Genomic DNA, 57,671 nt, shown 5'->3' on the forward strand with positions numbered 1-57,671 from the left:
TAAGACCGAAGGTGGTAATGTGTGGTTAGATGCGGAAAGAACATCACCATACAAATTCTATCAATATTGGTTGAACACTTCAGATGAAGATGCAGATAAATACATAAAGATTTTTACATTTCTTGGTCAGCAAGAAATTGAAGATTTGATTAAGCAACATACAGAAGCACCTCATTTAAGATTATTACAGAAAAGATTGGCCGATGAGATTACGGTAATGGTACACTCACAAGATGATTTGGAAAATGCAGTTCGTGCAAGTGAAATTTTATTTGGCAAGTCTACCGCTTCTGATTTAAAAGGGCTGAACGAAAAAACATTTTTAGAAATTTTTGAAGGCGTACCACAAGCAGAACTTTCTAAATCAGAATTAACTGATGGTTTAGATATGATTGGAGCATTAGCTGCCAAAACTAATTTTCTAGGCTCTAATGGTGAAGCAAGAAGAGAGTTAAAGCAAAATTCAATTTCTGTAAACAAAGAAAAAGTTAAGGAAGATTTTTTGATTACTACAGATGATCTAATCAATGATAAGTTTGTTCTATTGCAAAGAGGTAAGAAAAACTATTTTGTATTGGTATTGAGCTAGAATAAGCAACCATTTGTATGTTGTGCCATCTTATATTGAAAGGTTTAATATGAAGCTTAGATTTTTGGTTGTTTTGTCATTGTCGTTTTTTGCGTGTAATCCAGATGATGAACCTGCTATTGCAGATGCTGTTTTAGAGGGTGAATGGGTGCTTTCACGGGTGATCTGCTATTGTGGTTTTGAACCGAATACGGATTTTTCCCTAACCAAAATTGTTTTTAATTCAGACAGAGATTTAGTTACCGTTACCCATGATGGAGAATATACTTTTTTCAGGGAAGCTGGCGAACATTTTTATGGTGGTCAAGCAGACCGATTGGGCTTTTCAGATAACTCAGTATATCGTTTTGAGGTTGAAGAATCATTATTAACGTTGACATTTCAAGATAGCCCTCAAATTTCAGATGATGAGGTAACATATATTTTTACGAGATAAAAAGATTTGAGCTTATCACTTGATGAGATTATCTGCGAAATATTAAAGTGTATAATTCGTTTACATGGTTAAAGCCCCTAATACTATGTTTAAGAAGTGTTTTTCGATTTTATGCGTATTCATACTATTTGTAAGTTGTGATAAATTAGATGAGTTAACTAAGTTCGATATGGAATATAGCCAGCGAGCGACTATACCATCATCTACTGGTGTGAATTTGCCTTTTGATATTTTTACTCCGGAAATGGAGACAAATTCAGAATCTACATTTGCTGTTAATGATACGCGAAAAGACCTAATTGAAGAAATAACGTTAACTGAGTTAGAACTGATTATAGTTTCTCCCGATACTGCTGATTTTAGCTTTTTAAATTCTATAGAGATTTATATTTCTGCGGATGGATTAGGAGAAATTCTAATTGCATCATTAGATGAGGTGCCTGAGGAAGCAGGAAATAGAATAACATTGAACACATCAGATGCAGATTTAAAAGAGTATATAAAAAAGGATGAATTTAGTCTGCGGTTAAATACGGTTACGGATGAACTGATGAGTACGGATCACGAATTAGATGTTAATTCGACCTTTTTTGTTGATGCGAAGATATTGGGACTTTAAATTTCCTTACCAATTAAACGCAACGTTTTGGTGTTATTGTATCTTTTTAGTAGGTTTTAATTTTCGTTTTATGAGAAAAATAGCTGCTTTAACGTTATTGTTGTTTACAATTATTTCATGTTCTAATGAAGATGATTTCGGATTGGAGTCTACTCAGTTTGTTTTTTCGGAACAAAAGTGGGAATTAACTAAAATGACAGGTAGTTTCGAGAATTCTGAAACTACCGGAAGTGATATGGAATGGCAAGAATATTACATATTTTCTCCAGAAGGAAATTTCCTGAAATCACGAACTGTTGGTGAGGTTGTTATAGAAGCTATTGGAACTTTTGAGGTTGTAGAGTTTGAAAACGATGTAGAACATTATTTAGAGCTCACCTATGACATGGACTATGATATAATAGGAAATTGCACAGGAGATGATAAGGAAATTTTAATATATAGGTCTTCTAAGATGATTTCTAGCTTGTGGATGGCTTGTGACGGACCTGGTTTAGATTATGAGCTGAGTAAAAATTAAAGTACCATTAAATTACATCCTCTAATATCAGAATTATCAAATCTTCCGATAATTTCAAAAGTACCATCCTCATTGATTTTACCTAAATCTTGTGTAGCAATAAAAGAGCACGAATTAATGTTTGCTAAATCAATAACATTTATTCCGCCAGATTTGCTTGTTTTTAAATAACTAAGAGGATCTTCAGTATCGCGAACTAAAATCTTCATCCAAGCAGGGCAATCGAATACGCCATTTCCTTTTGAGTATGCTTGAGATAATAATTCCGTCATACCGTATTCCGAGTGTATTTCGGTTACTCCGAAACCAGCACTTAGTAATTGATGTAATTCTTGTCGTACGATCTCTTTACGACGGCCTTTCATCCCACCAGTCTCCATAACTATGGTATTCTGAAGTGATAGTTGATATTGCTCGGTAAACTCTAATAAGGCAAAGGAAACTCCAATAATTAAAATTCTAGTTTCAGTTTTTTGAAGCTCAAGTAAAAGTTGGTGTAGTTGCTCATATTCATTTAAAAAGAAACCACTTTTTGGATGATTCGATTTTCTAATCAAATCTTCTACCATATAAATCAATGATGAACCGGTTCTTTCTAAATACGAGGGTAAAAGCGCTAAAACACAATAGTCTTCTATATTTCCGTAAAAATGTTTAAAAGCTTGTAAATAACTGTCTTCGTAAAGGCTTAAGTCGGTAACGAAATGTTTACTGGTTTCGTTACCCGTTGTACCACTGCTGGTAAAGGTAATTTCAGCTTCGTTGTCATTACTGACTACATTCTTCGATTTAAAAAATTCAATGGGTAAAAAGGGTATCTGGTCTAAAGAGTTGACCGATTCAGGTTTTACTTTTAAATACTCGCAAAACGAATGATATATTGTGTTATTCCCGTACTGATATTTAAAAATACGCAGTGCATGGGTTAGAAACTCCCTTTCTGTTCGTATATCGAAAATAGCATTTTGCTCCATGAATATTTTATGGTTGAAGCAAAGGTACTGAACGAAATTATTTTAAGGGTTTAGTAACTAAATTAAGTAGGGAGTATTATTTTACGACCAATTTTCTAGTAATTGATTTATCGTTCTCCGTTACCTGAACAACATATACGCCAGGTGACAGACGAGAAATATTCATTGCTTTGGTAGATAGCCTATCGGTGAGTACCAATTCTCCAAATACATCATAAATCTTAATTTCTTTTAGATTATTTTTCTCGGTCGTCACATAGACGACGTCTGCAAGTACAGGGTTCGGATATAATTTGAAACCGGCAATCTCACCATTCTGTAGGTTATTGATATCAATGGTATCTTGAGCGTAAAGGCCGACAGAAACTAACATAAATAGCAAAAAATAGATTTTCTTCATTTCTAATTGATTTGGGATCAACGAGATAAAAGTACTTATAAGCTATATAGGCTGTTTATAAATGTTGTGAAAGCTAAGATTTTGTAGGTCAATGAGATAGGTGTTGTAATTCAACGGAAATAAGTGTATTTCGACGATGTGGATTATTAGGTTGTGTAGAAGTAAAATCAGGAATAATGCTATTTGACAATCAATTTACGTGTAGCAATTTTATTTTTTTCAAAAACACGTAAAACATAAACACCTGCATCTAAATCTGTAAGATTTAATTCTTTACCTAGTATGGTTGTTTTTAGCAATAAGGTGCCGAAAACGTCATAGATAAAAATTTCCTTAGGTGCGTTGAGATTAGTGGAGATATAAACTTTACCAGTAGTAACCGGATTTGGGTACATGCTAAAACCATCAATATCCCCATTGCTTTTGGTGCTTTGACCATAGCTGAAGGAGATAAAAAGAAAAAAGATGATTAAGTAAATGTGCTTCATACGCTACTACAATACAAATTGTATACCACAAATATATGAATATTGATTCCTGAATGTCAAGGTGATAGACCTATTCTTTTAAATTTTTCGATGAAATGCAAAAAAGCCCGCAATTTGCGGGCTTTTTATTAAAAATCAACTGCATTTATTAATTGATGCCTACAGTCCAGCCAGCTGCCCAAGTTGGTTCAGCTGCACCAGCACCAGCACCAGTGTTATCACCTGTAGTAATGAAAGTTGTATTTGCACCTGTATAATCAGTTTGAACAAAATCAGTTGCAGGACTATCAAACTGTATAGGATTAATTGTTAAAGCATTAGCTTCAATTCGAACCCCTGCTTCAACATCTGTATCTTTAACTTTAACTCCTAAATCAACACCTGAAGTGTAGAAATTAGTTATTGTAAATGAACCACCACCTTCTTTGAAGTAAAGTGCTCCTTCAGAAACAGGACCTACTACAGTAATATTGGTTAAAGTAGTTGTAGTTACAGGAGTAGCATCTCCGTCATCTCCATTGTTTGAACCTTCGATACCAGCTTTAGCACCATCTTTAATATACCAGTTTGTACCATTACCTGTCCATCCATCAGCGAAGTCAATTGAATCATCTCCACTTCCTATAGATACTAAGTTAATTCCGTCAACTGCTCCACCGAAGAATTCGATACCATCATCACCTCCCATGTAAGATTCTACGTTTTCGAATTTAGTTCCTGATCCAACTCCAAATAAAGATACTCCGTTAAACTCTTTGTCATTAGAAAAAGTAGCACCAGTGTATTCAACTCTTAAATAAGTGATATCTCCAGAATCATCATCATTTTCAGTTCCACCGTAAGTTAAATCACCAACTTCTGTAGTTACATCAACACCTTTATTAGTAGCTGCGTTTCCAGCTATTACAAGTCCGCCCCAGTCGCCTGCAGCAGGTGTATCTGAGCCAGATGTCATTACAACGGGAGCCGAAGCTGTTCCGTTAATGAAAATTTGAGCACCTCTCTCAACACCTACGAAAGCAGCAGTACCACCAGTAGCTTTAATCAAAGTACCTGCAGGTATTGTTAAAGAACCACCAGTTTTAACTACAAAACCGCTTGTAAGAATATATTCTATACTTGCATCTAAAGAAACATCTCCAGTAACTTCACCAGCTAAATTTTGTTGAGTAGAAGCAGCACTATTACTTAATCCAGTTGTCCAACCAGCAGCCCAGTCAGGAGCAGCTGCACCATTACCAGCACCAGTAGCTAAACCTTCAGTGTAAAAATCTAAGTTTATACCTACAAAGTCAGTTGCTGAAAATTCAGCAGGAGTATCAGCAAATTGAATATTGGTTATTGCTAAATCATCAGCCTCTATTCTAGCGTTTGCTTCAACATCGGTATCCTTAACTTTAATACCTAAATCTGCACCACTGATATAGAAATTGTCAATCGTGAAATTACCACCACCTTCTTTGAAATATAAGGCACCTTCACTTACAGGACCAACAACTGTAATATTGCTTAATGTTGTTGTAGTAACAGGAGTAGCATTACCATCATCACCATTGTTAGAACCTTCGATACCAGCTTTTGCGCCACCGGAAATATACCAGTTAGATCCACTACCTACCCAACCGTCAGCGAAGTCGATTGAATCATCTCCACTTCCTATAGATACTAAGTTGTTACCTGTAACAGAACCACCGAAAAACTCTATACCGTCATCTCCACCATTGAAAGATTGAACATATTCGAAGGTGGTACCAGAACCAACTCCGAATAGTGAAACGCCATTAAATTCCTTGTCGTTGGAAAATGTAGCGCCAGTGTACTCAACTCTTAGATAAGTAATATCACCAGAATCATCAGATGAATTTGAACCTCCATAAGTTAAATCACCTACTTCAGTAGTAACGTCTGCACCTTTATTAGTTGGAGCATCACCAGCTATTACAAGTCCACCCCAGTCACCAGCAGCAGGACTAGCAGCGCCAGAGGTCATAATTACAGGAGCTGAAGCTGTTCCGTTAATGAAAATTTGTGCACCTCTTTCAACACCTACGAACGCCGCAGTTCCACCAGCAGCTTTAATGGTTGTTCCAGCAGGAATTGTTAATGAAAAACCAGACTTAACAACATATGCGCCAGTAAGACTGTAAGATTTAGAAGCATCAAGGGTTGTGTTCTCGGTCACATCTCCATTTAATTCAGCTGTTTCTGATTCACAAGCAGTGCATGTTCCACCGCAATCTACACCTGTTTCTGTTCCATTTTTAATACCATCTGAACACGTTGGCTCATTGGTTGGGATAGTGTCATCATCTGAACAAGAGGCTACGAAAGCCATTGTAGATAGACCTAGCATTAAAGTGAAAATTGTTTTTTTCATAATTACAAATTTTAATTTTAATTGAGACTTATGTTTAATTAGTTAGGTATTCAATTTAAAAGCTATAGGTAAATGAAAGAGATAGATCCATTCCTCTTTTATAAGATAAAACAGTTACAGGGCCATCTTCTAGAAATCCTGGAACCGCAGGATTGACTAAATCTAGTTTGCCTTCAGCATTTTCATTAACTCTTTCAATTAATGGGTTTAATAAGTTTTTTAAGTTTAAGCCAACTCCAATGTGTTTTCCGAATTCTACTTTTGAGATTAAGTCTAGAGTAACATATCCTTTATCCATTAAATGACCTCTACCAGTACTTCCTAGAGCAAAAAGACGCTCTGAGAAATAGTTGGCGGCAAGCGTAGATCTAATATTTTTTTCTTCAGAAAATTCTAGGTAATAGCTTAAATCACCATTTATAAGTACATCTGATGCACCTTGTAAAGGAGCTTCGGTATTTGTAAATGCAGCAGATAAACTAGTTTCATTAGCAACTTTTTGAGAATCTAGTTCTTGATTTGTTTTTAAGTAAGAAACGTTACCTCCAAAACTTAGTGTTTCTTTCAAGAATGCATTTTCGGTTTCCTTTTCTTTTTCTATAACATTTAAACGAAGTTCTAGTTCTGCACCAAAAGCAGTGGCACTATCACCAGTATTCGCATAGCTTAAATCGTTTGCGGCAGATACAACTAAGAAAGTGTTGATTGGATCTTGAATAAACTTTGCGAAAACCCCAAAAGAAACAAGTTCACTAGCTGAAGGGAATAACTCCCAGCGCACATCAAAGTTGTAATTAATTGAGTTTTTTAAATCTGGATTTCCAAACGAATCTTGATTTATCTCCTCCTGGAACAAGAAAGGAGCACGTTCTTTAAATTGGGGTAAAGTATAAGTTCTACTCGAAGCAAATCGTAAATTTTGCTTATCATTTAAGGAGTATTTAAGCGCTAACGATGGTAAGAATTCGAAAATATCTAAATTATTATTCCCTTCACCTTGTATAACGGTATTCCAAGTTATGTCTTGTTTAATTTGTTCGCCACGTGCACCTGCGAACAAAGTGAATTGTGGTGAAAAATTGTATTCAAGAGTAATGAATGCCGCATTTATTTGTTGCTCTCCGCCAAATGTTTGAGGAAGTATAGCATCTGCAAATGAAGCCGGACCTCTAAAAGTTCTTATTTGATATAATCCTGAACTTAACGGATTTTGTTCAAAATAAGCATCAATATTTCTAGGGTCGACAATTGGTTGTTCATTAACTTTTAGAAATTGATAATTGAATTGTGTAGCATCAAAATCTACATTTTTAAATCTACCATTATATCCTAATGTAAGTTTGCCATTGAACTCGTCATCATCATTCTTCTCAAACTTATAAGTTGTTGAAATATTGGCGGCAATCTCTTCTTCATCTAATTCTTGATAGAATCTATGATTTTCAGATGCTGCTGAAACAAGTGCAAATGATTTTGGACCTTCTGGTTGATTATTTCGTACAGGTAACAATGTATTTTGTCTTCTGTCAGGAATAACATTCTTAACATAGTTATAAGCACCTCCCCAGTTGACTTCTAGGTTTTCACCAAAATTATGCGCTCCCAAAAGTTGGTGAATATATAGTGTAGTTCTATCATAAGTTGATCTCTGAATAAATCCACCGCCTTCTGGTGCATCATCTTCGCGGTCAATTATACCATTAAATTCTTCCTGTTTTTGACTCGAATTGTTTAACATTAAAAAATTGTATTTAAATCTAGATTTTGTTCCCAATCTTAATCCTACATTACCCATTAAGGTCGTAGATGTATTGTAGCTAAATCTTTCATAATCAAAATCTGAATTTGGTAAGCCGTTCCCAACATTCGGGGCACCTCTATTGACACCTTGTCTATAAGCATTGTCATTACCAAAGGATCCCACGGCAAAGAAGTTTAATCGTGTTTCTTCACCTAGGTTATATGAGTCTCCTCCTTTTAGGGAGAAGCTTGAGTTTATAGGCGTTGCACTCTGTTCTCTATCCCAACTGGTTGAGAAAGTATTTGAAAATGGATTATTCGGAATAGCCGAGTTGTAAAATCCTGAAAAATCTGGACCATTATTCAAATAGAAGTTATCGACACCAATAGCCTCAGTATTAACGCCAGATTGAGCAGTTAGTTCTAAAAATCCAGAACCATTATAATCTCTTGATAGTATATTGATATTGGCTCCGCCAAAATCACCATAATTACTAGCATTAAAAGTTTTATCTATTCCTATAGATTCTATTATGCTAGTGCCGAAAATACTTAGGTCAATATTCTTTTTAGAAGTATTGTTAGAAGGCAGTGGTAGGCCGTTAAGGGTTGTAATATTAAAACGATCACCAAGTCCGCGAACATAAACATTACCAGAGCCTTCTTCCTTAGAAATACCAGTTACCTTACTTACTGCAGTAGCTGCATCACTAGCACCTTTTCTAGCTAATTCTTGTGCGCCGATGGCAGTTTCAAGGGTAACCGTTTTCTTCTGATCCAATAATAAAGCAGTTTCAGAATCTTTGCGAGCTACGGTAGTAACAGTTACCTCATCTAAAGAAACACCTTGAGATGCACTTAAGGGTACATCTATTGTGGTTACTTTACCGGCTACAACTTCAACGTTTGGTATTTCAACAGTTTCATATCCTAAGTAGCTGAATGAAACAGTATACGTTCCAGACTCTATACTTGATATTTCATATAATCCATCAAAATCTGATGTGGTTCCTTTAGTCGTTCCTTTTAATAATACGTTGGCGAATGCTAAAGGTTCATCGTTAACTTCTTTGTCAGTAAGTTTTCCAACAATGCTTCCAGTGTCTTGCGCACTTAATTTAATAGAGATAAACAGTAAAGTAAAAAAAAGTAATTTGTTCATTAGATATATTGATTCTATAATCAGCGGCAAAGGAAACGAGGAGTTGTAAAGGTCAGGTTAGCTATAGGTTAAACATTTATTTTGTTAATGTTATGTAAACGTTACTACATTAAATCAATGTTAACTGACGTTGTCGTAATAGTATTATCTTTACTTTTGAGCGAATCAATCGAATTTGAAAACCATGAAAAAGAAGGACATTAGGATACTTTTAGTTGATGATGAACCAGACATCCTAGAGATTGTAGCGTATAATCTAACTGCTGAAGGATATGATGTATATACCGCAAAGAATGGTGCAGATGGTGTAGCTAAAGCCAAAAAGAAGATGCCCCATCTTATTATATTAGATGTTATGATGCCTGAGATGGATGGTATTGAGGCTTGCGAGATTTTAAGAAAAACATCAGGTATGGAAAATACCATTATTACGTTTTTAACTGCTAGAGGAGAAGATTATTCTCAGGTTGCTGGTTTTGATGCGGGTGCAGATGATTATATCACAAAACCTATTAAGCCAAAAGTATTGGTCAGTAAGGTGAATGCTTTATTAAGACGGCTTAAAAATGAAGAAAATACCCAAGAAGATATTGTTAAGGTTGGTGATATTGTAATCAACAGAGAAGAATACAAGATTATTAAGAAAGGGGTAGAAATTATTTTACCTAGAAAAGAATTTGAACTTCTTGCACTATTAACTTCTAAACCAAGTAAAGTTTTTAAAAGAGAAGTTATTCTTGATAGGGTTTGGGGTAATGAAGTTGTTGTCGGTGGTCGTACTATTGATGTGCACATTAGAAAACTTCGTGAAAAGATTGGGGAAGACCATTTTAAAACGGTAAAGGGAGTAGGATATAAGTTCGTATTATAAATGGCAGCTTCCTTACGTTCTAAAAAATCGTATCGTTTTGCATATCGCTCATCATTATACATCGCTGTAATTGCCTCAATAGTTTTGGCGCTTATCTTGTGGGTTTTTGGGATGTTAAATTGGTTAGTATTGGCCTTGGCGGCAGTGACTATTTTTCTAACTTCTTTTGTCACGCTTCAAATTAGAATCGATAAATTCATCTACAAACGGATTAAAAAAATCTATGATGATGTGGAACTATTGGAGTCTTCCACCTTACCATCATATCCTGTAACGACCGATATGCGTACGTTAACGGCAGAAATTGAAAAATTTGCTAAGGACAAGAAAATAGAAATTGATACTTTAAAGATTCGCGAAGAATACCGAAAAGATTTTTTAGGTAATGTATCTCATGAACTAAAGACCCCTTTGTTTACCGTACAAGGGTATTTAGAGACGTTGTTGGATGGAGCTATTGACGATAAAAGTGTTAGAAAGAAATACATATTTAGGGCCAATAAAGCGGTAGACCGTTTAATTTATATTGTAAAAGACCTTGACCTTATTACTAAGTTAGAGGTTGGTGACCTTCGGCTAGAGAAACAATCATTTAACATCATAGAGCTTATTCAAAGTGTTTTTGATTTGTTGGAAATGAAAGCCGATAAAAAGAATATTACCCTCACGTTTGATATTGCTTATCCTAAACCCATCATGGTATTTGCTGATAAAGAGAAAATTCAACAAGTACTTACAAACCTGTTGGTGAACTCGATAAAGTATGGTAATGAAAATGGTACAACAGAGGTGAGTGTTGAGAATTTGGTTAAGAATAAGATAATTGTACGAGTAACGGATAATGGCGAAGGTATACCGTCCGTCCATATACCCCGACTTTTTGAGCGTTTTTATAGGGTTGATCAAAGTGGAAGTAGACGCGAGGGCGGTTCTGGTTTAGGTTTGGCCATCGTTAAGCATGTGATTGAAGCGCATGGTGAAAAAATATTTGTGGAAAGTGCTGTTGAGGTAGGATCCGAATTTTCATTTACCCTAGAAAAAAGTTCCACTCAATTAGTGGACAAGCAATAATCTGTGGCCTTCTCTTTTTACCTAAATTTGCTGCAGTTTACAATAGATAACTGTGGGAAGTAAAAATAAATTAAAACGATTTCAGGAAAACGAAACTTTTCCTAACGTAATACAACCAACCAGAGAAGAAATAGTTAGTGGTTTTTCATTGAGAGGTAAGTGGAATACGCATTTCAAGAACGATAATCCTATTGTTTTAGAATTGGGTTGTGGAAAAGGGGAGTATACCGTTGGCTTGGCAAAAAAGTTTCCGAACAAGAATTTTATTGGTATTGATATAAAAGGAGCTCGTTTTTGGAAAGGTGCTAAAATCGCTATCGAAGAGAATTTACCCAATGTGACTTTTATTCGTACGCAAATTGAATTGGTCGACCATATTTTTGGTGAGCAAGAAGTATCAGAAATCTGGATTACTTTTCCTGACCCTCAAATAAAATATAAGCGTACCAAACACCGCATGACAAACCAAGAGTTTTTAAAGCGGTACAGAAAGGTTTTAAAACCTGACGGTACTGTTAATTTAAAAACAGATAGTGAATTCATGCATGGGTATACTTTAGGTTTACTTCATGGGTTAGGTTTAGAGGTGCTTTACGCCAATCACGATGTTTATAAGAATGAGGGGAGCCCGAAAGAAGTACTTGAAATACAGACTTTCTACGAAAATCAGTATCTTGAAAAGGGAAAACCTATTACCTTTATTAGGTTCAAGGTAAACTGATATAATGCAACAATTACCAATTTTATTTGTTTTCACCTTTGGTGCTGCTTTCTTTGCATCATTACCACCTGGTTTACTCAATTTAAATGCGGCTAAAACTAGTGTAGAGAAAGGGAAGTCGAATGGAATTATTTTTGCGCTAGGTGTTTCCATTGCGGTAATGCTACAAACCTATGTTGCAGTTCGCATCGCCAAGTACATTTCAAGAAATCAGCATGTAATTGAGGTATTACTACAAATAGCACTGTTAGTATTTTTTGTTTTGGCAGTGGTCTTTTTTATAAAAGGTAGAAAACAAGATAATAAGCCGTTAATCTTAGCAGAGACTAAAAAGCGAAATAGCTTTTCTAAAGGGGTGTTTTTGGCATTAATAAATTTTTTGGTGATCCCTTATTACAGTGGTTTAAATACTGTTTTTCATGGGCAAGGTTTTATGACCTATAGAATAGTAGATGAGGTTTTATTTATACTGGCGGCAGGTAGTGGCACATTTTTGGCTATGTATTTATATGTTGTCTATTTCAATAAATGGGAGTATAAAACTAGCTCGTTCTCTAAAAACAGTAACTATATTTTAAGTGGATTAATGCTGCTTTTGTTTATCATTACTTGCTTTAGATTGTTTAATTAAAGCTCAAGTAAGCATGAAACCTGAAAATGAAAATTTCTTTGAAAAAGTATATCAAGTAGCTCGACTTATTCCTGAAGGACGAGTGACTTCTTACGGGGCAATCGCGAAATATTTAGGAGCTGCTAGAAGTGCAAGAATGGTAGGCTGGGCAATGAACGCTTCACATAATATGGAAGATATACCCGCACATAGAGTCGTCAATAAAGCCGGACTTCTTACCGGAAAACATCATTTTGATGGTACCAATTTAATGCAGCAACTTTTAGAAGGTGAAGGTGTTAAAATAAAAGACCTTCAAATTGTAAATCTTGAAGAATATTTTTGGGATCCTTTTATTGAGCTACAAGCAGATATTTAAAATCATTCAAAGGTTAGGGTAAAGGTTGTTGTTTCATTAGAAACCACCCGAATTGAACCACCGTGTAAACGCATAATTTGTTTGCTTAGACTTAAGCCTATTCCTGTTCCTGTATTTTTAGTGGTGAAAAAGGGAACAAAAATCTCATCTAAAAGTTCGGTCGAAATTCCGGGGCCATTATCGGTAACTGTTATATATTTTTTTTCTTGTGGGTTTATACCTGCTTTTATGATAATACTACCCTCATCTTGTTCTTCAATTGCTTGTTGTGCGTTTTTACCTAAGTTTAAAAGTATTTGCGTGAGTTGTTTCTCATCAATATAAAGTTCTAAGTCATCAGGCTCACAAGAGACTTCTAAACTAATATTGTGAACATTGGTATACTCTTGCAAAAGTAATCTGACCTTTTCTAGTATTTTTTTGGCAGGAATCAATTCTCTATCAGGTTCAGGAACACTTAGAAAGGTTCGGTATGACTGGACAAAACTCATTAAATCATTACCCTGTTCTTTTATGACTTCTAGCCCTTTAGCAGAATTCTTAATTTGTAGTTCACCAAATTCTTCTGGGGTCGAAAGTTGATTTCCTTTTTTAAAATATTTTAAAATAGACTCTGATATAGAGGTAATAGGTGTAATGGTGTTCATAATTTCATGGGTAAGAACACGTATTAATTTTACCCAAGAATCAGTTTCCTTATCATCAAGTTCTTTTTGTATGTCATGCACAATAACAAGTAAAAGTTTTTTTCCTTCAATGGTAATGGGTGTACATTTTAAGGTAAGCTCTTTTTTACCTCGTTCGTTACCCAAGGAATATAAAGTACTTGCAAACGGTTCTAGATTTTCAAAAAGACCATACAGTTTAGGGTCTATCTGTTTTAATTGTTTAACATGATTAAGTGGTCTGTAGTTTAGAAGGTTTTGCACGGTAGGGTTAGCATATAAAATATGCCCTTTATCATTTACAGTAAATATGCCAATATCTGCTTGCCTTAAAATTTCTTGATAATACTGTTCCTGCGCTTGCTTTTTTAAATGAATATCTTGAATCATAGTGTTCAACATATTCAAGCTATGATTAAGCTCTTCCATTGATTTTACACTAAGCTTCTCAGGAAAACGTAGCGTGAAATCCTCATTTTTTATAGCATCAAAGAAATAGGCAATCTTTCTGTTGGTTTGGTTTACGTAATAGACTAAGCTATATGTCAGGCCAATGAAAACTAAGCCAAGCAGGCCACAAAGTATGTATTGCTCTTTAAAAAAGAGAAAGCCCACAAACAGCGCACAAATTGCAATTAAAATGATTCGGAAAATAAGTTGGTAGTAAATACTTTTGCTGACCATTATTTACCTGATTTTTTTAGTTTGTTATAAAGGGTCTGTCTAGATATGCCTAATTGTTCTGCAGCTGCGCTATAATTTCCCTCATTTTCGTTCAGTGCTTTTGTTATCATAATTAACTCCATTTCTTCTAAAGTTTTTGGTCCATCTTCTATAGAAAAAGATGTTTTAGTTTCCAATAGAAAATCTGTAGATTTTAACACGTTACCTTCGGAAAGTATTACTGCACGCTCCATAGTATGCAATAGCTCTCTAACATTACCGGGCCAAGCATAATCCATTAATTTTTCTTGGGCAGATTGATTAATTTTCAAACTTGGCTTGCCATATTTATAAGCAAATTTTTTCAAGAAAAAATCAGATAGAATTAAAACATCTCCATCACGGTCTCTAAGAGCAGGTACTTCTATTTGTATGGTATTGATTCTATATAAAAGATCTTCTCGAAACAGGCCATCTGCTACCATTTGGTCTAAATTACAATTGGTAGCACAGATTAGCCGAATATCTACAGCAATCGTTTTATTAGACCCCACACGCACTACAACCCTGTTTTGAATCACCGATAATAACTTAGCCTGCATCTGTAAAGAGAGGTTTCCTATTTCATCTAAAAATAAAGTACCGCCATTTGCTGCTTCAAACTTACCAGCTCGGTCTTCTTTTGCATCTGTAAAGGATCCTTTTACATGTCCGAAAAGCTCACTTTCAAATAAATTTTCTGAAATAGAACCCATATCTACAGATATGAAAACCTCATTATTTCTAGCAGAAGATTTATGAAGTTCTCTCGCAATTAGTTCTTTTCCTGTTCCATTTTCACCGGTAACCAAAATATTGACATCAGTCTTAGCAACTTTTTGAACAAGGCTAAGAACACTATTTAGGGCTTTTGAATTCCCAATGATATAATTTGTGTTCTGATTAATAACCTGTTTCAGGTTACTCTCTTTCTGCTTTAGATGTTGTACTTCTTTCTGAGATTTTCGAAGTTCGTAAGCAGATTTAACCGTAGTTAAGAGCCGTTCATTATTCCAAGGTTTTAATATAAAATCTGTCGCCCCTTCTTTTAGTGCTTCTACAGCAAGTTCAATGGCTCCATAAGCAGTCATCATAATTACAGAAATATGGGGTGCTTTCTTTTTAATTTCTCGCAACCAATATAGGCCTTCATTACCTGTGTTCACTCCCGCTGAGAAATTCATATCCAATAATATGATATCTATTTCTTTGAGATTGGGGAATGATGAAAGAAGATTCGGATTTGAAATTGTTTGAACACTTTTATATTCGAATTGTAATAATATTTCTAAAGCGCTCAGAACACTTTTCGTATCATCAACTACTAAAATTTTTGCTTCGGTCATTTGAGAAATCAATTAACTTATTTAAAACTACATATAGAAGATTGTATATTAATAAAAGTGTAAAAATATTTTACAATATCTGTACAACATTTTTACAGTCACAAGTATAATTATAATTTAAATTATAAATAAAATATTGAAAATCAATGAGTTACTGTTATGGCACGCATATAGTATAGTGTATGGCATACCAATATAGAAATGAATCAAAAAATAAAAATAACAACCATTTTGCTGTTCTCCATTTGGAGTTCTGTTATAGCCCAAGAAACGTGGACTTTAGATGAGTGTGTATCTTTTGCCTTAGAACATAATTTACAACTTAATGATTTTGAATATACGGATCAATCCAATAGAGAAACATACAGACAATCGATTCGTAATTTATTACCATCTGTAAATGCAAGTGCTAATTATAATATCAGTTTTGGTAGAGCTGAAGATCCGAATACGGGAACCTTTGTCAATCAAGATTTTTATTCTAACAATTATTCTCTAGAATCGTCGATTGATTTATTTCAAGGATTTCAGAAAATCAATTCCATTAAAGCATCAAAATTTTTATATAAGGCTACACAAGAAGAAGTATTGCAGCAAAAATACTTGTTGGCATTTAGGGTCATGCAAGCTTTTTATGATATCCAGTTTTTTAAAGGCTTAGTTGAAATTTCAAACGAGCAATTAAATGTTTCCCAATCGAACTATGATTTAGTAGGAAAACAGATAGAATTGGGATTAAAGGCGGGCGCTGATTTATACGAAGCAGAGTCTCTTTTATTAACAGATAAGTTGAATGTCACCCAAAGTAAGAATCAATTAGCCGCCGCTAAGCTAGCCTTAATACAAGAAATGAATTTAGAGAATGTTTCTGATATTGTAATACAGGAAGATTTAGCCGAGATAGCCAATGATTTAGGCAATGAAGAGATTGAATCCGATACTATATATAGTGAGGCGCGTGAATTTTTACCTATGATTAAAGCGCAAGAATTGAGAGCTAAAGCAGCTAAAAAGCAGGTAGCGGTTTCAAGAGGCAGACTTTATCCATCACTATCATTATTTGCAGGTATAGGCACAGGTTATTTTGAAACTACGCGAGATACCTTGGGTAATACATTGCCTTTTAGAGAACAGTTTAGAGATAATACCTCGCAGTATATTGGAGTAAATTTAAATGTTCCTATTAGTAATGGCTGGTCTGCACGATCAAGGGTAAAGCAATCTAAAATAGAACGTCTAAGAGCAGAGAATAATTTAAAGACACAAGAGCAAGAATTATTTCAGGCCATTCAGAAATTGGTGCAAGATTATAATTCACTTTTAGTAGAATTGGTTCAGAGTAATCAAAAAATGGAAGCACAAAACCTGGCATTTACAATTGCTCAAAAACGATATGAGAAAGGGATGATAAATGCACTTGAATTATTCACGGCAAAGAATTTATACGCCAGTGCTCAAAATGAAAATTTACAGGTTAAGCTTCGTTCAGAAATCAATAAAAGTACTTTAGATTTTTACAGAGGATTACCAGTATTTAATATAAACTAGAAAGATTAACACGAAAGATGGATATAAAATTAGAAAAGAAAAAAGGACTTAAACCCAAGCATTTTGGGTACATCGCTATAGGGGTATTGGTGCTGTTTGTAGGATATCAACTTTTATTCTCAAATTCTGTTTCAACCTTTAGAACAGAAAAAGATAAGCTGTCAATTGCAGAAGTGTCGGCAGGTAAATTTGATGACTATATTACTATTAATGGTAATGTAGCTCCAATCGCTACTATTTATATGGATGCTTATGAAGGTGGCCGTGTGAGTGAGAAATTGATTGAAGAGGGTGCAATTGTCAAAAAAGGAGATATCATTCTAAAGTTAGAAAACATGAACTTGTATGAGCAGATTCTAGCAAGCGAAAGTAATTTGGCATTAAAACAAAACGATTTAAGGTCTACAAAAATGAATTTCGATTCAAGACAAGTAGAAGGTAGAAGATCATTGGCGACGACATCAACAGATTTACAGCGACTTAAAAGAAACTATGAGCAGAACAAAGCGTTGTATGATGATGAGCTAATATCAAAAGAAGCGTTTCAACTGTCAAAAGAAAATTACGAATTATCTCAAAAGCAGCATGAAATCATTAAGGTACAAACCGTACAAGATGATGAATTACGCGAAACATCTCTAAAAGGATTGGATACCGATTTAGACCGTATGCAAAAAACTTTAGGCATGGTATACCAACGTCTAGATCATTTAAATGTTCGTGCTCCCGCAGATGGTCAATTAGGATTTTTAGATGCAGAAATTGGTCAAAATATAGCTCAAGGGCAACGTATAGGTCAGATAAATGTATTGACCGATTATAAAATTGAGGCTGATATTGACGAGCATTATATTGATCGTGTAAAAAGAGATTTAGTTGCGGTACTGGAGCGTAATGGTTCTGAGTTCCCATTACGATTACGAAAAGTATACCCAGAAGTTAGAAATGGTCGATTTAAAGTAGACTTGGTTTTTACGGATAACAAACCAGAAACCATACGTTCAGGTCAGAGTTATAACATCAAATTGCAATTAGGGGAATCTAACGATGCATTATTATTACCAAAAGGAAGCTTTTTTCAAAGTACTGGCGGACAATGGATTTTTGTTGTAGGACCCGACGGTGGAGAGGCTATTAAGAGAAATATTCGAATAGGAAAACAAAATTCTAGATACTATGAGGTATTAGAAGGATTAGAATCAGGAGAAAAGGTAATTACCAGCAACTATGATAATTTCGGAGAGGCCGAAAGAATCATATTAAAATAAAAATAACTGTCACATCTAGCATAGTTAAGGTGTCTTTTAAATAACAATTAAAATTAATCGAAAATGATAACCATTACGAATCTTAAAAAAAGTTTTAGAACAGAAGAAGTAGAAACCTTGGCATTGAACAGTGTCAACCTAAAAGTAGAGGATGGCGAATTTGTCGCTATAATGGGACCTTCAGGCTGTGGTAAATCAACACTTTTAAATATCATAGGTATGTTAGATAACCCTACCGATGGCAGTTATAATTTTGCGGGTAATGAAGTAGGTGGCTTAAAGGAAAGTCAGCGTACCCAATTACGAAAAGGTAATTTAGGCTTCGTATTTCAAAGCTTTAATTTAATCGATGAACTTACCGTATTTGAAAATGTAGAGCTGCCGTTAATCTATTTGAAAATGGGTAAGGCTGAGCGAAAAGAAAAAGTAATGAAAGTACTTGAACGTATGAAAATTGCACATAGAGAAAAACATTTTCCACAGCAATTATCTGGTGGTCAACAGCAACGTGTTGCCATTTCAAGAGCGGTTGTTACGAATCCAAAATTAATATTAGCCGATGAGCCTACGGGTAATTTAGATTCTAAAAATGGTTTGGAGGTAATGAACCTATTAACAGAATTAAACCAAGAAGGAACCACAATAGTAATGGTTACACACTCAGATCACGATTCTCATTTTGCTCATAGAGTAGTTAATCTATTCGATGGTCAAATAGTAACCGAAAGTCAAAATAGGGCTATAGGCGCAATGATTTAATAGGGAGAGTTTATTCATCAATCAACACCAAACCAAACCAACCAACCAAACCAACCAAACCAACCAAACTTATCCCTTAATCACGGATTTTAATTTTGAAATCAATCAAAAAACGAGCACCATGTTTAAAAACTATATTAAAATCGCTTGGCGAAATCTTTGGAAAAATAAAGGATATAGCTTGCTTAATATTTTTGGCTTAGCCATTGGTATTACCTGTGCCGCAATGATTTTACTTTGGGTGGAGGATGAAGTAGGCTACGATCAAAATTTCGCAAAGCAAGATGTAGTTTATTATGTGCCTACCAATCAACAGTATGATGGAGAATGGAGAACATTTTTTCAAGCAACACCTGGGCCGTTAGCACAAGTATTAAAAGAGGAAGTGCCAGGTATTGTAGGGTCGGCTAGAACTAAAAGGGATGATTTGTTGTTGCAGGTCGATGATAAATCTATTAATAAAAATGGCAGATATGCTGACCCCGATTTTCTTAGTATGTTCAGTCTTTCTTTTGTGGAAGGTAATTTAGAGACAGCTTTCAATGAGGTTGATGCAATTATTATATCCCAGAAAACAGCTACGCAACTTTATGGAAAAAATGGTTCTGCAGTTGGTAAGGTTCTTAGGGTAAATAATGACACTAACTATACTATTTCTGGGGTTTTTGAAGACCTGCCAAACAATGTAACCTATAGTTTTGACTGGGTTGCACCTTTTGAGAGATTCGCGATAGGTAAAGATTGGATGCTAAGTTATGGGTCTAATTTCTCAGATACATTTATTGAACTTTCACCAGAAGCAGATTTTGAAACTGTAAACATTAAAGTACAAAAGATTCTTCCCGCAAAAACGGAAGATGATGAAGCATATGCATTTCTTCATCCAATGAAAGATTGGCATTTAAGGTCAAATTTTGAGGGCGGTAAAAATATTGGAGGACAAATAATATATGTGCGCCTTTTCAGTCTCATTGCCATTATTATACTATTGATAGCATGTGTTAATTTTATGAATCTTGCAACTGCACGAAGTGAAAAGAGAGCTAATGAAGTAGGAGTTCGAAAAGTGTTGGGCTCAGGCAGAAAAGGATTGATATCTCAGTTTATGGCAGAAGCAGTAATTACTGCAACGTTATCGGCAGCATTGAGCATAGTACTGTTGAAACTTCTTATTCCGCAGTTCAATTCGCTTATTGATAAACAATTAGATTTAAGTTTAGCGAATCCGGTTCATATATTGACCTTAGTGGGTATCACTTTGATTTGTGGGCTTATTGCAGGTTGGTATCCAGCATTCTATTTATCTTCTTTTAAGCCTGTAGATGTGTTAAAGGGTTCGCGTATATCAAAAGGTAGTGCGCCATTCATTCGAAAAGGATTGGTAGCTACTCAATTTGTGGTCTCCATTGTCTTCATTATTAGTACCATCATTGTCTATCAACAAGTTCAGCATGTCAAAGGAAGAGATTTAGGATACGACAAAGAAAACTTGGTTAAAATACCGGTAAAGGGAGATATTATAAAGAACTTCAATCCCATAGCACAAGATATGAAGGCATCTGGTATGATAGAAAGTCTTGGGCTTAACAATTCAGATATTCTATCGGGTGGGAATAATACATCTGGTTTAGAATGGCAGGGCGGTGTTAACACAGAAGATGTGTTAGTCTCTACACGATATATAAGCTCTGATTTTTTCAAAACTGCAGGGATGACAATTCTTGAAGGTAGAGGTTTTAGTACGAATCCTGCTCAAGACAGCACTAATCTGATAGTAAGTGAGTCTTTTGCAAAACTAATGGGAACTGGCAGCGCAATTGGTAAAACAATTGAGAATGACTATGCTGTAATTGGGGTAGTCAAAGACTATTTATATGACGATATGTATGGGTCAAGTGACCCAGTAATATTTTTTAATTACCATGGTGAAGCGCGTTTTCTATATGTAAAAGCGAAGGAAGGTATAGCAACCGCTACAGCATTGTCAACAATGGAAACGGTGCTAAAGAAACATAATCCTGCATTTCCTTTTGAATATGAATTTGTAGATGATACGTACAACGCCAAATTTAAAAGCGAAAAATTAATAGGAAGCCTTTCTCAAATCTTTGCTTTACTCGCCATTATTATCTCTTGTTTAGGTTTGTTTGGGTTGTCTGCGTTTACTGCAGACCAACGCAGAAAAGAAATTGGCGTTCGTAAAGTTTTAGGGTCAAGTATTACAGGTATTGTTGGCTTATTGTCAAAAGATTTTATGAGGTTGGTCGTTATCGCGATATTAATTGCCAGCCCAATTGCATGGCTACTTATGCAAAATTGGCTTGAAGGTTATGCGTACCGAATTTCTATAAACGCTTGGGCTTTTATTATAGCGGGCACAATTGCAATTACAATTGCATTGTTAACGATAAGTTTTCAAGCTTTAAAAGCAGCTAAAGCTAACCCTGTAAAAAGTTTACGTACCGAATGAAGTAAAAAAATATAAGGTGAATTTCACCGTATCAATCAATCATCAAAAACGAGAATCATGTTTAGAAACTATATCAAAATCGCTTGGAGAAGCTTAAAAAAGCAACCCTTTTTTACCTTTCTTAACACGTTTGGTCTAGCTATTGGTATGGCTGGGGCATTACTTATATCATTATATATCTATGATGAAATGAGTTATGATAAGATGTTTGTAGATGCCGACCGTATTCATAGAGTGCATTCAGATATAAAGTTTGGTGGCGATGCAAGGGAGTTTGCCGTAACTCCTGCTCCTATGGCAGAAGCATTAATAAATGATTTTTCTGAAATTGAATTGGTCACTAGATTTAGAACACGAGGCAGTGCATTGGTTCGTAAAGCAGATGGCCAAGCAAATGTAAAAGAAGAGCAGACCACTTTTGTAGACGCTAGTTTTTTTGAAATGTTCGGGGTAGAACTATTAGCTGGCGATGTTAAAACGGCTTTGAAAAACCCAAATACACTAGTACTAACAAAAACAGCTGCTGAAAAACATTTTGAAGTTGGCAATGCTGTAGGGCAAGATTTGGTTCTTAATAATGAGGAGAACTATACTGTTGTAGGGGTAATTGATGATTTTCCACAGAATTCTTTCTTAAGAGACCATTCTGTTTTTGAATCAATGGAAGGAAATGATGATGCCAAAGAGATTAATTGGGGCAGTAATAACTATCAAACATATATAAAATTAATACCCACGGTTAAGGCTACTGAAATACAGGAGCAATTACGTGGATTTTTGGGCAAATATGTAATTCCGGGGATACAACAATTTATGCCGGGAATAACCGAAGAACAATTTAAGGAGTCTGGCAACCATTTAATTTATAGTACGATGCCGTTGACCGACATTCATTTAAAATCTCAAAGGGTAGCTGAGGTTAGTGCTAATAACGATATTCAAAGCATTTATATACTGTCTTTTATAGCTGTATTTCTTATTGTTTTAGCCAGTGTAAATTTTATGAACCTCTCTACGGCACACTCACTAAAAAGAGCAAAAGAAGTTGGGGTAAGAAAAACTTTGGGATCTAATAAGGTAGATTTAGTACGACAGTTTTTGGTAGAGTCAGGGTTAATATCTTTTCTCTCCTTACTACTCGCTATTGTTTTTGTTGTAATTGCATTACCTTTTTTTAACACATTAGCGAATAAGGATATTTCAATTCCTTTTACAAGCCCTATTTTTTGGATGACCTTATTGAGCTCAGTTGTATTATTAGCTTTATTTTCTGGCAGTTATCCAGCTTTTTTTATGTCGCGTTTTATGCCTGTTAAGGTTTTAAAAGGAGGAAATGGAAGTAATGTTGGTGGCGGAGGTATAAGAAATTCACTAGTTGTTTTTCAATTCGCTATTTCGGTCTTTTTAATCGTGAGTACTTTGGTGGTTTATCAACAGTTAAATTATATACAAGGTAAGGATCTGGGGTTCTCGAAAGATCAGGTCTTGATTATTAATGATGTGTATACTGCAGGCGATAAGGTTTCCTCCTTAAAAGAGCAGGTAAAACAATTGAGTTTTGTAAAAGATGCTACGTTAAGTAGTTTTTTCCCGACGCCTTCTAGTCGAAGTGATTCTACTTTTAGTCCTGAAGAAGGGGGTACAAATCAAGAGAATGCAGTAAGCATGCAGACATGGGCGGTTGACTATGATTATGTTTCTACTATGGGTTTTGAACTCGTAGCTGGCCGTAATTTTGACAAAAATTTCGGAAATGATTCAACCACTATTATAGTCAACGAAGCAGCAGTAAGAATTATGAAATTAAGTCCGAAAGAAGCCCTCGGCAAACGATACACACCTGATTTCGATTCAAATAATCCAGAATATTATACCATAATCGGGGTTGTCAAAGACTTTCATATTGCTTCTTTGAAAGAAGATATAGATGCAGTGAGTCTTCATTTAGGAGGAAGCGCCTATGCTTTAGCTGTAAAAATTCAGGCAGGTGATTTCAATAACGCCATTTCACGAATTGAAGGTGTTTGGAATACTATAGTTCCTGGTGAACCTTTTGATTATTATTTCATGGAGGATGCCTTTAATAACACCTATCAAAGTGAGCGAAGATTAGGTAATATTTTCATCATTTTCACCGTCCTTTCCCTTTTAATTGCCTGTTTGGGTCTTTTTGGATTGGCAGCATTTAATGCAGAAAAACGAATTAAGGAAATTGGCGTACGTAAAGTTTTGGGTGCCAGTGTAAGTCAAATATCCATGAGACTTACAGTAGATTTCTTAAAACTGGTAGGTATTGCCATATTAATTTCTTTACCACTAGGATGGTTTGTAATGAACAAGTGGTTAGAAGATTTTACATATCGTATAAACATTCCTTGGTGGGTATTTGTATTGGCAGCATTCTTAGCGGTTTTAATTTCTGTTCTAACGGTAAGCTACCAAAGTATAAAAGCCGCTATAGTAAACCCTGTTAAAAGTTTGCGTTCCGAATGAAGTAAAAAAATATAAGGTGAATTTCACCGCATCATCAATCATCAAAAAACGAGAATCATGTTTAAAAATCACATTAAAATAGCATGGCGAAGCATCAAAAAAGATAAGCTATTTACCACCATTAAAATTGGTGGTTTTGCCGTTGGTATAGCTGCCTGCTTATTAATAGCCTTGTTTATCAGGAATGAGGTCAGTTACGATCAGCATTACGAGAATAAAAATCAAATTTACAGGGTAGTCATGCAAGGTATGTTTAATGGAGAGCTTATGAAAAGCACCCATTTTCAATTGCCTTTAGCGGATGCCTTAGAAGCCGATTTCCCAGAAATATTAAAAGCGGGTAAGGTAAATACCATTGAAATATTTGGCGCTGGTAAACACGCTATGCACTTAGAAGGCGAAGTTCAAAATAATTTTGAAGAAGGTTTTATACTGGCCGACCAAGAGGCATTCGATATTTTAGAAATTCAATTAGAGCAGGGGAATAAGGTAACAGCATTAACGAACCCTAAGAGTATTGTCATCTCTAAAACCAAGGCAGATAAATATTTTAAAAATGGGAAAGCAATTGGCGAAACCATAATTCTAGATGACGATACCTCTAAGCCCTATACCGTAACGGGTATCATGAAAGATATTCCAAAAAACTCACACCTTAATTTCGATTTTCTACTTCCTATAGAAGACACCCGTATGAGTTGGACCAATCAAAATTACTTCACATATGTTTTGGTAGATGCCAATACCAATATTTCGCAATTGGAAAAAAAGATGCTTTCTATTATTGAAGATTATGTGATTCCCGCACAATTAAACCGTGGTCGAGCGCCAGATTTTATTGAAGTTCTCAGAACTATCGAATATAAGTTACAACCCATAACCGATATTCATTTACGATCTGATATTAAAATGGCAGATGGCTTAAAGCATGGCGATATTCGTTTTGTGTGGTTATTTGCCGCAATTGCTGGGTTTGTGTTATTGTTAGCGATTATTAATTTCATTAATCTATCTACAGCAAAGTCGGCTAATAGGGCAAAGGAAGTAGGCCTCAGAAAAACCATAGGTGCATTTAAGCATAATCTAATAGCTCAATTTCTGACCGAATCTGTTTTGTTCAGTATTATTTCATTTGTGTTGGGCGTACTGCTTGCATGGTTGTTACTTCCATCGTTTAATACTATTGCAGCCAAAACGATTACAATGCCATGGTCGGCATGGTGGTTTTTACCGATACTTTTAATTGCATCACTTTTAGTTGGAGCTATTGCCGGGTTATATCCTGCATTTTATTTATCGGCTTTCAAACCGGTTAATGTGTTACAAGGAAGTCTTAGTATTGGTGGAAAAAGCGGAAAACTGAGAAGTGGTCTAGTGGTTTTTCAATTTACTACGTCGGTCATATTAATAATTGGCACCTTGATCATTTATCAGCAGATGGACTATATCCTAAAGAAGGAACTAGGGTATGATAAAGAGCAAGTGGTCATACTTGAAGGTGCAGGAATTTTGCGAAATCGTATGGATGCCTTCAAAGAACAATTGTTAGAATTACCTCAGGTAAAAAGCGCTACAGTAACCAATTATTTACCGGTTGATGGGGCTAGTAGAAACGGAAATACATTTAGAAAAGCCAATGAGGGTAATGAAGGTAGAGGTATACCTGCACAAATTTGGAGGGTTGATTATGATTATATAAAAACCTTAGGATTAAAGCTAAATGCAGGAAGGGACTTTTCGAAGGAATTTGCTTTAGATTCTATTAACTCTATCGTCATCAATTCAAAAATGGTGCAAGAGCTTGGATTAACCGATCCAGTAGGAAAAGAGGTTGATAATAACGGACAAGCTTTTACCATAATAGGGGTTGTTGATGATTTTCATTTTAAGTCTTTGAAAGAGGATATTTCTTCTTTATCGCTAGTAATCGGTAAAGACAACGGAGCGGTTTCCTTGAAGTTGAAAAAGGGAAACATTAATGAAGCATTGGCATCTATTACAGGGGTGTGGAATAAAAATGTTCCAAATCAAACGATCAATTATAACTTTTTAGACCAAGAGTTTACACGTATGCATGATGATGTGCAACGCATGGGAAAAATATTCAACAGTTTTGCCCTCTTCGCAATATTTGTAGCATGTTTAGGTCTCTTTGCATTATCTGCATTCATGGTAGAACAACGCAAAAAAGAAATCAGCATACGTTTGGTATTGGGTGCTCCTTTCAAAAGTATATATCAATTGCTTACGCTCGATTTCATGAAGTTGATATTCATATCCATCTGTATTGCAATTCCGATTGGTTGGTATTTAATGAACCGATGGCTTCAAGATTTCGCATATCACATTACTATAGGGTGGGGAATATTTGCGATAGCATCATGCATTGCCTTGACTATAGCCATTATCACCATTAGTTATCAGTCGATTGGTGCAGCACTACTACAACCTTTAAAAGGCTTAAGGACGGAATAAGGTAAAATCAACTTGTGCTGAGCGATGGCAAAGCATTAAAAAACGAGAATCATGTTCAAAAACTATATCAAAATCGCTTGGCGAAACCTAATCAAGAACAAAGGCTATTCGGTAATTAATATCGGGGGGTTGGCTATTGGTATGGCATGTTTTCTAATGATAGCATTGTTCATAAACAATGAACTCTCTTACGATACCTATCATGAAAAGGGTGATAATATCTATAGGGTAGTACATCATAATGGGTCTGAGGATTTAGATGATCAATGGATCTGGGGTAATGCTCCTGTTGGTCCTGCGTTGAAAGCTGACTTTTCTGAAGTGATAGAGAAGGTTCAATTTTCAGGTAGATCAGATGTATTGCTTGAATATAACAATAACTCTTTTCAAGAAAGTAATTGTTTTTATGTAGATCCTACGGTTTTTAATGTCTTCAGTTGGCCATTGATTTCAGGTAATCCAGAAACTGCATTAGAAGCACCTTACTCTATTGTGCTAACGGAAAGTACGGCAAAAAAATACTTTGGAAATGAAGACCCAATGGGTAAAACTGTCGATGGTGTTGGGGGTAGAGCGAATGATGGAATGTATACCGTTACTGGAGTGATGAAAGACGTGCCTTCCAATTCACATTTTAGTTTTGATGTGTTACTCTCCATGAGTTCTTTTTATCAAACCCGGCCTGGTATTTTTGAATCATGGGGCTACGTAGATTTCTACACGTACTTTTTAGTGAATGATAATTTTAATTTGGAAGCTTTTCAGGCCAAGATGCCCAGCTTCTTGAAAACAAGGCTTCCAGAAGAATCTAAGGAATATTATTATAACGTTTCGTTTGAACCTTTAAAAAATGCGTATTTAAATTCTAAAGCAGCTCGTCAACCAGGTATAACGGGAAGCTTATCCAACATTTATATTTTTGCCATAATTGGTCTGTTTATTCTGATTATTGCCAGTATTAACTTTATGAACCTGGCCACAGCTCGATCTATGGAACGTGCCAAGGAAGTTGGGGTGAGGAAAGCCATTGGAGCAGATAAAAAAGGACTCATCTATCAGTTTATGGGTGAGTCGTTGATTATGGTTTTTCTATCGGCATCAATAGGTCTTTTGATAGTATCTATTTGTCTTCCTTGGATGGGTGATATTACAGGCAAGGAATTTGCCATAAAAAATATTTTTAATACAAATACATTACTACTTTATTTTGGAACGGCTTTGGTTACCGGTTTGTTAGCGGGTAGTTACCCTGCATTTATTTTGTCAAATTTTAAACCCGTAAGTGTACTTAAAGGTCTTGTGAGTTCTTCACCACAGGGAGTTAACCTTAGAAAAGGCTTGGTGATATTCCAGTTTAGTCTCTCGATAGCATTAATCGCGAGTACTGTAATCGTATATTTTCAATTGGGTTTTATGTTGGATAAGAACCTTGGTTTCGATAGGGAACAGCAACTGGTTATAGATTTTAATTATGACAGTGCTATTCGTGAAAATTTGGAAACCATCAAAAATGAATTTTTGACATTACCAGAAGTATCCTCAGCTTCTGCTTCAAGGACTGTGCCTGGTGCTCATTTTCCTGCTGCTGGAACAAATATTGAAAGTAAGGAGGGTGAAATGCTAAATTATGATCCATTTCTATACGAGATAGATGTTGATTTCATTCCCCATTATAAATTAGAAATGGCGGCTGGTAGAGCTTACTCTAGAGATTTTCCGGCAGATACTATCTCATCCATGATAGTAAATGAGGCAGCTGTAAAGGAATTTGGATATGCGAATCCTGTGAATATCCTAGGAAAGAAATTTGAACAATGGGGTAAGTCAGGTACAATAATTGGGGTTGTGAAAGATTTTAATTACCTATCCCTTCATGAAAAAGTAGCTCCACTTGCCTTACGATATGAACCTGGTAGTAGTAGGTTTTTATCCCTTAGCATAAAATCAGAAAACATGGCTGCAGCTATAGGTAAAATTGAAAATAAGTGGGCTGAATTAGCGCCACACCGTCCATTTCTCTATAGTTTTTTAGACGATAGTTTTAATGAACAATACATAGCCGATTTCAGATTTAAAGAGCTGTTTACGCTTTTCTCCTTTTTAGCAATATTAATAGCTTGTTTGGGGCTGTTTGGTTTGGCTACTTACAGTGCCATGCTCCGAACTAAAGAAATTGGAATACGAAAAGTATTGGGAGCAGAGGTTTCTAGTATTGTCACCCTTTTGTCAAAAGATTTTATCAAGTTGGTATTAATATCGATTCTAATAGCAACACCATTTGCATGGTATGCCATGAATAAATGGCTAAATGTGTACGCCTATAAAATTGAAATTAGCTGGTGGATTTTTGCCTTGGCAGGAATAATTGCGCTTTCAGTGGCCATATTAACCGTAAGCTATCATGCGATAAGATCAGCTAGAGCAAATCCTATAAAAAGCTTACGTACGGAATAAATCATCAATCTTTATAAAAGAGAATCATGTTCAAAAATTATATAAAAATAGCATGGCGAAACCTAATCAAGAACAGGGCCTATTCTGCAATAAATATAGGTGGGCTAGCAATAGGCATAACTTCCTGTTTATTGATTTTACAGTATGTAGCTTTCGAAACGAGTTATGAAAATTTTCACAAAAATAAGGATCGTATTTATAGGGTAAAGCAAGAACGCTATAATGCAGGCAAGCTTGAGACTGAATGGGCAGGCGGAGCCTTTGCCGTAGGGAATACCTTTAAAGAAGCGATTCCAGAAATAGAAGAATATGTAAAAGTTGTAGAGACTGCCGATATAGTTGTAGAACTTAAGGATGAAACTTTAAAAATAGATGAAGTTTATTTTACAACGAACTCATTTTTTGAGGTATTTTCTTATCCATTAATCGCTGGTGATATTGCATCTGTTTTAAGTGAACCTGGTACAGCTGCATTAACAGAGACTATGGCGTTAAAGGTTTTTGGAAGTACTGATATAATAGGTAAAACATTGCCCATTAGCGGAGAAAAAGGGTATCGTATAACAGGAGTATTTAAAGATATGCCATTGAATACCCAATTAAAACCAAACTTTTTGGCGTCATATGCATCATTCGTTGAAATGGTAGAAACAAATTCGAATGGCGAACAAACTCCAGAAAATGCGTGGGATTGGGATGGTTGTCTGACTTATATAATGCTTAAGGAAGGTGTTAATGCCAACCATGTTGAAGCAAAATTCCCAGCAATTGTTTCAGAAAATGAGAGTGATTTTGCCAAACAGTCCAATAGTTCTGCTAAGTATTCATTAATGCCAATTACTGATATACATTTAAAGTCTCACTTTATGATGGAGCCGGGACCTACGGGTGATGGTAAAACCGTATATCTTTTACTTGCAATTGCTTTTTTTATCATAATTATAGCATGGGTAAATTATATTAATTTGGCGACGGCACGAGCTATAGGCAGGGCAAAAGAAGTAGGTATACGTAAAGCTGTAGGTTCTAATAGAAAACAATTAATTACACAATTCTTTTTTGAATCGGCATTATTTAATACAATGGCTTTGGTTGTTGCATTAGGCTTAATGATTATTATGATACCGTCATTTAATCAATTATCGGGTCAAGAACTTTCCTTTGCTTTGTTTGCGAAAAGTACATTTTGGTATGGTTTAATTGGGTTATTCGTGGTTGGGGTATTTCTATCGGGTGCTTACCCTGCATTTGTCTTGTCTAGATTTAAACCTATTGAGGTATTAAAAGGTAAAATGGTAAGTACCAAACAAGGGGCTCTTTTAAGAAAATCATTGGTAGTTTTGCAATTTGCGGCATCTTTATTTCTATTAATTGGCACAACAACAGTGTATGAGCAAATTCAATTTATGCGTAAACAATCGTTGGGTTTAGATATAGAAAAAACACTTGTTATAGTACCTCCAATTGTTTTAGACTCTACTTATTTGAGCCAAATGACCGCCTTTAAAGATAATTTATTGAAATATCCTTCTATAAAAAGTATAGCTGCTTCAACAACAGTCCCAGGCCAACCTGTAAATTGGAACGCAGGTGGAATAAAATTAGTCTCTCAGGATCAAGAGTTCGGCAAGCAATATAGGATCATTGGCGTTGATTATGATTATATACCTCAGTTTGGATTAAAACTTATCGCTGGTCGTGCCTTTTCAAAAGAGTATAGTACCGATCCAGAAGCAGTTATTTTCAATAGGGCGGGTATTTCTCAACTGGGTTTTAACAACCCTGATGAAGCAATTGGAGAACGAATTGATTTTTGGGGAAATCAATATACAATTATAGGAGTTTCGGAAAACTTTAATCAAGAATCCTTACGATTACCTTATGAGCCTTTAGTATTAAGGCTCATACCCGCCTTGCAAGGCTATTTTACAATTAAACAGAATTCTGAAGATGTAGCACAGACGATAGCTCAAGTAAAAACAGAATGGAATAAATTTTTTCCAGGAAATACGTATGAATATTTCTTTTTAGATAATCATTTTAATGACCAATATCAAGCAGACCAACGCTTTGGGAAGGTGTTTGGTCTTTTTACCGGGTTGGCGATTTTAGTTGCCTGTTTAGGATTATTCGGTCTGGCTTCTTTCACCACCTTACAACGAACAAAGGAAATTGGTATTAGAAAAGTTTTAGGATCTTCTGTAGTTGGCATATTGAAACTGCTATATAAAGAATTTGCTTACTTACTAGTAATTGCATTTTTGGTTGCCATTCCTATAGCATGGTTTACAACTGATAATTGGCTACAAGGCTATGCATTTAGAATAGATGTTCATTGGAGTTATTTCGTTTTACCATTTATCGCGATTATGTTAATTGCATTGGTTACGGTAAGTTTCCAAACCGTAAAAGCTGCTTTGAACAACCCTGTAGAAAGCTTGAAAACCGAATAAATCATCAATCATCAAAAAACGAGAATCATGTTTAAACAATATATTAAAATTGCGTGGCGAAACCTGTTAAAAAGTAAGCAACAGACCATTATAAACTTACTAGGTCTTACCGTTGGTACGGTTAGTTGTCTTGCCATTTTATTATATGTTTTTTCTCAATTTGGTTATGATGAGCATCATGAAAACGCAGAAAGCATTTTTAGGGTAGAGACCGTTATTGAGAGAAATGGTAAAGAAAGTTTTGATACGGCGGCTGCATCGCCACCAATTGCTTTTGCCTTAAAGGAAGACTTTCCAGAAGTTGAGGAAGTTACACGAGCATTCTTGACAGATGTGTTTTTTAGTAATTTAATCGGCGCTGCTGATAGCAAAGATGCTTATTATGAACCTAGAGTTTATATGGCCGATTCTACTTTTTTTAAAGTGTTTACCTATAAATTTATTGAAGGAACACAAGAAGCAGCTTTAGACGAACCTTTTTCATTGGTACTATCTTCCTATTTGGCCAAAAAATTATTCGGTAATCAAGAAGCTTTAGGTAAGGCGGTAACATGGGGTAGCGGAGATGATGCTCAGACATTAACGGTTAAAGGTGTTTTTGACGAATCGTTTGGAAAGTCACATCTAAATCCGAATTATATTGTGAGCATGAGTACCCCGGGTATTGGAACTTTTGTTCAAAATTTTAAGAGTTTTGCTACTAATAATTTTGTGTATAGCTATGTGAAATTAAAACCAAATAGCAATGCCGAAGGATTACAAAGTAAACTCCCTGGATTTTTACAGGAAAGAGGTGCTGATGACCTCAAAGATGCGGGTATGGATAGAAAAATATTATCCTTACAAAACATAACAAAAATTCACTTGTATTCCGAAGGGCGAAAAAATCAGATTCATGAAGTTTCTAACATCAAATATCTTTATTTTTTACTTACCCTAGCTTTCTTTATTCAATTGGTAGCTTGTATTAATTTTATAAATCTTAGTACAGCAAGGGCTAGTAAACGAGCAAAAGAAATAGGGGTTCGAAAAGTTGTGGGTGCCGGCACCAATAGTTTAATGCGACAATTTTTAGGGGAATCTTTTCTATTGTCATTTTTCGCAATGCTCATTAGTATTCCCATTACCATTCTACTTCTACCATTGATAAATGAACTTACCAATGCTAGTTTAGGTTACCAAGATTTATTGAATTGGCGTATAGGTTCAATTTTAATTGTCTTAGGTGTCATTACGGGGTTCGTGTCGGGCATTTATCCAGCAATCATCTTATCCAGTATAAAACCAATTAATGCACTTAAGAGTTCAACCATTTTACAATCGGGCAACGGTAACTTTAGAAAAGCGTTGGTGGTATTTCAATTTGTAATTTCTTTTAGTTTAGTGGCTACGGTAATTATTGTAACGCAACAGTTTCGGTTTACACAAAGCAAAGACCTTGGGTTTGAGCAAGAGAATCTTTTGGCACTAAGAATAGGGACGGCCGAAGCTTCTAGTAAGTTTGAATCTCTTAAAAAATCGTTTCTGAATATACCGGGAGTATTAAAAGTTTCCAGTGGAAATTACGCACCATCTGAAGTCATTTTAAATGATAATGGCTTGTATTTACCTGGTGGAAATCGTGAGAATAATACGATAGTAAAAAGACAGGGCATTAGCGAAGGTTATTTTGAAACCATGAATATTCCTTTAGTGGTTGGAAGGGATTTTACTCCTGCGGATTCTACAAATCAGATTATTGTAAATCAAGCGACATTACGAATTTTTAATATTAAGGAAGAAGATGCTTTAAGTGCAAGGCTTATCCAAAGTTTTGGAGATGAGACTGATGAAATGCGGATTATTGGGGTTGCAAAAGATTACCACTTTGCATCGTTAAAAGATGAGATAGCACCATTATTTCTACATAAGGAAAATGAACCAAACTGGTTATTTATAAAAACACAGACAACCAATTATCAACAATTATTGGAAGGTTTGGAACAGCAATGGAAAGCAACGGTTAATAATGTACCCTTTGATTATAGATTTGTAGACCAAGAGGTTGAAAAGCTATATGATGAAGAGAAGCGTTTAGGAGAAATTTCTATTGTATTTACTATTCTAGCCATTCTTATAAGTTGTTTAGGACTTTTCGGACTTGTTTCATTTGTGGCAGAACAGAAGAAAAAAGAGATAGGTATTCGTAAAGTATTGGGAGCAAGCATTGGGTCAGTAGTTCAATTATTGACAAAAGACTTTACCTATCGCATAGAAATACAATGGTGGGTATTTGCTTTGGCGGGTGGTTTTGCAGTTGTAATTACGTTTGTTACGGTAGGTTTTCAGTCATTAAAATCAGCCATTGCTAATCCGGTAAATAGTTTGCGTACGGAATGATTTAGTATTTTGATCTAACATTAAATTTTGAATTATGAAGAATTTTTCAATTACTATTTGTCTTATTTTTTATTCCATTTCAGGATTGTATTCCCAGATTACTTTACCTCCAGATGGGAATAAAAAAGCATCTGTTTCTGAGTATATAGGAATTACAGAAATAAAAATTAATTATTCAAGACCAGCAGTTAACGGGCGTGAAGGAAAGATTTGGGGCCAATTGGTACATTATGGATTTGATGATTTAGGTTATGGCACCAGTAAATCAGCTCCATGGCGGGCTGGCGCTAATGAGAATACTACCATTGAATTTTCAACAGATGTCTTTATTGAAGACAAATTGTTGGCGAAAGGTAAATACGGGTTTTTTATTGCTATGGGTACTGAAAATGCCACTTTGGTTTTTTCAAGGTTCAGCAAGGCATGGGGGAGTTTTTACTATAAAGAACAAGATGATGCACTACGTGTTGAAGTTGATGTACAAAACGTTGAAGAAAGCGTAGAACGCCTTAAATATGAATTTGTTGACCAAACAGAAAATAGTGCAGTTATTTCTATGCAATGGGAAAAAATTAAAATTCCATTTAAGATCTCTGCTGACATAAATAAAATACAGATAGAATCATTTAGAAGAGAAGTAGATTCAGGAATATTCTATCGCTATTGGCAAAACCTTCATATGGCGGCCAATTATTGTTTAATGAACAATATGAATTTGGAGGAAGCCTTAAGTTGGTCTGACCGCTCTATCAATTCTTACTTTGGAGAGACTAATTTTAAAACATTATCCACTTATGCAGGAATTCTTGAAAAATTAAATCGAAAAAGAGAAGCAGATTCTGTTATGAAAAAGGGATTTCCCTTAGCTACATCAGAGCAATTGGTAAATTATGGGATTGATTTAAATCTTCAAAATAAACACGATGATGCATTTAAAATATTCGAATCTAATTTTAATCAAAACCCTGATGATGTATATGCTCATCTTGGTATGGTAAGCGGTTACTTTTATTTAAACAAGAAAAAGAAAGCATTGCAATTTTGTGAATCGGCAAAATCAACAACGACAGATAAAGGTTTCTTATCCTATATTGATGGAGTGATTAATGATATTAATGAAGGGAAAGATATTTTTAGGTAACTAGATCAATCATCAAATCAAAAAACGAAAATCATGTTTAAAAACTATATAAAAATCGCTTGGCGAAATTTGGTCAAAAGAAAAGTTTTTGCCACCATAAACATAGTGGGGTTGGCGATTGGTTTTGGTAGTAGTATTCTTATATACCTATTCATAACCTATAATTTTTCTTTTGATAATTTTCATGCGAATTCAGATAGAATTTACCGACTTAATACCGAAGAAAACAGGGGTGAAATTGAATATGAAGCTAGTGTTCCCCCAGGATTTGCAAAGGTTTTCAGAGAAGAGTACGATTATACCGAACAAGTAGCCAAAATGGTACTCTTAGACGGTTTGGTGGTTGATTCTAAAAAGGATACTGAGATAACTAAGCTTAAAGAGGATATTGTCTTTGTAGAGGAAGATTTTTTTAAGATTTTCAATTTTCCCCTTATAAATGGCAGTAATGCTATAACCCTATCTGCTCCAAATACTGCCGTAATTACTGAGCGTATAGCCCAAAAGATGTTTGGAAATACAGATGTTGTCGGTAAAACCTTTGTATTGGAAAATGATAAAACCATTGAGATAACGGGAGTACTTAAAAATCTTCCAAGAACTACTTTTCAAAAAACTGAAATTTTTGTTTCTTTTTCTAATGTTGAAGATTTTTTTGAGTTTGCCGCAGGAGAACACTGGGGAGGAATAACTAGTAATCTACAATGTTTTACATTGTTAAGACCAGACCAGAATATAGCAGGTATTGAAAATGCCTTATTAGAATTACCTAAAAAGTATAGACCAGAAAGCAAGAATAAGCATTTTTACAAATTGCAACCACTATCAGATATACATTTTAATGCAGATTACGGCGGACTTAATCCTATACTCCTATGGATTTTTGCAGTTATTGGACTGTTTTTGATAGTTATTGCCTGCATTAATTTTATCAATATTTCTACGGCACAGGCTTTTTATCGTTCTAAAGAAATAGGTATTCGTAAAGTACTGGGCAGTTTTAGACACCATTTGTTCTGGCAGTTCATTTCAGAAACATTCATAATTAGTCTCTTTGCATTGGTTCTAGGTTTTTTGTTAGCGTATTTATTTTTGCCATCATTTAATTCCCTTTTTCAAATTCAGTTATCGTTCTATGATTTATGGAGCTTACCATTTATTGCTTTTTTAGGAGGTATTCTTTTATTGGTTTCTTTTTTGTCAGGAAGTTATCCTGGAATTTTAATGAGTAAGGTTGTTCCCGTTTTGGCACTCAAAGGAAAACTTAATAATAATGCAGCAGGAGGAAGCAATACAAGAAAAATTTTGGTTGTTGCCCAGTTTGTAATATCCATAATGTTATTGACAGTCACTATAATTATAGCAAAGCAAATTGATTATGCAGTTAGTTCAGATTTAGGTTTTGATAAGGAATCTATTGTCATGTTAGAAATTCCTGACGATATTGAGGAAGATAACTTATTAAGTTTAAGAGATCGGTTACAGCAAATACCTGGTGTGATAAGTGTTTCAAGTTGTTTGAGCAGTCCGGGCGGTTCTGAAAGTAATTGGGGTACAAATGTGAAATATCATACAAGGCCTGAAGATGAAGAATTCAGTATTCAAGCAAAACTAGGAGATGAGAATTTTATCAAAACCTTTAATATTCCTTTAGTAGCTGGTAGAAATTTTATTAAAAGAGACTCAATTGACGAGGTTTTGGTAAATGAAAAACTAGGTGAAAAACTAGGATTGTCCTCGCCAGAAGAAATGATAGGTAAGCAGATTTCACTCAACGGTGAAACTATGAAGGCAACTATTGTTGGGGTTGTTAAAGATTTTCACAGCAATAACTTTTCAGAGGCGATTAGTCCTGTTTTTATTGCCCCTGTAAGCAATAACTATAGTGAAATAGCAGTCAAAATAAATCACTTAACTACTAAAAATACACTTGCTAAAGTGAATGATACGTGGTCAGAAGTGTTTAAAGATTACATTTTTGAATACCGTTTTTTAGATGCGCGTGTGGCAGAACAATATCAGAATGAACAGCGGTATTTGTCTCTCTCGAAAACATTTTCGGGGCTTGCAATAGTCATTGGTTGTCTAGGTCTTTATGGTCTTATTTTATTTTTTGTTGGACAACGTACAAAGGAAATAGGTATCAGAAAAGTCTTGGGGAGTAATGTAACTGAAATTCTTGCCTTGTTTTCGATTGATTTTCTAAAACTCATTTTGATTGCCGGTATCATAGCTACACCAATAACATGGTATGTTATGGAAAGTTGGTTGCAGGGATATGCGTATAGGACCGAAGTGCATTGGTGGTATTTTGCATTGGCAATACTTGGTATAATGATGGTTACTATATTAACTATTAGCTATCAGACACTTAAGGCAGCCTTAACGAATCCAGTTAAAAGCTTGCGCACAGAATAAAATATAGCTTTATAACATGTCCAATAGAAAATTCTAATTATGTGCGGGGCGGACAACTTTAATAATTTGTTTTTACATCTGTATTTGTAAATATATTATACATCTTTTGTCCAATTATTTTACAGTTTCGAAAATCATTAAACACTTAAATATCTATAAATCAATAAGTTGAAGGTGTGGCATGAAATTAGAGCTTGTTAAATAGATGGCAATAATTACCGCCAACCATCATCAACCTCTGCTGAGCGAAGTCGAAGCATCAAAAAACGAGAATCATGTTCAAAAACTATCTTAAAATCGCTTGGAGAAGTTTAAAAAAGCAAGCCTTTTTTACATTTCTAAATACATTTGGCCTTGCTATTGGTATGGCTGGTGCACTACTTATTTCATTATATATCTATGATGAATTGAGTTATGATAAAATGTTTGTCGATGCCGATCGTATTTATAGAATAGATGCCGATATTAAATTCGGAGGAGCGGAAATTAAGGCTGCACAAGCTGCACCACCAATGGCAGCGGCCTTAAAAAGAGATTATACACAAGTAGAATCTACCGTTAGGTTTAGAACTTTAGGTAGTATGTATCTAAAGAAAACAGGTAGTGATACAAATACTAAAGAATTACAAGTAACCTATGCTGATTCTACTTTATTTGATTTTTTCGGAATCAATATGTTAGTAGGTAATCCCAAGACTGCTTTAACTGGTACAAATTCTTTAGTACTCACAAAAGCAACTGCTGAAAAGCACTATGGTGCTGAGGATGCGCTGGGTCAAAACATGATTTTGGATAATGACAAAGTCTATACTGTAACTGGCGTAATTGATGACCTACCGAAGAATTCTTTTTTAAATGATTATACGGTATTCTTGGCAATGTCTGGCAATGTTGCATCTCGAGAAGAACTTTGGGGCAGCAATAACTATTTTACATTTGTAAAGTTGATACCTGAAGCCTCCGTTGCTGAATTTCAGGTACCGTTACAAGGTATGTTGGAAAAATATATGTTGCCCTGGGCTCAAAAATACTTTCCGGGTATGACCGCAGAATCTTTTGCGGCATCTGGTAATTACATTCGGTATCATACAATGGCATTAACCGACATACATTTGTATTCTGACAGACACTCAGAAATGAGTGCGACCAGCAGTATACAAGATGTATATATACTTTCATTTATAGGAATGTTCTTAATCATTCTGGCATGTGTCAATTTCATGAATTTATCAACGGCACATTCTCTTAAAAGAGCAAAAGAAGTTGGTGTTCGTAAAACATTGGGGTCTAATAAAGGGCATTTAGTATTTCAATTTTTAACAGAATCTGGGTTAATAGCATTCGTTTCACTAATTGCAGCCCTTTTAATTACAGTGGTAATTTTGCCTTTTTTTAATGAATTTTCGGGCAAGTCGATTGCTATACCCTACGCACAGCCATTATTCTGGATTGTTTTGTTACTAACAACAGTTTTGCTGGGGCTCTTGTCAGGCAGTTATCCTGCATTTTTTATGTCGAGGTTTTCTCCAGTAAAATCTTTAAAAGGCGGAGCTACTGAAAGTGTAGGTGGTGGAAGAATAAGAAACGCCTTGGTAGTTTTTCAATTTTCTATTTCAGTGTTTTTAATTGTAAGTACGCTAGTTGTTTTTCAACAATTGAATTACATGCAGGGTAAAGACCTTGGGTTTAGTAAAGACCAAGTACTGTTATTAAATGATACATTTCCTTTGGGTAATAAAGCCGAAGCATTTAAAGCCGAAATACTAAAACAAGGTAATGTTGAAAACGTTACAATTAGTAATTTTTACCCTACTCCGTCATGGCGCTCCGATAGTTCATATTTTCAAGAAGGTGCTAGGGAACAAGAGCATGCTATTCAAATGCAAACTTGGGATGTTGATACCGATTATATAAAAACATTGCAGATGAAGCTTGTTGCTGGTAGAGATTTCAATAAAAAAATTCCGACAGATTCATCATCGGTAATTATTAATGAAGCTACGTTAGATATACTAAATCTTACGGCAGAAGAGGCTCTAGGTGTACGTATTTCTGAGGATATAGAATTAGAGAATCCATCGTTTTATACTGTAATCGGTGTTGTTAAAGATTTTCATTTCGAATCATTACGTGAGAACATAGGTGCTCTTGGTTTATTTATAGAACACGGTACAGAGAACATGGCGGTAAGATTAAATGCGGGTAATTATTCAAATACAATCGCTGCAATTGAAAATAAATGGAATGAAATGGCACCAGGCCAACCGTTCAATTATCGCTTTATGGATGAGGCTTTTAATACTACTTACGAAAGCGAACAAAAGCTGAGTCAAATATTTTTCATTTTTACTATTCTATCCATTTTCATTGCTTGCTTGGGATTATTTGGATTAGCTGCCTTTAATGCCGAAAAGCGTACGAAAGAAATCGGCGTTAGAAAAGTATTAGGAGCTACTGTAAGTCAAATTTCATATAGGCTTACGGTAGATTTTCTAAAGTTAGTTGGGATTGCTATCCTCGTTTCCTTGCCTTTAGGTTGGTTTGTAATGAATAAATGGCTTGAAGATTTTTCATATCGAATTGAAATCGGAATTGGCATTTTCGCCCTTGCGGCTGTGCTTGCGATTGTAGTGGCTGTTGTTACCGTTAGTTATCAAAGTATTAAAGCGGCTATAGTCAATCCTGTAAAAAGTTTACGTTCAGAATAGAGTTTTAGAGATTATGCCGAGCGTATTTAAAAACGTAGTCAATGCATTAAAAAAATAAATTATGTTTAAAAATTATTTCAAAATTGCATTTAGGAATGCACTTAGGTATAAGAGTAATAGCATAATTAATATTACAGGTCTTGCTATTGGTCTAACCTGTGTAATCTTAATAGCCTTATTTGTATCCGATGAATTAAGTTATGATCGTTTCTTTAAAGATGCCAACCAAGTGTATCGGGTTAATATTAATGGTAAAATGGGCGATGGGGAGTTCTTTGCAGCCAATACCCCTCCTCCAACGGGGAAAACTCTTGTAGATAATTTCCCTGAAATAGAAAGTTATACTAGAATATATATACCTGGTGCAGATGTTATTGAATATAAAAGTGGCAATGATAAAAAGTCCTTTAATGAAAGTAATGTTTATGCTGTGGATTCAAATTTCCTCGAAGTTCTTAGTTACCCTATGCAAAAAGGAGATCCCAAGACTTGTCTTACGGAAACGAATAGTGTAGTTGTTACCAATAGTCTTGCAAAGAAATATTTTGGAAATGTTGACCCAATAGGAAAAATTCTTTTTTATGGTAAGGAAAGAAAGCCTTTAACAGTTACTGGTGTGTTGCATGATATGACCGATTTGTCAGCATCCGTAAAGTTTGACCTTTTGGTTCCCGTGAAGAATTTTGAAAATGTTACCCGTTTTAACTGGAGTTGGGTGTGGCTACAAATGGCGACCTATGTAAAACTTTCGGAAAAGGCAGCTACGAATCCGGAAATTGTAAGCCATTTAGAATCGCAATTTCCAGCAATGGTAAAGGTGCATGCTGCTGATGCATTTAATAGAATTGGGCAGCCCTATGATGAATTTTTGAAGAATGGCAATAAATGGGATTTTCATTTACAGCCCTTAGCTGACATTCATTTACATTCAGGTGATATAGAATCTGTAATTTCTGAACAAAACGATATTAAGAATTTATATATTTTTGGTATAATTGCCTTTTTCATAATTGTGTTGGCCTGTGTTAATTTTGTCAATTTAGCTACCGCTCAGGCTTCAAAAAGAAGTAAGGAAATAGGTATTCGTAAAGTTTTGGGTTCATATAGAATTCAACTTATAAAACAATTTCTTGCTGAGGCCGTCTTTTATACCCTAATCTCAACTATTTTGGCGGTCTTATTAGTTTGGCTATTATTGCCACTTTTTAACCAGATAAGTGGTAAAAACCTACCTTTTCAATCTATCTTCAAAGATGGTATTTGGCTGTTTATTCTGTGCCTGAGCATTTTAACCGCACTCTTAGCCGGTATATACCCTGCACTATATCTTACTTCTATTAAGCCTGTAAATATTCTCAAGGGTTCAAGTGGTGTATCGAAAAATAACAATGGCTTTATCCGAAATGGTTTAGTGGTCTTTCAATTTACCATTGCTATTATCATGATCATCGCAACAAGTATTGTATACCTACAATTAAGATATACTCAGAATCGTGATTTGGGATATGATAAGGAGAATTTGGTGGTGCTACAAAATACCGAGAAACTAGAAGGTAGTGAAGAAACCTTTCGGCAAGAATTGGAATCCCTGTCAGAAGTTAAGAGTGCGGCAATCTCATCAGGGATGCTTACAAAAGGTAATTTTGGAGATTTCTATGTTCCAGAAACCATTAATACAGATGAAACTATTGCAAAAGATATCTCCTTACAATCTTATTTAGTAGATGAATATTTTATATCGACACTTGATTTGAAATTAAAAGATGGTAGAGGTTTTAATAAACAGTTTAACGATTCTTTATCTGTAGTCATTAATGAAGCTGCCGCCAAACAAATTGGTTGGAAAAATCCGATTGGAAGCATGATTCGTTATCCAGGTGGTAGAATGGAATCGTACAAGGTAGTTGGGATTTTAAAGGATTTTAATTTGGAATCATTGCATAGTCACATAGAGCCATTTGCATTATTTTCTAATAAATCAAAAAGCTATGATACCGGAATTTCCTATATAACCATAAAATTGAAAGCAAAAAACACAAAGGATATTTTGGAGGTTATTCAAAAAAAATGGGAAAACTATCAGCCAAATGTTCCTTTTGAATATTCTTTTTTGGATGATGATTTAAATGCAGCTTATATATCGGATCAACGACAAGCAAGTTTGTTCGGGATTTTCTCCTTTTTAACCATTTTTATAGCCTGTATGGGTTTGTTGGGGTTGATTGCGTTTACCGCTCAACAGAAAACAAAAGAAATAGGAATTAGAAAAGTCTTGGGTGCTAGTATTGGCGAAATTATAAGATTGCTTGCTATAGAATTTGTGAAGGTAATACTCATTGCTCTGTTGATTGCTTCGCCAGTTGCTTGGTATTTTATGAGTAAATGGTTACAAGATTTTGTCTATAAAATTGAGATTCCGTTGTGGGTCTTTGCGTTATCGGGTGTATTGGCTTTAGGTATTGCAATGCTAACTATGGGCTTTCAGGCTCTAAAAGCTGCCAAGTCAAATCCTGTAAATAGTTTACGTTCAGAATGAAACATTTAAGTATAAAATAACTCTTTATAGTATAATTGGTTAATTACAATCATCATCAAAAAAAATCGCAATCATGGTACAAAATCATATTAAATTAGCTTGGAGAAACTTGAAAGCAAACCCTATGTTTTCAGTAATTAATATTTTGGGACTTTCTCTTGGGCTTGCCATTACCATTCTTCTTTTTTTGTTTATCACGTATGAACGTAGTTATGATAATAACTATGCCAATAGTGATGATATTTATAGAACTTTAGTTAAGACTGATACGTCTTATGATAATCAAGTATTATGTACCTCTCCCGCAGCCTTGGCGCCTGCATTAAAACAAGATATTCCAGAAGTTAAGTACGCAGCTAGGATGTTAAAACATGGTTTTGGTGAAACTGCTTTTATTGGAATAGAAGAAACCAATTTTTTAGAAAAAGAATTGTATTGGTGTGATCCAGAGTTGTTTAATATATTTAGTGTCCCTTTTTTAAAAGGAGAATCTACAACAGCTTTGAACCGACCAAATACAGTGACCTTATCACAAAGCACAGCTAAAAAGTACTTTGGCAATGAGGACCCTATCGGTAAAATTATAACAGTAGATAATGACAAAGAATTAGAAGTGACTGGGGTTTTTGAAGACTTTCCTGAGAATAGTACACTGCATTGCAATGTCATTGCATCGTTTAGTTCTACCTGGGCAGCAAAAAAACCCAGTTGGGGAAATTCAAGTTTTGAAACCTATATTCAACTCAATAAAAATGCATCGGCCGCCGCCACAGAACTTCAAATTCAAGCAGTTTTAGATAAAAATGTAGATAAAGAAGGTCAGTGGTACTCTTTAGCATTGCAACCTTTAAAGAAAGTACATTTATATTCCGCAAGTTTTGTAAATGGCTATTCTAATCGTATTGGTGATATTAAAGAAATACAAAACTTATCCTTTTTGGCGCTTTTAATTTTGGTGATTGCCTGTGTAAATTATATGAATTTAATGACAGCGCGTTCTCGTAAAAGGGCAAAAGATGTTGGAATCAATAAGACTTTGGGAGCAACTACAAAAAGTTTGGTGTTTCGTTTTTATGCTGAAACAGGTCTAGTTACATTAATCGCACTTGTTTTAGGTGTTTTAGTCGCAATTGCATTCATTCCTGTTTTTAATCTTATTACAGAGCAGCAGTTGAATATGGCCTTGCTTTTAAAAACTGAACTATATATGGGCTTACTTATTTTTTGGGTGGTAACTACACTCTTTGCGGGTTCGTACCCTGCATTTTATCTGTCGAGATCATCGGCAAAGGAAGCTTTGAATCCAGACTTTAAAAGCGGCGGTGGAATTCTAAATATTAGAAAGGGCTTGGTGATATTACAATTTGCGGCATCTGTAATTCTTATTGTTGGGGTTATCGTTATTTATCAGCAAATACAATATATGCAGAACCAAAAGTTGGGCTATGAACCCGAAAATACGGTTGCTATTTCTACTACAGGCATTCAGGCAAAAGAAAAAACAACGGCCTTAGTGCAAGAATTTAAAACATTGAGTAGTGTTTCTGAATCCTCTTTAGCACAGGGTTTCCCAGGTAATACGGTAAGCGGGCGAATGTTGTTTAAAAGTGAAAATGATGAGAATGGTATGCAACTTAGAACGAACCGTGTAGATGCTGAGGTTATTGATATATTGAAATTGAAATTACTGGCAGGAAAGAATTTGCCTAAAGTGAAGCAAGAAGGCGACACACTGATTGATGTAGTTCTTAACAAAAAGGCAATTGATTATTTAGGGTATACACCAGAAGAGGCCATTGGTAAAAAGGTGTCTATAGGAGGTTTTAGTAGTGATACTAGTATTATAGGTGTTGTTGATGATTTTAATTTTGAATCGCTACACCAACCCATAGGAGGTTATGCCTTTCATAATGCTAAAACCGAATCAAAGTCTTTTGCCTTAGTTCGTTTTAACAGTGCATCGTTGGCGAGCATTATAGGTCAACTAGAATCAAAATTCAAAAAAGTCGCTCCCGAATCTTCCTTTGAGTATGTTTTTTTAGATAAAAATTTAGAACGGCTATATGCTCAAGAACGAAAAACAGCTACGATGGGACTTATATTTTGTGGGCTGGCTATTTTTATTGCCTGTTTAGGACTTTTTGGTCTTGCGGCATTTACTGCAGAGCAACGTAAAAAAGAGATTGGGGTGAGAAAGGTCTTAGGAGCGACTGTTATGAATATAACCCAAATGCTTTCTAAAGATTTCGTGAAATTAGTATTAATTGCGCTTACGGTTGGTTTTCCTATTGCATATTGGTTAATGAATGAATGGCTTCAAAAATTCGCATATCGTATAAATATAAGTGTTGGAACATTTTTGATTGCGGGTTTATCAGCTTTGCTAATAGCACTCTTTACAGTTAGTTTTCAATCGATACGAGCTGCATTAATGAATCCGGTTAAAAGTTTACGGTCAGAGTGAAACATTTAAGTATAAATTGACTCTTTATATAAAAATGAAATAAAATCAATCATCAAAAAACACTAATCATGTTCAAAAACTATTTAAAAATTGCCTGGCGAAATCTTTGGAAAAACAAAGGGTATACCTTTATAAATGTTGGCGGTCTTGCTTTGGGTATGGCCGTTACGTTAATTATCGGGCTTTGGATATTAGATGAACAATCGTACAATGATTATTTTAAGAATAAGGATAAAATTGCCCAGGTCTTTCAATCACAAACTTTTAATGGAGAAACAGGAACAGGTCCTGCGATACCTAGACCATTAGAAAAAGCATTGCGCGATGGCTATTCGGACAATTTTAAACATTTGATTATGTGTTCTTGGACCAATGATCACTATTTAAAATACGGAGATAAGAGTATATCGAGACCAGGTAATTATATGCAACAAGAAGGGCCAGAACTTTTTGGTCTAGAAATTATTAAAGGGGATAAAGACGGACTACGAGAAATCAATTCCATCATGTTATCTTCATCTACTGCCGAAGCACTTTTTGGTAACGAAGATCCGATTGGCAAAACGGTAACGGTAAGTAACGAGCACAAGTTAAATGTGAGCTCTATTTATAATGATATTCCGGTCAACAATACTTTTAATGATACTGAATTCATTATCCCTTGGGAAAAGTATTTAGCGAACAATGAATGGATACGAAATGCGGAAGACCAATGGGGAAACAATTCTTTTCAAATGTTTGGTCAATTAGCGGATAACACCACTTTTGAACAGGTTACGAATAGCATCAAAAACGTAAAGAAAGACCTTAATGAAGATACTGCTCAGTTCAATCCACAGATTTTTCTTTTTCCAATGAAAGATTGGTACCTAAGAGGCAATTTTGAGAATGGTAAACAAGTTGGTGGTCGCATAAAGTATGTTTGGCTTTTTGGTATTATTGGAGCTTTTGTGTTGCTTTTAGCTTGTATCAATTTTATGAATTTAAGTACGGCAAGATCTGAGAAACGAGGTAAAGAAGTGGGTATTAGAAAATCGATTGGGTCACAACGAGGACAATTAATTTATCAGTTTTTAAGTGAGTCTTTTTTGGTTGTTTTATTTGCTTTTTTCTTAGCCATGTTACTTGTTATGTTGTCCCTAAATGGATTTAATGATTTATCAAAAAAGGAAATTTCTTTTCCATGGGATAATGGTATTTTTTGGTTAGTGTCTTTAGTATTCATTTTATTTACATCCTTATTGGCAGGTAGCTATCCAGCTTTATATCTATCTTCTTTTAAGCCCGTCGATGTTTTAAAAGGCACGTTTAAGTCCGGTAAATATGCTGGTTTGCCTAGAAAGATATTGGTTGTGGTTCAGTTTACAGTCTCTGTAGCCTTTATCATTGGTACGGTAATAGTAATGCAGCAAATAAACCACGCAAAGAACCGCCCAGTTGGGTATGATAAGGAAGGACTTATACAGATACCAACGTTCAGTCAAGATTTCGTTGGAAAATATGATTTAATGCGGTCGGAGTTTATAGGCTCGGGCTCCGTTGTAGAAATGTCTACATCTAGCAGTCCTACTACACAAATATGGTCTAATAGGGGAGGATTTACATGGGATGGTAAACCAGAAGGATTTCAAGAAGATTTAGCTTGGACAGAAGTTTCATCTGAGTATGCTAAATCTCTTAATCTCAAAATAGTAGAAGGGCGAGATTTTTCAAGGGACTTTGCCACTGATTCGTTGGGCGTATTAATCAACGAAACCGCAAAAAAGTATTTGGGTATGGAGAATCCGATAGGTCAGCTTTTACGAGATGACGATGACGAAGATCCAGGACCGCCACTAAAAATTATTGGTGTAGTACAAGATATGATTACCCAATCTCCTTATGAACCTGTAAAGCAGGGCGTTTATGTTTATGATAGGTTCAACAATGCCAGTTATTATAATCTTAGGCTGAACCCAAATCAAAGTGCAACCCAGAATATTGTCGAAATTGAAAGAGTTTTTAAAGAGCATTTTCCAGATATACCTTTCGAATATGAATTTATAGATGGTCAGTACGGTGAAAAATTTGCATCAGAAGAGCGTATCGGTACACTTTCAGGAGTTTTTACTGCGCTTGCCATATTGATTAGTTGCTTGGGTCTTTTCGGCCTCACATCATTCGTGGCTGAACAACGAAAGAAAGAGATAGGGGTAAGAAAAGTATTGGGGGCTAGTATTTTTAATGTTTGGAATATGCTGTCTAAAGACTTTTTAAAATTGGTGATTATTTCATGTTTTATCGCCATACCGATATCATATTATGTAATGAACGGATGGCTGCAAGAATATCCGTATAGAGTTATATTACAATGGTGGATTTTTGCATTGGCCATAGTGGGAGCTATGTTGGTAACCGTTTTAACCGTAAGCTTCCAAGCAATTAAGGCAGCCAAGGCTAACCCAGTGAAAAGTTTGAGAACGGAGTAAAATGGGAATGTTAAGACATCAATCAAATCAAAAATAATAATGAATTCAGTAAAAACTTATCTGCGGCACCTTTTAAAGAATAAATTATACACGGGCATCACGGTTTTAGGTTTTGCTATTTCACTGACATTCGTTTTGCTCTTAAGCGTCTATATTCAAAATGAGCTTTCAGTTGATGATTTTCATGTAAATAAAGATAGAATATATCGATTGGAGAATGAAACCGTCGATTTTTCTCCTCCTATAGCAGAAGATCTCAAGAATAGTATTCCCGAGGTTGAAGATTTTACAAGGGTATATAATGAATCAGGAAGGATATCGGCAAATGATGGTCAAAAAGTAAAGTTTGATTATCTAGGCGTAGATGCTTCGTTTTTCAATATTTTTTCTTTTCCTCTTTTAAAAGGAGAGGCTAATGATGTTCTCCAAACAGCCAACGGTATTGTATTGTCTAAGGCAATTGCACTAAAACTATTTGGTTCTGTAGATGTAATTGGAAAGACCGTTTTTATAGATACAAATACGGCGTTTATGGTTACGGGTATTATGGAAGATATCCCAGAAAATACTCATTTTGCCCCACAGGATGCCCTAGTCAATTTAAAAGCGTTTAAAGATTTATGGGGTTTTGAAACAATTATGAAAGAATATGGTTGGTGTTCTATAAGCATCTATTTTTTGGAAAAACTAAATTCAGATTTACCTGCAAAAGCACCGGAAATACTAAAAAAATTTAAAAAAGATTTTTGGTTGTATACAGAGGGCTGGGCTACTACGGTAGAATTTACACCATTAAAGGATATATATTTTAGCTCAAAAGAAGGGAGTGGAACTAAAAGTACTAGCAAAACCTTAATTTCGGTATTGTCAGTAATTGTGCTGCTTATTTTATTACTAGCAGTAGGCAATTATATTAACCTTACCATGGCCCAATCTACCTTTCGTGGGAAAGAAGTAGCCATTAAAAAGTTATTAGGAAGCTCCAAGAGACAATTGATTTTTCAATTTATAGGGGAATCAGTTTTTCTGTGTTTTGTTGCGGTAATATTATCACTATTACTGGCAAAAGTGGTGGAGCCATATTTTGATTCGTTATTGCATACCCACTTACATCTTAATGATAATTTGAACTTAGCTAACTTGATTATCTTGATTGGTGTTTTTGGTTTGATAGGGCTTTTATCGGGTATAGTGCCAGCTTTTAAAATTTCCAGTTTTAAACCTATTGAAGTAGTTAAAGGAAGTTTAAGAACTAAAGCTAAAAGTATTTATGGCAAAGTGTTTATCACCTTTCAGTATACGGTAACTATTGCTCTTTTGGCTTGTAGTTGGATTATTTTAAAACAAACACATTTTTTACGCAATCAAGATTTAGGCTTTCAGAAAAATAATATCGTTCATTTAGATTATTTGAGTTCAACCGATAAAAAGACTGATATAAAAAATGCCCTTTTACAGATACCAGGAGTAGATGATGTTTCTATAACTTGGCAAAGTCCATTAAGTGGAGGAAGCAACCAAACTTTTGAGAATGATGGAAAATCTTTGAGCTTTCAGGAATTTGCGGTAGACTCCTCTTTTTTCAAAGTTTTTGATATTAAAGTAAAAGCTACTAATGTGGCTTATTCTGAAAAGGGTATGTATCTAAATGAAACAGCACTAAAAGAGTTGAGTCTTACCAAGGATGCGGTATCTTTTAAAATGGAAGAAAACGAAATCCCCATTCTAGGGATTGTCAATGATTTTAATTTTAAAGAGTTGCGAAGCCGAATTGGTCCATTGATGCTTAGACAACAAACGAAAGATTTTCAGGCAGGCGATATATTCATAAAGGTCAACAGGAACAACAGCTTTGAAACTGCAGATAAGATTAAGGCGATGTACGCAAGTTTGATTGATAACGCAGAATTTGATGTACAGTTTATTGATGACACCATTAATCAATGGTATGAGAAAGACGAACGAACCGGTAAAATCATTGGTTATTTCACCGTCCTTTCATTTATTATTTCTGCTATGGGAATTTTGGGTATGTCTACATTTTACATGCAACAACGTAAAAAAGAAATCGGAATACGAAAGGTAAATGGAGCAAAAATTGGGCAAATCCTTACACTTTTAAACAAAGATTTTCTTAAATGGGTGGTTTTGGCCTTTGCAATAGCAATTCCTATTTCTTGGTATGTAATGAACATCTGGCTAGAAGGTTTTGCATATAGAACAACTATGAATTGGTGGATTTTTGCTTTGGCAGGGATTATTGCCTTGACAATAGCTTTGCTTACGGTAAGCTGGCAAAGTTATAATGCAGCAAGGGTCAATCCAGTGAAAAGTTTGAGAACGGAATAACTGGACTAAACTTAGAGGAAAGGCCGTTTAATATGAAATACTGCTTTAAACTTTTGTCAAGTCGAGAATTACAAACTACTGCTTCTCCGCTCAATAGGGAGGAATAATAATAATTAGAATTTTTAGCTAGTATTGTTAAAATAAATAAGGTGATTCAATTGTTTGTCTTGAGGTGGTTGAAGGTGCAAATTTTTAGTAATAGTACTATTAAGTCTACCAACAAGACTAATAATACACTGTAAAATTATTATACAAAAACTGTCCAAAAATTTTACATTACTGAGTTTCGTCTCATCAAAAATTTAGTATAACTATCAGATTTACAATAGGTTGTAATTATGGCATGAAAATCGATTTCAGTTAGCCGTGAACAAGCGGATAATTTTTGAAGACCGTAGTTTTTTTTGTTATAATTAACAGATTTCCTTTTTCAAGGAAATGACCAAAAAAGATACTGATGCTACTGAACCACCTAAAACTATCGCTACGGAATCTCTGGAAAAACAGAACGCTTTCCTTTCTTAATCTTTTAGGGCTAAGTATAGGTGTTGGTAGTGTATTAACACTCATGTTTTCTGTGTATGCCTATTATGTGGCAGATAACATTATTCCAGAACAAGAGTATATCTATTACCTAAAAACACATTTGAACGATGGCAATGATTATAATGAAGCCGTATATCCTTTATTGGATAAGATAAAGAGCACATCGCCAGAGGTAGTAGCGGGTACCCACCTACATGGCTGGGGTAATATATGGTTAGAAGTTGGGGATAGGGAATTTCAAAATACAACGACTTATGGCGACCCTGAATTTTTTGAAGTTTTTAGATTGCCTTTAAAATATGGTGATCATAATACCGCCCTTAAAGAAAAGTATTCTATCGTTTTAACTGATAAGGTAAGTAAGCAACTTTTCGGAGAAGAAAACCCGGTAGGTAGAAACTTAAAGGCGGCAGACACATTAAATCTTACCATTACAGGTGTATTAGAGCCAATAAGTCCGTATTCCTCATTTAGATTGGGTGTTTTGCTGCCGAATACACTCTTAAAGGATAATCCTAATTTTAAAGAACAGACCAATTGGGATAATAGTTTTTCACCAATATTCTTAAAACTTGCCCCAGAAACAGATATTGCATTATTTGAAAAGAAAGTGGGCAAATTGGTAAAGGAGAATTATGCAGACCCAACCGTAATTTCAAGAATGGAAGTTATTCCGCATTCAGAAGTTCGGATGGATTCTATACCTGTAGTCGAAATAATTATTGCTGGTAATATTGCAACATCTTTTTTTGTGTTACTTCTTGTTCTCGTTAACCTTCTTAACTTAAATACCTCTACTATGTTTCGTAGAACGAAAGATATTGCAGTTCGAAAAATATTGGGAGGTAGCAGTAAAGGAGTAATCACCCAGTTTTGTTTAGAAAATGGAATTTTGGTATTGTTATCCATAATAATTTCTGGTGCGCTCTTTTTCGGGGTCTTATTGCCAAAAATGAACGATGTTTTTGGAGCCGATTTTGGTGAGATTAATTTCAGCCTTGCAAATGACTACCCTGTAGTATTAGGGGCTATTGTTTTAGGTGTTTTGGTTACGTTAGTGGTAGGTATATTACCTACATTACGGTTTACTTCATTACCGGTTTCACAGGGCATTAAAGGAAAAATAGATAGTGCCAAGGGGAGTTTTATTTTACGAAATTCATTTATCATTCTTCAGTTTTCTATTGCCATCCTTTTTATCTGTGTTGCTATTATTTTAAATAGTCAAATTGGGTTTATGAAAAAGGCTGATTTGGGTTTTGAGCGAGATAATGTGGTTGTGGGCAACATCGACCTCGATTATAAGAACATGGATGCCGCCAACTCTAGCTTTAAAGCGCTGTTAAATGATTTAGAGGCCAATCCGTATGTAACGAATGTTAGTACTAGTCAGTCAATTCCGTCTGACTATTATTTCAATTATACCAGATTTTTCGACCCAAATACAGACACCGATGTACGTCTTCGACGCTCCTATACAGATGCAGGCTACCTTAAAACACTTAAAATTCCGCTTATAGAAGGCAGGGATTTTAATAGTGATATTGACAATGGGGATGAGCAACCGGTCATTATCAACCGTAGTGCAATGGAAGCTTTTGGTTGGACATCCATAGAAGGAAAACGTTTGAAGTCCAAGAACAGCGATTTTATAGGCAACCCAATTGTTGGTGTAATGGAAGATTTTCACTATCAAGATTTGCAGAATACTGTAGAACCTTTAGTACATTATTATAGAGATGAAGAGAATTTAGCAGCACATCGTTACCTCTCTGTTCGGGTTATTGATGGTCAGGAAAAAGCAATAAAAAGTATAATAGCCAATGCCTTTGCTAAAATAGATTCCAGGAAAAATTATGCCCAAAGCGACTTAAGTGAAAAAGTAAGCGGACAATACCGCCTAATCGACGGCATGTTGAAAACTGTAAACGTGGTTGCATTATTGACAATTTTTATATCCTGTTTAGGCATGTTCGGGCTTATATCATTTATGGCAAAAAGAAGGATTAAAGAAATAGGTATACGTAAAGTTTTAGGAGCAGGCGTATTTAAAATAGTGGTATTGCTTTCGAAGGACTATATAATACTTGTAGGTATTGGAGCTTTAATCGCTTTCCCAATTGCTTGGTATATGATGAGGGCATGGTTGGGTAGTTTTGCATATAGTATTTCAATTCAATGGTGGATGTTTGCTTTGGCAGGATGTATTGCATTCTGCATAACAGCATTCACATTGGGCATTCAAGCAATAAAATCAGCAACCGCCAATCCTGTAAAAAGCTTGAGAACAGAATAAATCATCAATCAAAAAATCATTAAAATGTTTAAGAACTATCTAATAATTGCTTGGCGAAATTTAATAAAAGATAAAACGAATACTAGTTTAAATGTAATTGGTTTATCTGTTGCTTTTGCGGTTGCCATATTATTAGGAATGGCAGCAATGTATCAACTTTCGTATGATGGTTTTCATACCAATGGAGATGCTATTTATAAAGTTGTACGTACAGAACAAACTCCTAAAGGGCCAAAAGCAGGTACTGCTCAACCAGCACCTTTAGCTCCGGCATTAAATACTGAGGTGCCTGGGGTGAAGCGCATAACTCGATGTGTAGAAGATGGCACGCTTGCGCTTTATAATGACAAAGAGATAAGTATGGATATCATTTGGGTAGACCAAGAATTCTTTTCCATGTTCAGCTTCCCTATTCTTACTGGTAATGAAAATAAGCCTTTGGCAGATTTAAATTCGGTAGTGGTTACGCAAGACGGAGCAAAGAAATTATTTGGGTCAACCGATGTTATTGGAAAAACGTTTAACATGTTGGTAAATGGAATAGAAAAACCATTTACGGTAAGCGCTGTCGCGAAAGATATTGTACCACAAAGCAATTTAGATTTTCAAATAGCTGCTCGTTTTGAAAGTCATAGAGAGTATAATGAGGGTAAAGAGGAGTGGGATAGACAATATCATGCGGTGTATGTAGAGCTTGAAGAAGGCATCACGGCATCGGTTTTCGAAAAAAGCAGCGAACCCTTTATTGATCTTCATTATGGTGAAGGTATAGATCGTTTAAAGAGGGATGGCGCAACGGCAGATGAAAACGGACGCTTTATAAATCTTAAACTGGTTCCGCTAAAAGATGTGCATTTTGCTAGTTTTAAAAACGGACTTGTTGAGGTGAGTAGAAGTAGGCCATACCTCATTTTTGGTATTGCCTTATTAATCTTGTTCATCGCCTGTGTCAACTATATAAATATGAGTATAGCTAAGACAACGAAACGCCTTAAAGAAATAGGGATGCGCAAAACCTTAGGGGCACAAAAGCAGCAACTATTTTTTCAATTTTGGAGCGAAAGTCTGTTTGTTTTTCTAATATCCATTAGTATAGGTGTGGTGTTGAGTTTTGTCTTTTTAAATGATTTTAAATCAATCTTCAACGCACAGATATCTTCAGAAATGCTTTTATCGTCTATGTTTTTAATAGGACTTTTACTAACGGTTCTTGTAATTACCATGGTGGTTGGTGGATACCCTGCACTATTAATGAGCCGTTTAGGTACGATTCAGTCTTTAAAAGGAAAGTTGGAATCTTCAGGTAGTAATCAGGTTAGAAATGTACTTATGGTGTTTCAATTTGGTATAGCGATTCTTATGATTGTTGGGACTTTGGTTTTATGGGGTCAAATTGATTATATGCGGAATAAGGATTTAGGTTTTGATAAAGAACAGGTGGTCTCCTTTCCATTAAACGGTAAGCGTAATAGTCACGATATGGTAGAATTGTTACGTGATGAGCTGAATGGTAATCCAGATATTCTCTCCGTTAGTGGAGCCGATAGTAATTTGGGCTTGGGAAAAGATGGCGGTAGATCTTCTAGCGGAATCGGATTTGAATATAAAGGTCGTATCGTGATGACAAATTTTTTAGTGGTAGATCATGAATATATTCAAACGTTAGGATTGAAAATCGCTGCTGGACGAAATTTTGAGAGTGCCGCCGATAGTCTTGGTGTGGTCATCAACGAATCAATGGCAAAAGAATTAGGGGAACAAGACCCGTTAACATCACAATTGGAAATTGAGGACGGCGTTTTCTATCCGGTCCTGGGGGTAGTAAAAGATTATAATTTTAACAATTTGGATAGGGCCATTGCACCCATGACCTTTTTTATGAGTAGGCAACAAGACCTTTCGTATGGTTTTGTAAAAGTTTCCCCAACCAATATGCCCAATTCTTTTGCTGTTTTAGAAACAGTGTGGAACAAACTAGAACCTAATGCAGAATTCTTAGGCTCCTTTATTGATGAGAACATCGACAGAACATTTAAACAAGAAGAAACAACGGCCAAAATGATTGCAAGTGGTTCTATAATAGCAATTTTGTTAAGTTGTATGGGGCTCTTCGCAATGTCTTTGCTAATTGTTTCACAGCGTACCAAAGAAATAGGCATTAGAAAGGTGGTAGGGGCAAGTGTAACTTCAATTGCTTATATCTTAACCAAAGATTTTTTAAAATTGGTGTTGGTTGCCTTTGTAATTGCTTCACCAATTGCTTGGTGGGCAATGCGCGAATGGCTACAAAACTATGCTTATAGAATTGAACTAAGTATTTGGTATTTTGTAGGTGCAGGTACTATTGCCGTGCTTATAGCTATGCTGACAATTGGTTCGCGAACCATAACGGCAGCAAGGGCCAACCCGGTGAAAAGTTTACGAACGGAGTAATGGCTCAAATTTTAACGAACAAGCAAAAACTATAAAGAATGTTACTACAACTAAACAATATTTTCAAATGGGTGCAGCAAGGCGGTCAGCGTATATTCTTGCTGAAAGATGTAAATCTTGAAGTAGAAGAAGGAGAGTTTATTTCCATTATGGGGCCCTCGGGTTCGGGGAAATCAACATTGCTTAATGTAATTGGCATGTTAGATACTTTTGATGAAGGTGAGTATGATTTTTTAAGTGAATCAGTACATACCTTAAAAGAGAAATACCGTTCTAATTTGTACAAAGAATATATAGGGTTTGTATTTCAATCCTATCATTTACTGGATGAGCTTACCGTAGAAGAAAATTTAGAAATGCCCCTGTTATATAAAAAAGTTAAGGGCTCGGAACGTAAAGCGTTGGTTGCAGATATGTTAGACCGATTTAATATTGTTGGTAAAAAGGATTTGTTTCCTACCCAATTAAGTGGTGGCCAGCAACAATTAGTTGGTGTGGCTCGTGCATTGATAGGAAAGCCAAAGTTGATTTTGGCAGATGAACCTACCGGAAACCTAAACTCTCAACAGAGTGAGGAAATCATGGAACTTTTTCAAAAACTGAATAGAGAAGACGGAGTCACCATAATTCAAGTTACCCATTCAGAAAAAAATGCCGAATATGGTTCAAGAATCATCAACCTTTTAGATGGAAGAAAGATTTGATTTAAGGTTAAATATGGCTAAATGTCAGTTCGAGTGATTTGATTTCAATTTTAATTGAAGACAAATAGTATCGAGAACCTCTCAGTCATAATAGGTTCTCGATACACTAGTTTTCTAATAAAAAGATTGGAAAACTAGCACTCGAACTAATAAGTTTACTAGAATATCGAATCTAATCCGTATACCCTTTAGGATGCATTTCATCAAACGCTGTATGGTCTTGAAAAGCTTTCGCCAATAAAAGCACACTAGCTTCATCATACAAATTACCGACAAGGGTAATGCTTGTAGGGTGTTTTTCTTTGTCTAATCCTGTAGGAATAGCTATAACAGGATGTCCGGTAAGGTTTGTAATTATTAATTGCCTATTTCCAAAAGTAGGGGAAATAAGAATGTCATAATCTTTCATGATCACTTCCATTTTTTCTATTAGAACCTGTCGGTGTCTATTGGCTTGTAAATATTCTACTGCAGGTATAAAGCGAGCTTGGCGTAATGAATTTGCCCTTGAGCGTTGATCTTGTTCAACCATTTTATCAACATCACCTGAGCGAACTAAATCATCAAAAAATGCACCTGCTTCAGCCCTTAAAATCACATCAAAACTTTTATAAGGTAAGTCTTCTGGTAATTCAACTGCGTTTAGAGTGAGTCCCATTTCTTTGAATGTTTCCAAAGCTTTTTCCAAATTGACTTTACTTAGTGAAGTATCTTTTTCAATATCTTTTTTGAGGTACCCAATACGAAGAGATTTATAATCTTTGTTAGGTTCAAATCCGTCAGGGTAATCAGTTGTAGAACCATCTTTAGGGTCTTTGCCTGTGATTACACTATATACAATAGCACAATCTTCAGCACTTCTTGCCATTGGTCCCACCTTATCCATAGACCAACTCAAACTCATTACACCATGTCTACTAACTCTTCCATAGGTTGGTCGTAAGCCAGTAATACCATTGCGATTACTGGGTGAAGTAATAGATCCTAATGTTTCAGTACCCAATGCAAAAGGGACTAAACCTGCAGAGGTGGCAGAACCAGAACCTGCAGATGAACCTGTTGCTCCTTGCTCGGTGTCCCAAGGATTTTTTGTTTTTCCATCGAACCAAACATCACCACGAGCAAGAGACCCAGAAACGAGTTTGGCAATTAATATTCCACCGGCATTTTGTAATTTTTCGACGACGGTTGCTGTCATTTCAATTTGTTGGTCTCGGTAAGGTTCAGCGCCCCAAGTAGTTTTATACCCCTCAACGGCCATTAAATCTTTAACTCCGTATGGTATGCCGTGTAAAATTCCACGGTAATTACCACCAGCTAATTCGGCATCTAATTTCTTAGCTTGCTCCAATGCCATTTCCTCGGTAATAGTAATGGTGCATTGTAAAACAGGGTCATATTTTTTTAATCGTGCTATGAAAAATTCGGTTAATTCTAAAGAACTTATTTTTTTACTTTTGATTAATGAAGCTAGCTGTGGAATGGTGTAAAAAGCTAAATCATTCACATTTTCAGGTAGCTGAACATTTTCTGGAATTTCCCAATCTGGAAATCCAGCTTGTGGTTTCGGTGAGAAGTTTAATGGTAAAGGGTTGAACCGGATAGCAGGAAAAACATCATTACTTAGTGTATATTTTCG

At 35.3% G+C, this 57,671-nt stretch carries 36 protein-coding genes (2 of these 36 only partly in view); 28 read left to right on the forward strand and 8 right to left on the reverse strand.

Features of this window, described 5'->3' with window-relative positions; genetic code table 11:
• The 4 genes from tyrS to AAC084_RS02775 form a co-directional block, all read left to right on the forward strand.
• Positions 1-589, forward strand: the final stretch of a protein-coding gene (gene tyrS, locus AAC084_RS02760) for a tyrosine--tRNA ligase (RefSeq protein ID WP_339836578.1). The gene continues 707 nt to the left of window position 1, outside the view; the window shows 589 of its 1,296 coding nt (coding positions 708-1,296); the start codon falls outside the window, past its left edge; it ends in the stop codon at positions 587-589.
• Between the two features lie 49 nt (positions 590-638).
• A complete protein-coding gene (locus tag AAC084_RS02765; protein ID WP_339836581.1) occupies positions 639-1,025 on the forward strand; it encodes a hypothetical protein in 387 nt (128 codons plus the stop codon).
• Between the two features lie 169 nt (positions 1,026-1,194).
• On the forward strand, positions 1,195-1,644 hold the full coding sequence (locus AAC084_RS02770; protein ID WP_339836583.1) for a hypothetical protein: 450 nt from the start codon (positions 1,195-1,197) through the stop codon (positions 1,642-1,644).
• A 70-nt stretch (positions 1,645-1,714) separates the two neighbouring features.
• Entirely contained in the window at positions 1,715-2,164 is a 450-nt protein-coding gene (locus tag AAC084_RS02775) for a hypothetical protein (protein ID WP_339836585.1), read from the forward strand.
• On the opposite strand, the gene AAC084_RS02780 is transcribed toward AAC084_RS02775, so the two are convergent.
• The 5 genes from AAC084_RS02780 to AAC084_RS02800 all read right to left on the reverse strand — a co-directional run bounded on the left by AAC084_RS02780 (position 2,161) and on the right by AAC084_RS02800 (position 9,305).
• A complete protein-coding gene (locus tag AAC084_RS02780; protein WP_339836586.1) occupies positions 2,161-3,138 on the reverse strand; it encodes an acyl transferase in 978 nt (325 codons plus the stop codon). The genes AAC084_RS02775 and AAC084_RS02780 overlap by 4 nt on opposite strands.
• Before the next feature lie 76 nt (positions 3,139-3,214).
• Entirely contained in the window at positions 3,215-3,538 is a 324-nt protein-coding gene (locus AAC084_RS02785; protein WP_339836587.1) for a T9SS type A sorting domain-containing protein, read from the reverse strand.
• Positions 3,539-3,717: 179 nt separating this feature from the next.
• A complete protein-coding gene (locus AAC084_RS02790; protein ID WP_339836589.1) occupies positions 3,718-4,026 on the reverse strand; it encodes a T9SS type A sorting domain-containing protein in 309 nt (102 codons plus the stop codon).
• A 148-nt stretch (positions 4,027-4,174) separates the two neighbouring features.
• Positions 4,175-6,403: a hypothetical protein gene (locus AAC084_RS02795; RefSeq protein ID WP_339836591.1), complete on the reverse strand. Its 2,229-nt coding sequence runs from the start codon at positions 6,401-6,403 to the stop codon at positions 4,175-4,177.
• A 55-nt stretch (positions 6,404-6,458) separates the two neighbouring features.
• Entirely contained in the window at positions 6,459-9,305 is a 2,847-nt protein-coding gene (locus AAC084_RS02800) for a TonB-dependent receptor (protein ID WP_339836593.1), read from the reverse strand.
• 184 nt (positions 9,306-9,489) lie between these two features.
• On the opposite strand from AAC084_RS02800, the gene AAC084_RS02805 reads away from it, so the two are divergent.
• The 5 genes from AAC084_RS02805 to AAC084_RS02825 are packed head-to-tail and all read left to right on the forward strand — an operon-like array spanning position 9,490 to position 12,957.
• Positions 9,490-10,176: a response regulator transcription factor gene (locus tag AAC084_RS02805; RefSeq protein ID WP_339836596.1), complete on the forward strand. Its 687-nt coding sequence runs from the start codon at positions 9,490-9,492 to the stop codon at positions 10,174-10,176.
• Positions 10,177-11,247, forward strand: coding sequence for an ATP-binding protein (locus AAC084_RS02810; RefSeq protein WP_339836598.1), 1,071 nt, complete (start codon positions 10,177-10,179; stop codon positions 11,245-11,247). It abuts the gene before it with no gap.
• 52 nt (positions 11,248-11,299) lie between these two features.
• Positions 11,300-11,968 (forward strand): tRNA (guanosine(46)-N7)-methyltransferase TrmB, encoded by a 669-nt coding sequence (gene trmB, locus AAC084_RS02815; protein WP_339836601.1) that lies wholly within the window; start codon positions 11,300-11,302, stop codon positions 11,966-11,968.
• A 4-nt stretch (positions 11,969-11,972) separates the two neighbouring features.
• Positions 11,973-12,599, forward strand: coding sequence for a LysE family transporter (locus tag AAC084_RS02820; RefSeq protein WP_339836603.1), 627 nt, complete (start codon positions 11,973-11,975; stop codon positions 12,597-12,599).
• A 13-nt stretch (positions 12,600-12,612) separates the two neighbouring features.
• Positions 12,613-12,957 carry an MGMT family protein gene (locus AAC084_RS02825; protein WP_339836605.1) on the forward strand — a complete coding sequence of 115 codons (345 nt, stop codon included), beginning with the start codon at positions 12,613-12,615 and terminating at the stop codon, positions 12,955-12,957.
• Positions 12,958-12,959: 2 nt separating this feature from the next.
• Here AAC084_RS02825 and AAC084_RS02830 read toward each other — a convergent pair whose 3' ends face one another.
• Entirely contained in the window at positions 12,960-14,306 is a 1,347-nt protein-coding gene (locus AAC084_RS02830) for an ATP-binding protein (protein WP_339836608.1), read from the reverse strand.
• Positions 14,306-15,670, reverse strand: a complete 1,365-nt coding sequence (locus AAC084_RS02835; RefSeq protein ID WP_339836611.1) for a sigma-54 dependent transcriptional regulator — start codon at positions 15,668-15,670, stop codon at positions 14,306-14,308. Before AAC084_RS02835 ends, AAC084_RS02830 begins: the two co-directional genes overlap by 1 nt.
• A gap of 201 nt (positions 15,671-15,871) precedes the next feature.
• Between AAC084_RS02835 and AAC084_RS02840 the strand changes: the two genes are divergently transcribed.
• From AAC084_RS02840 to AAC084_RS02930, 19 genes are all read left to right on the forward strand, one after another.
• Positions 15,872-17,218, forward strand: coding sequence for a TolC family protein (locus AAC084_RS02840; protein WP_339836613.1), 1,347 nt, complete (start codon positions 15,872-15,874; stop codon positions 17,216-17,218).
• Positions 17,219-17,235: 17 nt separating this feature from the next.
• Positions 17,236-18,486 (forward strand): efflux RND transporter periplasmic adaptor subunit, encoded by a 1,251-nt coding sequence (locus tag AAC084_RS02845; RefSeq protein ID WP_339836616.1) that lies wholly within the window; start codon positions 17,236-17,238, stop codon positions 18,484-18,486.
• Positions 18,487-18,549: 63 nt separating this feature from the next.
• Positions 18,550-19,245, forward strand: coding sequence for an ABC transporter ATP-binding protein (locus tag AAC084_RS02850; protein ID WP_339836619.1), 696 nt, complete (start codon positions 18,550-18,552; stop codon positions 19,243-19,245).
• A gap of 121 nt (positions 19,246-19,366) precedes the next feature.
• Positions 19,367-21,715: an ABC transporter permease gene (locus AAC084_RS02855; protein ID WP_339836622.1), complete on the forward strand. Its 2,349-nt coding sequence runs from the start codon at positions 19,367-19,369 to the stop codon at positions 21,713-21,715.
• A 57-nt stretch (positions 21,716-21,772) separates the two neighbouring features.
• Entirely contained in the window at positions 21,773-24,208 is a 2,436-nt protein-coding gene (locus tag AAC084_RS02860) for an ABC transporter permease (RefSeq protein WP_339836625.1), read from the forward strand.
• Between the two features lie 57 nt (positions 24,209-24,265).
• Positions 24,266-26,683 carry an ABC transporter permease gene (locus tag AAC084_RS02865; RefSeq protein WP_339836627.1) on the forward strand — a complete coding sequence of 806 codons (2,418 nt, stop codon included), beginning with the start codon at positions 24,266-24,268 and terminating at the stop codon, positions 26,681-26,683.
• A gap of 51 nt (positions 26,684-26,734) precedes the next feature.
• A complete protein-coding gene (locus AAC084_RS02870; protein WP_339836629.1) occupies positions 26,735-29,137 on the forward strand; it encodes an ABC transporter permease in 2,403 nt (800 codons plus the stop codon).
• A gap of 26 nt (positions 29,138-29,163) precedes the next feature.
• A complete protein-coding gene (locus tag AAC084_RS02875; protein ID WP_339836632.1) occupies positions 29,164-31,590 on the forward strand; it encodes an ABC transporter permease in 2,427 nt (808 codons plus the stop codon).
• Positions 31,591-31,617: 27 nt separating this feature from the next.
• Positions 31,618-33,969: an ABC transporter permease gene (locus AAC084_RS02880; RefSeq protein ID WP_339836634.1), complete on the forward strand. Its 2,352-nt coding sequence runs from the start codon at positions 31,618-31,620 to the stop codon at positions 33,967-33,969.
• 34 nt (positions 33,970-34,003) lie between these two features.
• Positions 34,004-35,110, forward strand: a complete 1,107-nt coding sequence (locus tag AAC084_RS02885; RefSeq protein ID WP_339836636.1) for a DUF2911 domain-containing protein — start codon at positions 34,004-34,006, stop codon at positions 35,108-35,110.
• A gap of 33 nt (positions 35,111-35,143) precedes the next feature.
• Entirely contained in the window at positions 35,144-37,528 is a 2,385-nt protein-coding gene (locus AAC084_RS02890; protein WP_339836639.1) for an ABC transporter permease, read from the forward strand.
• A gap of 275 nt (positions 37,529-37,803) precedes the next feature.
• On the forward strand, positions 37,804-40,236 hold the full coding sequence (locus AAC084_RS02895) for an ABC transporter permease (protein WP_339836642.1): 2,433 nt from the start codon (positions 37,804-37,806) through the stop codon (positions 40,234-40,236).
• Between the two features lie 61 nt (positions 40,237-40,297).
• Entirely contained in the window at positions 40,298-42,772 is a 2,475-nt protein-coding gene (locus AAC084_RS02900; protein ID WP_339836644.1) for an ABC transporter permease, read from the forward strand.
• 73 nt (positions 42,773-42,845) lie between these two features.
• A complete protein-coding gene (locus AAC084_RS02905; protein WP_339836646.1) occupies positions 42,846-45,236 on the forward strand; it encodes an ABC transporter permease in 2,391 nt (796 codons plus the stop codon).
• Positions 45,237-45,304: 68 nt separating this feature from the next.
• Positions 45,305-47,704, forward strand: coding sequence for an FtsX-like permease family protein (locus AAC084_RS02910; RefSeq protein WP_339836649.1), 2,400 nt, complete (start codon positions 45,305-45,307; stop codon positions 47,702-47,704).
• Between the two features lie 39 nt (positions 47,705-47,743).
• On the forward strand, positions 47,744-50,053 hold the full coding sequence (locus AAC084_RS02915; protein WP_339836652.1) for an FtsX-like permease family protein: 2,310 nt from the start codon (positions 47,744-47,746) through the stop codon (positions 50,051-50,053).
• A gap of 457 nt (positions 50,054-50,510) precedes the next feature.
• On the forward strand, positions 50,511-52,895 hold the full coding sequence (locus AAC084_RS02920) for an ABC transporter permease (RefSeq protein ID WP_339836655.1): 2,385 nt from the start codon (positions 50,511-50,513) through the stop codon (positions 52,893-52,895).
• Between the two features lie 24 nt (positions 52,896-52,919).
• Positions 52,920-55,328 carry an FtsX-like permease family protein gene (locus AAC084_RS02925; protein WP_339836658.1) on the forward strand — a complete coding sequence of 803 codons (2,409 nt, stop codon included), beginning with the start codon at positions 52,920-52,922 and terminating at the stop codon, positions 55,326-55,328.
• Between the two features lie 38 nt (positions 55,329-55,366).
• A complete protein-coding gene (locus AAC084_RS02930) occupies positions 55,367-56,032 on the forward strand; it encodes an ABC transporter ATP-binding protein (RefSeq protein WP_339836660.1) in 666 nt (221 codons plus the stop codon).
• Between the two features lie 172 nt (positions 56,033-56,204).
• On the opposite strand, the gene AAC084_RS02935 is transcribed toward AAC084_RS02930, so the two are convergent.
• A protein-coding gene (locus tag AAC084_RS02935; RefSeq protein WP_339836662.1) for an amidase crosses the window boundary here: on the reverse strand, positions 56,205-57,671 show its 3' portion. 210 nt of this gene lie beyond the right edge of the window; only the last 1,467 of its 1,677 coding nucleotides appear in the window; the start codon falls outside the window, past its right edge — the gene reads right to left on this strand; it ends in the stop codon at positions 56,205-56,207.

Origin of the sequence: uncultured Maribacter sp., assembly GCF_963977385.1 — a bacterium.
GTDB lineage: Bacteria > Bacteroidota > Bacteroidia > Flavobacteriales > Flavobacteriaceae > Maribacter.

Coding starts and splice junctions, on each gene's coding strand:
- AAC084_RS02930 (WP_339836660.1), top strand. CDS start 55,367: ATGTTACTACAACTAAACAATATTTTCAAATGGGTGCAGCAAGGCGGT.
- AAC084_RS02905 (WP_339836646.1), top strand. CDS start 42,846: ATGGTACAAAATCATATTAAATTAGCTTGGAGAAACTTGAAAGCAAAC.
- AAC084_RS02850 (WP_339836619.1), top strand. CDS start 18,550: ATGATAACCATTACGAATCTTAAAAAAAGTTTTAGAACAGAAGAAGTA.
- AAC084_RS02910 (WP_339836649.1), top strand. CDS start 45,305: ATGTTCAAAAACTATTTAAAAATTGCCTGGCGAAATCTTTGGAAAAAC.
- AAC084_RS02880 (WP_339836634.1), top strand. CDS start 31,618: ATGTTTAAACAATATATTAAAATTGCGTGGCGAAACCTGTTAAAAAGT.
- AAC084_RS02840 (WP_339836613.1), top strand. CDS start 15,872: ATGAATCAAAAAATAAAAATAACAACCATTTTGCTGTTCTCCATTTGG.
- AAC084_RS02775 (WP_339836585.1), top strand. CDS start 1,715: ATGAGAAAAATAGCTGCTTTAACGTTATTGTTGTTTACAATTATTTCA.
- AAC084_RS02790 (WP_339836589.1), bottom strand. CDS start 4,026: ATGAAGCACATTTACTTAATCATCTTTTTTCTTTTTATCTCCTTCAGC.
- AAC084_RS02805 (WP_339836596.1), top strand. CDS start 9,490: ATGAAAAAGAAGGACATTAGGATACTTTTAGTTGATGATGAACCAGAC.
- AAC084_RS02770 (WP_339836583.1), top strand. CDS start 1,195: ATGGAATATAGCCAGCGAGCGACTATACCATCATCTACTGGTGTGAAT.
- AAC084_RS02890 (WP_339836639.1), top strand. CDS start 35,144: ATGTTTAAAAACTATATAAAAATCGCTTGGCGAAATTTGGTCAAAAGA.
- AAC084_RS02870 (WP_339836629.1), top strand. CDS start 26,735: ATGTTCAAAAACTATATCAAAATCGCTTGGCGAAACCTAATCAAGAAC.
- AAC084_RS02875 (WP_339836632.1), top strand. CDS start 29,164: ATGTTCAAAAATTATATAAAAATAGCATGGCGAAACCTAATCAAGAAC.
- AAC084_RS02900 (WP_339836644.1), top strand. CDS start 40,298: ATGTTTAAAAATTATTTCAAAATTGCATTTAGGAATGCACTTAGGTAT.
- AAC084_RS02780 (WP_339836586.1), bottom strand. CDS start 3,138: ATGGAGCAAAATGCTATTTTCGATATACGAACAGAAAGGGAGTTTCTA.
- AAC084_RS02885 (WP_339836636.1), top strand. CDS start 34,004: ATGAAGAATTTTTCAATTACTATTTGTCTTATTTTTTATTCCATTTCA.
- AAC084_RS02785 (WP_339836587.1), bottom strand. CDS start 3,538: ATGAAGAAAATCTATTTTTTGCTATTTATGTTAGTTTCTGTCGGCCTT.
- AAC084_RS02860 (WP_339836625.1), top strand. CDS start 21,773: ATGTTTAGAAACTATATCAAAATCGCTTGGAGAAGCTTAAAAAAGCAA.
- AAC084_RS02825 (WP_339836605.1), top strand. CDS start 12,613: ATGAAACCTGAAAATGAAAATTTCTTTGAAAAAGTATATCAAGTAGCT.
- AAC084_RS02810 (WP_339836598.1), top strand. CDS start 10,177: ATGGCAGCTTCCTTACGTTCTAAAAAATCGTATCGTTTTGCATATCGC.
- AAC084_RS02835 (WP_339836611.1), bottom strand. CDS start 15,670: ATGACCGAAGCAAAAATTTTAGTAGTTGATGATACGAAAAGTGTTCTG.
- AAC084_RS02765 (WP_339836581.1), top strand. CDS start 639: ATGAAGCTTAGATTTTTGGTTGTTTTGTCATTGTCGTTTTTTGCGTGT.
- AAC084_RS02865 (WP_339836627.1), top strand. CDS start 24,266: ATGTTTAAAAATCACATTAAAATAGCATGGCGAAGCATCAAAAAAGAT.
- AAC084_RS02820 (WP_339836603.1), top strand. CDS start 11,973: ATGCAACAATTACCAATTTTATTTGTTTTCACCTTTGGTGCTGCTTTC.
- AAC084_RS02855 (WP_339836622.1), top strand. CDS start 19,367: ATGTTTAAAAACTATATTAAAATCGCTTGGCGAAATCTTTGGAAAAAT.
- AAC084_RS02830 (WP_339836608.1), bottom strand. CDS start 14,306: ATGGTCAGCAAAAGTATTTACTACCAACTTATTTTCCGAATCATTTTA.
- AAC084_RS02925 (WP_339836658.1), top strand. CDS start 52,920: ATGTTTAAGAACTATCTAATAATTGCTTGGCGAAATTTAATAAAAGAT.
- AAC084_RS02845 (WP_339836616.1), top strand. CDS start 17,236: ATGGATATAAAATTAGAAAAGAAAAAAGGACTTAAACCCAAGCATTTT.
- AAC084_RS02800 (WP_339836593.1), bottom strand. CDS start 9,305: ATGAACAAATTACTTTTTTTTACTTTACTGTTTATCTCTATTAAATTA.
- AAC084_RS02915 (WP_339836652.1), top strand. CDS start 47,744: ATGAATTCAGTAAAAACTTATCTGCGGCACCTTTTAAAGAATAAATTA.
- AAC084_RS02895 (WP_339836642.1), top strand. CDS start 37,804: ATGTTCAAAAACTATCTTAAAATCGCTTGGAGAAGTTTAAAAAAGCAA.
- AAC084_RS02795 (WP_339836591.1), bottom strand. CDS start 6,403: ATGAAAAAAACAATTTTCACTTTAATGCTAGGTCTATCTACAATGGCT.
- AAC084_RS02920 (WP_339836655.1), top strand. CDS start 50,511: ATGCTACTGAACCACCTAAAACTATCGCTACGGAATCTCTGGAAAAAC.